We start from the raw sequence: 55,543 nt of genomic DNA, 5'->3' as shown, positions 1-55,543 counted from the left end.
AGCGTGCCGTTATTCGCACTGCGGACAATGTCGTCCGTCTCCGGCATGGATGCCGGAAGCACCACGGCGACGGAGCTCCATCATGGCCATTTCCGGCATCATCAATACCAACGTCAACGCGCTGAACACGCTCAACGCCCTGGGCGGCACGTCCAGCAGCCTGAGCACCTACATTCAGCAGCTGTCCACTGGCAAGCAGATCAACGGCCCTGCGGACAACCCGGCGGGCTACGCCATTTCGCAGCGCTTCCAGACCCAGATCAACGGCCTGAACCAGGCAGTTTCCAACGGCAACCAGGCCGTCTCCCTGGTGCAGACCGCCACCGGCGCACTGCAGAACGAAACCAACCTGCTGCAACAGATCCGCACCATCGCCGTGCAGTCGGCCAACGGCTCGAACACCGCGCAAGACCGGGCCTCGCTGCAGGGCGTGGTGTCGCAGTTGCTCGCCCAGGTGCAGACCATTGCCACGCAGACCCAGTTCAACGGCCAGAATCTGCTGGATGGCACCTTCAGCGGTCAGCAGTTCCAGGTCGGCGCCAATGCCAACCAGATCATCAACGTCTCGGTGGCCAACGCCAACTCCAACGCCATCGGGAACAATGTGATGGGCGCAGTGGCATTCGGCACCTACTCCATCGCCAATGGCACAGGCGGCGGTGCCACCAATAACGGCTACGACGCAGGCAACGCCTTCACCATCAGCAACGGATCGGGCAATTTCACCGCGGGATCAGTGTCGGTGTCCGGCTATGCCGGAGCGGCCGCGATCAACGTCACCACAGATGAGTCGGCCGCGAATGTGGCCGCGTCGATCAACGCCATCAGCCAGCAGACCGGCGTGACTGCCACGGCCAACACCAGCGTGGCCTTCACCGTGACCACCGGCAGCTTCAGCTTCAGCATCGGCAATGGCACAAGCGGCAGCCCGACCAATGCGGTCAACATCTCGGCCAATGTCACCAGCGTGGACCCCACCGGCTTGAGCGGACTGGTGTCGGCGATCAATGGCTCCACCGCACAGACCGGCATCGCCGCCAGCGTGAATTCCAGCAATCAACTCGTGCTCACCCAGAGTCAGGGGCAGAACATCCTGGTGTCCGGCTTTGCCGGTACGGGCACGCTGCGTGGTGGAACGACCTTCACCCTGGGCACTGCGAACACCACGGCACTGATCCAGGGTTTCACCCAACTGCAATCCACCCAGGGCTACTCGCTGGGCAACGCCGGCTACATCGGTCTCAACAGCATCAGCTCGCTGTCGGCCGTGTCCACGGTGGATGTGTCGTCGGTGCAGGGCGCCAATCAGGCGCTGTCGATCATCGACCAGGCGATCAACACCCTGAACCAGCAAGGCGGCGCTTTGGGTGCGATCCAGAACCGGATCCAGGCTTCGGTGCAGAACGTGCAGACCACCGCGACCAATCTGCAGGCCGCGCAGTCCGTGGTGCAGGATGCCAATATCGCGCAGGCGACCACGCAGCTGTCCAAGTACCAGATCCTGCAGCAGGCGGGCATCTCCACCCTGGCGCAGGCCAACGCGTTGCAACAGAGCTACCTCAAGCTGTTGCCGTAAGACGGTTTTTCTGTTGGCTGTGGCCCAGGTTCGCATCCGGCGACCTGGGCCGTTTCCTTCTTTATGCGCCGCGCCGACGCAGCAGAACAATTTTCGGCGGCCAGCCTCAAGTCCCTCGCAGGCGTGTCGTCAAGATGAATGCGGACAGGGTTGTCCGTATTCGGCACGGATGCCGGATTTCCCCATAGCAAAGGAGCTCCATCATGGCCATTTCCGGCATCATCAATACCAACGTCAACGCGCTGAACACGCTCAACGCCCTGGGCGGCACGTCCAGCAGCCTGAGCACCTACATTCAGCAGCTGTCCACTGGCAAGCAGATCAACGGCCCTGCGGACAACCCGGCGGGCTACGCCATTTCGCAGCGCTTCCAGACCCAGATCAACGGCCTGAACCAGGCAGTTTCCAACGGCAACCAGGCCGTCTCCCTGGTGCAGACCGCCACCGGCGCACTGCAGAACGAAACCAACCTGCTGCAACAGATCCGCACCATCGCCGTGCAGTCGGCCAACGGCTCGAACACCGCGCAAGACCGGGCCTCGCTGCAGGGCGTGGTGTCGCAGTTGCTCGCCCAGGTGCAGACCATTGCCACGCAGACCCAGTTCAACGGCCAGAATCTGCTGGATGGCACCTTCAGCGGTCAGCAGTTCCAGGTCGGCGCCAATGCCAACCAGATCATCAACGTCTCGGTGGCCAACGCCAACTCCAACGCCATCGGGAACAACGTCATGGCGGCCAGCGGCACCATTTACAGCACCACGGGCGCGGCCGGCAGCAATGGCTATGCCGCAGGCCAGGCTTTCACCATCACGGCTGGCGCTGGAGCCTTTACGGCCGGCAATGTCACGGTGTCCGGCTCTGCCGGGGCCAGCGGCGTGGCAGTGACGGCAACCGAATCGGCAGCCAGCATTGCTTCCTCGATCAACGCCATCAGCCAGAAGACCGGCGTGACCGCCACGGCCAACACCAGCGTGGCCTTCACCGTGACCACCGGCAGCTTCAGCTTCAGCATCGGCAATGGTGACACCACAACGGGTGGACAGACCAATGCCGTGAACATCTCGGCCAACGTCACCAGCGTGGACCCCACCGGCTTGAGCGGGCTGGTCTCGGCCATCAATGGTTCCACCGCACAGACCGGCATCGCCGCCAGTGTGAACTCCAGCAACCAGCTCGTTCTGACTCAGAGCCAGGGCGAGAACATTTCCATCACCGGGTTTACCGGCAACGGCACGCTGGCTGCTGGTGGTTCGACGGTTTCGAGCACTACCCAAACGGCGCTGGTGCAGGGCTTCACCCAGTTGCAATCGACCCAGGGCTATTCGCTGGGCAACGGTGTTGCCATCGGACTGAGCAACATCAGCTCGCTGTCGGCCGTGTCCACGGTGGATGTGTCGTCGGTGCAGGGCGCCAATCAGGCGCTGTCGATCATCGACCAGGCGATCAACACCCTGAACCAGCAAGGCGGCGCTTTGGGTGCGATCCAGAACCGGATTCAGGCTTCGGTGCAGAACGTGCAGACCACCGCGACCAATCTGCAGGCCGCGCAGTCTGTGGTGCAGGATGCCAATATCGCGCAGGCGACCACGCAGCTGTCCAAGTACCAGATCCTGCAGCAGGCGGGCATCTCCACCCTGGCGCAGGCCAACGCGTTGCAACAGAGCTACCTCAAGCTGTTGCCGTAATCCGGCTTGATCGTTTCTCCAGAGGGTTTCCCCGGGCCGCCGTCAGGTGTCCCGGGGGTTTTGCCATCGGCTGCATGCTTTTTGTATGGGGTTTCATCTGCCTGAATGGAGGCATCATGGACGTTCAAAATGCAGTGGGGCTGTCTGCGCTGGGCACGGTGCAGCCGCAGACGCCCAGGATGACTGGCTCCGCAGCGGCGCCCGGCTCAGGCGTGGCGCAGCCGCAACCCGGCGCGGCGGCCGCAGTTGCTGGCGCCGCATTGCCACCTCAGCCTGCGGTGCCCCCCGCCACGCTGGCGCAGGCAGCCGACACCCTGCAGAAGCAGGTCAGCCAGCAGGCGCCCTCGGTGGCGCTGACTGCCGCGCTGGATCCTGGCGGCTCGCACCCAGGGCAGTTGCTGGTGGAGCTGAAGGACAAGCTGACGCAGCAGGTGTTCGTGCGCTACTACGTCCCGGCGGAACAGGTGGTGAAGGCGGCCGCGCAGGGCGCCGATCAGCCGATGACCCCGGGCAGCCTGCTGCAGGAAAAGGCCTGACCCGCAACCACGCATCGACGCCTGTGTTTCGCCAGGCAGGCCCTACAGTTCGGGCTGGGGGTGTCGTTAAGGTCAACAAGCGGGAACGCGTTCGGAGCACAGCATGTCGTCGGTGTCCATTTCAGGGTTGGTGAGCGGGATCAATGTGCAGTCGCTGATCACGTCGCTGTCGGCGGCGTATCAGCAGCCCATCACCCTGCTGCAGAACCAGCAGAAGTCGTACCAGTCCACGCTGAGCGCCTGGGGTTCGGTGCAGAGCAGCCTGTCCAGCCTGCAATCCACGGTGGCCGGGCTGCAGAACGTCACCCAGCTCAACAACCGCACGGTCAATCTGAGCAATTCCAGCGCGGTGTCGGGCACGGCCAGCGCCAATGCGCCGCTGGGCACCTATTCGCTGAGCAATATCGTGCTGGCGCAGACGCAGAGCATCTACTCGCAGGACTTTGCCTCGGCCACCAACACCGCGGTGGGCACGGGCACGCTGCAGATTCAGGTGGGCAGCGGTTCGGTGACCAATATTGCCATCGACAGCAGCAACAACTCGCTCAACGGCATCGCCGCGGCGATCAACCAATCCAACAGTGGAGTGAATGCCGCGGTCATTTTTGATGGCACGGGCTATCGCCTCACCCTCACGGGCAACAACACGGGCGCGGCCAATGCGTTCACGGTGCGCACCAGCGGGGCGACCGGTTCGCTGGGTGCGCTGAGTTACAGCCCGGGCGTGTCGGGTGGAATGACCGAGAGCCAGACGGCGCAGAACGCCTCGGTGAGCATCAACGGCCTGGCCGTGACCAGTGCCACCAATACCGTGAGCGGTGCGATCCCCGGGGTGAGCCTGAACCTGCTGCAGGCCAGCGGTTCGACCACGCTGACCGTGGCCAACGACACCAGCGCCTTTGTCACCTCGGTGCAGAGCTTCGTCACCGCCTTCAACACCACCATGGGGACGTTGAACCAGCTCACCGCGTTCAACCCCGGCTCGAACGGCGCCTCCGGCCAGAGCGGGCCGCTGATCGGCAATGCCGGCATCCAGACCCTGCGTACCCAGTTGCTCAACCTCATCAGCGGACAGGGCATCGGCACCACGCCGGGCAGCGCCTATGCCTCGCTGGGCGCGGTGGGTGTGAGCCTGGCGCAGGACGGCACCCTGGTGCTCGACAGCGGCAAGCTCGGCTCCGCGCTGCAGAGCAATTACAACGCCGTGGCGGGCTTGTTCGGGCAGGTGGGGACAACCACCAATGCCAATGTGCAATATGTGGGCGCCGGCAACAGCACCCAGCCGGGCACTTATGCGGTGAACGTCACCTCTGGCGCCACGCAGGCCAGCGTCACGGCGTCCAATCCGGTTGCCAGCGGCGGCATCACCAGTGCCGAAACTCTGGTCATCGGCTCCGGCGCCACCAGCGTGTCGGTGCAGCTGGCCTCGGGTTCGACCATCGACGCCATCGTCGCCACGGTCAACGCCACGTTGAGCCAGCAGGGGCTGAGCAATATTTCGGCGGTCAACAACAACGGCAGCCTGCAATTCCAGTCGGCCGACTACGGCAGTGCGCAGAACTTCACCGTGGTGTCCACGCAGCCAGCGTCTGCCGGCAGCACCGGCATCGGCACCACCCTGCTCAGTGCCAAGGGCACGGATGTGGTGGGCGCCATCAATGGTCAGGTCGGCACGGGCGCAGGGCAGCAACTCACCGTCACCGGGCCGGGTCCGGCGCTGGGACTGCAGGTCAGCATCAGCGGACAGGCCACCGGCAGCCTGGGTTCCATCACGGTGAGCCAGGGTTTGTATCAGCAGATGAACGCCATCCTGACCCAGGCGCTCAACACCCAGAGCGGCTTTGTCTCCGCTGCCACCAGCGGGCTGAACAACACCATCAAGGGCATCAATCAGCAGATCACCCAGTTGCAGGCCAGCGCAGCGTCGCAGACCGCGCTGCTGCAACAACAGTTCAACGCCATGCAGACTCAGGTGGCGCAATTGCAGTCGGTGGGACAGTACCTCACCGCGTTCTTCAATCCGAGCAACAGCAGTTCCAGCTCCAATTCCAGTTCCAGTTCCAGTTCGACCGGCGGCTGATCGCCGCCACACCAGGAGAGTTCGATGAGTGCAGCAGCCTTTGCCATGCGTGCCTACCGCCAGGTGGAAAGCCAGGGCGTCCCCGCGGACAAGCTCTATGTCCTCGGGCTCGATGGCATTCTGGAATATCTGCGCCGTGCCGAAGCCGCCCTGCGCCAGCCGGACGGCAAGGATTGGCCGCTCAAGGGGCAGGCACTCGGCCGTGCCTACCAACTGGTCGAGCATCTGCTGGCCGTCCTGCCCGATGGTCCGCAGCTCGCCGAGCAGCCGGTGGGCGAGCGCCTGGAGCGGGTCTATACCTATCTGCTGGCGCGTCTGGCGCAGGCCAACATCTTCGACGACCTGCAGGCCATCGACGATTGCCGGACCGTGGTGACCGCGTTGCGCGATTCCTGGCTTCAGGGGCTGGAGCAGGCCGCCTGAGATGCGCCGTTCCGTGGCAACACGGATTGGCCCGCCTTTTGCTGCAATGGGACAATGCGCGACAGACTCGCAGGAGAACGCCATGTCCCAGTCCCATGCACCCGCTGATTTCCCCGATTCCCGTTTCTTCGCGAGCCACCCCGAGGCGCTGCATGGCGCGGTGGCGGCAGTGCAGCTCGACGGCGTGTTTCCGCTGGACTGGGTGGACGAGCTGAACCCGCCGCAGGGACGCACCGAGGTCATGTCCGACAACAACACCCTGCTGCGCGCCCTGCTGATGCTCGACGAGCCGCCGGTGTCGCACGAGGCCGAGCACGGCCGCAGCGACCCGATTCAGAACCTGGAGCGCCGGGTCGATCTGCTGCTGCTCATGGCCAGCGCAGCGCTGCGCGGGCTGGGCAACCTGCCGCCCGAGCGGCCGTGCGCGCTGTCGTCGCGCAAGCTGCGCTGGGCCAGCGAGCAGCCTCTGGAGGTGGGGCGTCGTCTGTGGGCGCGCATTTATCTGCGCCATCGCATCGCTCTTCCGCTGCTGCTGTCGGGGCGCATCACGGAGCTGCACCCGGATCGCGGCCAGTTCTGGCACACCCTGGAACTCGACCCGCTCGATCAACAGGTGCAGAACGATCTCGACCGGCTGATCTTCCGTCATCATCGCCGCCAGGTGGCGCGGCAGCGCAAGGGCTTATGACCGCTGTATGAGCGCTGCATCCTGAACGAGTGAAACCATGGGCCGCAAGAAAGCGCACGAAGAACACGAGAATCACGAACGCTGGCTGGTGTCGTATGCCGACTTCATCACCCTGCTGTTCGCCTTTTTCGTGGTGATGTATTCCATTTCCTCGCTGAATGAAGGCAAGTACAAGGTGCTGTCGCAGACCATGATTGCCGCGTTCACTGGGCAGCCGACCACGCCCAATCCCGTGCAGGTGGGGCAGCCGTTCAACAGCATGCCGTCCGCCATCGATCTGCCGCCCATCCCCAAGCAGCAAAAGCCCGAGATCATTCAACCTGGCCGGGGCGGGCCGGGTGCCAAGGAAGTGCAGAAAACCCTCGAGGGCGTGGCCAGGCAGATCCAGACGCTGCTGGCCAGCGCCATTCGCAAGGGTGACGTGCAGGTGCGCATGACGCCGCTGGGCGTGGTCATCGATATTCACGACACGGTGCTGTTCGCCTCGGGCCAGGCCGATCTCACGCCGCAGGCGCAGGAGCTGCTCAACCAGATCGCCGGGGTGCTGCAGGGCGTGGCCTATCCCATCCAGGTCAACGGCTTCACCGATGACCGGCCGATCAACACGGCGCAGTTTCGCTCCAACTGGGCGCTGTCGTCGGCGCGGGCGGTGTCTGTGGTGGAAATGTTCATTGCACAGGGCGTCAAGCCCGATCAGCTTGTCGCTGCCGGGTATGGTCAATATCATCCTGTCGCAAGCAATGGCACCGCCAAGGGCCGCGCGGCCAATCGCCGCGTCAGCGTGGTGATCGTGTCGCCCCTCGGCAATGCGAACGTGAACGACACGCCCATCGTGCCCGCCGAAGCGCCTCCCGCACAGCCCGATGCCGCTGCAGCCGCCACAACGTCCACCCCGCCGCCCAGCCACGGAACGCCCTCTTGAACGACGATCTGCAACCCCTGAAAAACCGCCTGCGCTGGCTCAACCGCAGCATTCTGGCGCTTGGCATCCTGATTCTTCTCGGACTCATCGCCTGGGCCGTGGTGGGGCTGCGCAAGCCCGCAGTGGGAACCACCAGCACAGTGATCCACCCGGCGTCCAGCGCATCGAATCTGCTCACGCGGGCCGCTTCCGCAGTGGTGGCGTCCAGGCCCCGGCCCGCCGTGAGCACGGCGCAGCAGGAAAAAGCTGCGGCAGCGGCGATGGATGCATTGTCCGCCGCCAGTGCGCCGCAGGCTGCAGGCGTTGCAGCGAAGGCTGTTGCCGCCTCGGCACCCTCCGCCCAGTCCAGGGCGCCCGAGGCATCCCAGCCCGCCCTTGCCCCAACTGCGGCCCTGCCGCCGGTGGCCCAGGCAGCGGTGGCCAATCCGCAACCAGAGCCCGCATCCAAGTCCGAGCCCAAACCCGAACCAAAGCCGCAGCAACACAAGGTGACCACGCAAGATCACAAGGCCACGGCACAGCCCAGGCCACGCACGGCAACGGCCAAGCTGCAGCGCGTGGGCGCGGTGCCGGTGTGCCACAGGGCAGGCTGGTATGTGCAGGTGGGGGCGTTTGGCAAGCAGCAAAGCATCGACCGTCTCGCGCAGCACCTGCACCGGGCGGGCTATACAGAGGTCTGTGTCGCGACAAATGAGGTGCGTGGTCTGCGGCTGTTCTATGTCGGTCCTTACCGCAATGCGGCCGCCGCGCGTGCTGCGCGAGCGCCGCTGCACAAGCTGACTGGGACAGAAGGCATCTTGCGCAAGCTGCCCTGATCGCCATCGCAAGCGCAGCTCGACTGGTCGGGCTGCGAGAATAACCCCATGCTCGATGACCGCCTTGCCCCGATGCTGAACACAGACGGCTCCGACCTGCTGCTGGGCGAGAGTGCGCCGATGCGTGCACTGCGCGAGCAGATCCGCCGTGTGGCACAGACCGACAGCACGGTGCTGATCCTGGGCGAATCCGGCACCGGCAAGGAACTGGTGGCCCGTGCGGTGCACGGCTGGTCGCCACGCGCGGCGCGGCCGTTCGTTGCGGTCAACTGTGGCGCGATTCCCGGTGAGCTGATGGAAAGCGAGCTGTTCGGCCATGAGCGCGGCGCGTTTACCGGCGCCATCACCGTGCGCAAGGGGCGGTTCGAGCTGGCCGGGCGCGGCACGCTGTTTCTCGATGAAATCGCGGAGATGAGCCCGCCGTTGCAGGTCAAGATTCTGCGTGTGCTGCAGGAAAAGAGCTTCGAGCGCGTGGGCAGCAGCGAGGTGCTGGCATCGCAGGCGCGCATCGTCGCGGCCACGCACCGTGATCTGGAGCAGCAGATCGGTCTGGGCCGTTTCCGCGAAGATCTGTTCTACCGCCTGCATGTGTTTCCGCTGCAGGTGCCGCCGCTGCGCGAACGTGGCGACGACATCCTGCAGCTCGCCGAGCACACCCTGCAGCGTCTGGAAGCGCAGGGGCTGGGCCGGGTGCGGCTGGGCGACGGCGTGCAGCAGGCCTTGCTGAGCTACCGCTGGCCCGGCAATGTGCGCGAGTTGCAGAACCTGATGGAGCGCCTGCTCATCCTGCACGCCGGCTCCATCGTGCGGCTGGCCGACCTGCCGCCCAAGATGCGCACGGGCGATGCGCTGGCCACCGACGTGCCGTCCCTGCCGCAAGCGCCGTCCCCCGCCTCGACGGGCGAAGACGACCAGGACGGTCTGCATGCCCTGATGGACGCAATGGCCGAACCGGCGCTGCAGCCGGTGCTGCCGCCCGAAGGTCTGGACTTGCGCGCCTATCTGGAGAGCATCGAACGCAGTCTGATCGAACAGGCACTGGAGCGCAGCCGCCATGTCATTGCCCATGCCGCGCAGCATCTGGGCCTGCGTCGCACCACCCTGGTGGAAAAAATCCGCAAATACGGACTCGGTACCGAATCACGCGAGCAATGAGGCCGCACGGCTGCCGAGGCGTCAGAAAATCGTCACCATGCAGGCCCTGGATTTGCTAACGTGTCGGTGTTGCCTTCTGCTGCGCTTTCCCGCCTGTTGCCGACTCCCATGACTTCGCCGCGCATTCTGCTGATCGACCATGACGCTGCGCGCGGGCAGCTGCTGCGTGATGCGCTGCAGGGCGCAGGGTGCGTTGCGCAATGGCATGACGCACAGGACGCAGCGCTGCAGGCGGTGGAGCAGGGCTGGTCGCCGGATCTGGTGTTTTGCGATGGCGATGCCCCCGGCGCTGACACCGCGCGCATGCTGTCCCGGTTGCACGCCCTGCGCGGCAGCTTGCCGGTGCTGATCGTCTCCCGCCACGGCACGGTACAGGCGGCCGTGCAGGCGCTGCAGAATGGCGCGGCAGACTACCTCAGCGCGCCGCTCGACGTGGCCGAGGCGCTCGCCAAGATTCGCCAGTTCGTCCCCGGCGCGGCTGCGCTGAGCGTGCCGAAGGACAAGCCTGCTGGGGCAGCGCCTGTCTCTCCACGCGCGGCGCAGGTTGCGCCCGCGCCAGGAGAGGCCGCCCGGCTGGTGGCCGAATCGGCAGCGATGCAGGGCATTCTGGACATCGCCCGCCGCGCGGCGCAAACCGATGTGACCGTGATGCTGCTGGGCGAGAGCGGCGTGGGCAAGGAGGTGATGGCGCGGTTCATCCATGCGCAGTCGCCGCGTGCGGCCGGGCCGTTCATCGCGATCAACTGCGCGGCCATTCCCGAAACCCTGCTCGAGGCGACGCTGTTTGGCTTCGAGAAGGGCGCGTTCACCGGGGCGGGACAATCCGCGCCGGGCAAGTTCGAGCAGGCGCAGGGCGGCACCCTGCTGCTCGACGAAGTGACCGAAATGGCCCCGGCGCTGCAGGCCAAGCTGCTGCGCGTGTTGCAGGAACGCGAAATCGAGCGCCTGGGCGGGCGCAAGCGCATCGTGCTCGACCTGCGGCTGATCGCCACCAGCAACCGCGATCTGCAGCAGGCGGTCAAGCAGGGCGTGCTGCGCGAGGACGTGTATTACCGCCTGAGCGTGTTTCCGCTGCAGATTCCGCCGCTGCGCCAGCGGCGCGACGACATCCTGCCGCTCGCGCAGGCCATGCTCGCGCGGTACGCCGCGCAGTTCGGCCTGCCGTCCGTGCCGCAACTCGACAGTGCGGCACGACAGGCCCTGCTGGCGCACGATTGGCCCGGCAATGTGCGCGAACTCGACAACGTGATGCAGCGCGCCGCCATCCTCTGCCAGAACGGCCGGATTGCAGCGGGCGATCTGCTGTTCCCGGCGTCCGTGACCGAGGGTGCTGTGCGTGCCTTCACGCCGCCCGCTCCAGCGACAGCGCTGTCTTCGGGCGATCTCGGCAGTGAACTGGCACTGAGCGAACGCCAGCTCATCGCCGACGCGCTGCAGCAAAGCCAGGGCTCCAAGTCGCTTGCCGCGCAGCGTCTGGGCATCAGTCCGCGCACTCTGCGGCACAAGCTGCAGAAGCTGCGCGAGGCCGGGATGGGCTTGCCCGATTCGTTCTGATCGGCAGGGTGGAATGGCTTTTGCTTGAAATGGACAACATGCCGGTTTTCAGCCGGATGACTCGACAATCCATCGCCGGAGGCCTTCATGCAAATCGACCCGATGCAAAGCGTTCTCGCCCAGATGCGCAGTCTGGCCGCGCAGGCTGCGGCGCGTCCTGATGCTGCAGGCGGCAATGCGGCGGCCGCGCTGGGCGCCACCGCGGCTGCGCAACAGACGGATTTCGCTGCCACCCTCAAGAGCGCACTCGACGGTGTGAATGGCGCGTTGCAGCAGGCCAACGCCCTGCAGCAGCAGTTCGTCTCGGGCACGGGTGACGTGAGCCTGAGCGATGTGATGCTGGCCTCGCAGAAGGCCAGCCTGTCATTTCAGGCGGCGCTGCAGGTGCGCAACAAGCTGGTGTCGGCGTATCAGGACATCATGAACATCCAGGCCTGACATCCAGCGACGACAAATTTTTGACACTCCGCCATGGCCACGACTGCCTCCGCCGCGCTGCAAGACCCCCTGGGCGCATTCCGTCAGATGAGCATGAACCAGCGGTTCACCTGGCTGGCGGGGCTGGCCGCGCTGATCGCGCTGATCGTGGTCACCCTGATGTGGACCAGCCGCCTCGACTACCAGGTGCTCTACACCAACCTGTCCGAGCGCGACGGCGGCGCAGTGATCGGCGAGCTGCAGAAACTGAACATCCCTTACCGCATCACCGGTGGCGGCGCGGTGATCGAGGTGCCTTCGCAGCAGGTGTACGCCACGCGCATGAAACTGGCAGCAGACGGTCTGCCCAAGGGGGCTGGCGTGGGGTTCGAGGTGCTCGACAACGAGCCGATGGGCACCAGCCAGTTTGTCGAGCGCATCAATTACCAGCGGGCGCTGGAAGGCTCGCTCGGCCGCACCATCGAGGCGTTGTCGGCGGTGGATGCCGCCACGGTGCATCTGGCCATTCCCAAGCCGTCGGTGTTCTTGAGCGAGGCGGAAAAGCCCTCTGCCTCGGTGTTGCTCAAGCTCTATCCGGGGCGGGTGCTCAGCGGGGCGCAGGTGGCGGGCATCGTGCATCTGGTGGCCTCGGCGGTGGCGGGGCTGAACGACCAGAATGTCAGCGTGGTCGATCAGGACGGCAATCTGCTGTCCGCCGGGCCCCGCGCGGATAGCGGCATTCAGCCTGAGCAACTGGCCTATCGCAATACGGTCGAGCAGCAGTACCGCAAGCAGATCGAGGCATTGCTGGCGCCGCTGGTGGGCAGCGACGGCGTGCGGGTGGCGGTGTCGGCCGACATCGACTTCGCCAAGACGGAATCCAGCTCGGTGTTCTATGGCCAGGGCCATGTGCTCAGCCAGCAGCAGCAAAGCACCAATTCATCGGGCAGCGGCACGCTGCCCGCTGGCGTGCCCGGGGCACTGTCCAACCAGCCGCCGGGCGGCGTGACCGCGCCGTTCACCGTGGGCTCGGCGTCCGCCCCGCTCACGCCGCAGCAACTCACCCAGATCACGCCCAGCCTCAAGACGCTGGCGCCCACGACAGCCAGCTCCTCGGCCACAACCAATTACGACCTCGACAAGACCGTCAGTCACACCCAGCAGCCTGTCGGCGTGGTCAAGCGCCTGTCGGTTTCGGTTCTGGTGAACGATCAGGCCAAGGGCGGCAAACCAGTGGCCATGAGTGCGGCGCAACTCGGGCAGATGAAGCAATTGGTGGAAAACGCCATCGGCTTCAGCAGCCAGCGCGGCGACACGGTGAGTGTGATCAACATGCCCTTCACCGCGGCGCAGAAAGAGGCCGAGAAATCGCTGCCGTGGTGGCGGCAGGCCTGGCTGTGGGATGGGGTGCGTCAGGCCGCGCCCTACCTCATTGCACTCATCCTCGGCCTGATGGCCTACCGCGCCATGCGCAAGGCCATGGGCGGGGGTGGCACGAAGAAGGGCCGCCGTGGCGAGCCGTCCGAGCCGGAAACACCGACAGCAGGCGACGCCGAGAGCCGTGCGCCGCAGGCGGTGGGCCCGGGCGGGCCGGAACTGGCGGCGGCCGGCATGCCCGCCGGGGCGCTCGCGCCCGATACTGTTCACCTGAGCAATACCCTGGAGACGGATGCCGCGATCTCGCGCGAACTGGTCAAGCAAGACCCGCGGCGGGCGGCGCAGGTGGTGAAGGAGTGGCTGTCCGATGGCCAGTGAACAAGCCGATTTCACCGGGCTGGATCGGGCCGCGGTGCTGTTGCTGAGTCTGGGCGAAGACCAGGCGGCCGAGATCATGCGCCACCTCGGTCCGCGCGAAGTGCAGCGCCTGGGTGTGGCCATGTCCAAGCTCAGCCGGGTGAGCACCGACCAGGCCCATGCGGTGATGCGCGAGTTTCGCGAAAAGCTCGAGCAGCAGACCGCGCTTGGGCTCGGGGCCAGCGAATTCCTGCGCGGCGCGCTGACCAAGGCGCTGGGCGGAGAGCGCGCCAACTCGCTGATCGAGCGCATTCTGCACGGCGGCGAATCGAGCGGGCTGGAAAACCTGAAGTGGCTGGAGCCGCGCGCCATTGCCGAACTGATCAAGCTCGAACATCCGCAGGTGGTGGCGCTGGTGCTGGCGTATATCGATCCCGAGCAGGCGGGCGAGGTGCTGCATTTCTTGCCCGAACGTCAGGCGGGAGAAGCCATGCTGCGGCTGGCCGCGCTCGACGGCCTGCAGCCCAGCGCGCTGCGCGAGCTCAACGAAGTGCTGGAAGAGCAGCTCTCGGGCGATTCGCAAAGCGTGCAGGTCAGCGCGGTGGGCGGGCCGAAAGTCACCGCGGAAATTCTCAACCGGGTGGAGACCGCGCTGTCGTCGAGCATCATGGAGCATCTGCGCGCGCAGGACGAAGACCTCGCGACCAAGGTGCAGGACCAGATGTTCGTGTTCGACGACCTGATCAACGTCGACGATCGCAGTCTGCAGACCATGCTGCGCGAGATTTCCTCCGAAACGCTGATCCTCGCGCTCAAGGGCGCCAACAATGCTCTCAAGGACAAATTTCTCGGCAATATGTCCAAGCGCGCCGCCGAAATGCTGCGCGATGACATGGAGGCCAAGGGCCCGGTCAAGCTCAGCGAGGTGGAGGGCGCGCAAAAGGAAATCCTGCAGATCGCCTCGCGTCTGGAGGCCGCCGGGCAGATTCAGCTCGGCAGCGGCGGCGGCGAGGCATTGGTCGGTTGAGGTCCATGCTCCAGCGCACTGACAACCATTTCGCGCCATGAGCCGCATCATTCCCAGGGAAGACGCCCAGACCGCACGGCGCTGGCAGCCGCAGGACATGGGCGACCAGACCGCGTCGGCAAGCGGTGCTGCGCGCCAGACCACCGGCGGGCCGCCCACCGCGCAGCAGTTCGAGGCGGTCTATGCCCAGGCCGAAGCGCAAGGACTGGAAGAGGGCAGGGCTGCTGGGCTGGAACAGGGCCACCGCGAGGGCTTTGCCGCCGGGCACGCCGAAGGGCTGGCGGCAGGCCGTGCGCAGGCGCAGCAGGAGCGCGAGGCCTTGCGCGGGCTCGTCGAGCGCCTGGCCCAGCCGGTTGCCGCACTGGATGCCGAGGCGGAAACTGCCCTGGTCGCCCTGGCGCTGGAACTGGCGCGGCAGGTCGTGCTGCATGAATTGCGCACCCAGCCCGAGGCCATATTGCCCATCGTGCGTCGGGCGCTGGCGGCGTTTCCGGCGCAGGCCGGCACGCCCGGGCTGCGGCTGCATCCCCTCGATGTGGACCTGCTGCACACTGCGGCCCCCGAGTTGGAAGCCAGCGGTGTGGTACTGCTGGCCGACGAACACCTGCAGCGCGGCGACGTCGTTGTCCAGTCTGCCGCCCCGGGGCAGACCGCCATGCCCGACCGCCGCTGGCGCGGCCGCAACCGCGACACCCTGAGCGAACTCGACCTGCGGGTGGAAGAACGCTGGCGGCAGATCATGGCCCGGCTGTTCGAGGAGGGCTTGCAATGAGCGAAGCGCAGCCGGTGGCCGCCCGTCTGCCGGGTGCCTCCAACCGCCTGCACACCCTGCGCCGACGGCTGCTGACCGGCGGCGCCCTGCCGCTGGCCTACAGTGGCAGTCTGGTGCGGGTCCGCGGGCTGATTCTGGAGGCGCAGGGGCTGGAGGTCAGCCTGGGAGAGCGCTGTCGCATCAGCACCGAGCAGAACCGCTTCATCGATGCCGAAGTGGTGGGCTTCAACGGCGACCATGTGCAGCTCATGGCACTGGGCGAAGTGCAGGGGCTCACACCGGGCGCGCGGGTGCATCCGGTGCCCGGCGACATCCGCATTCCGGTCGGGCCGGAACTGCTCGGGCGGGTGCTCGACGGCAATGGCCGGCCGCTGGACGGCGCCGGTTCGCTGCTGGCGTCGCACTACACCACCCTGTCGGCCAAGGCGATCAACCCGCTCGGCCGGGCTCTGGTGCGCCAGCCGCTCGACGTCGGCGTGCGCGCGATCAACGCGCTGTTCACCGTGGGGCGCGGTGCGCGCATGGGGCTGTTTGCGGGCAGCGGCGTGGGCAAGAGCGTGCTGCTGGGCATGATGGCGCGCAACACCAATGCCGACATCATCGTGGTCGGGCTGATCGGCGAGCGCGGCCGCGAGGTCAAGGAATTCATCGAGGACATTCTTGGTGCGGAGGGTCGCGTCCGTTCCGTGGTGATTGCTGCGCCTGCGGACGCCCCGGCGCTGACCCGCATCCGCGGCGCGCGCCTGGCCACCGCGATGGCCGAGTATTACCGCGACCAGGGACTGAACGTGCTGCTGCTGATGGACTCCATCACCCGCTACGCCCTGGCGCTGCGCGAAGTGGCGCTGGCCGCGGGCGAGCCGCCGGCAGCGCGCGGTTTTCCGCCCTCGGTGTTTGCCAAGCTGCCGGCCCTGGTGGAGCGGGCGGGAAACGGCCCGGAAGGCGGCGGCAGCATCACCGCGTTCTACACCGTGCTGATGGAAGGCGACGACCAGCAGGACCCGATTGCCGACAATGTGCGCGCGATTCTCGATGGCCACATCGTGCTCAGTCGCCGGCTGGCCGAGCAGGGGCATTTCCCTGCGATCGACCTGCAGTCGTCGATCAGCCGGGTGATGCCAAGCATTGCCAGCCCGGTTGAGCTGCGCCGCATGCAAAAGCTCAAGGAAATGCAGTCGCGCTACACCAGCCAGCAGGACCTCATCGCCGTGGGCGCCTACACACCCGGCGCCGATCTGCAGCTCGATCAGGCGGTGCAGGCGCACACCGCCATCCGCGATTTCCTGGTGCAGGACATGCATGCCGCCGTGAGCCTGCCGCAGAGCCGCCAGGCGCTGGCCGATCTGATGACGCCATATCTGCCCGACTTGTCGGGAATTTGACGCCGCGGAAGCAGAGATCGCACGGGGTTACATGGCCTGCAGCCATGCTGGGTTTACACTTTGTGTGAATCTGATTCGCCGTATCGCGCATGACCTACAACAACACGCTGAGCCCCCAACGCCTGGAGACACTGCAAACCCTGCACGCGCAGGCGGTGGAAGCCAGTCAGACCGCGGGCCAGTTGGTCGGGAAGCAGCAGGAGGTATTGCGGTCGGCGCAGGCCAAGCTCGAACAACTCCAGAGTTATGCCGCGCAATATCGGGAACAGATGCAGACGCTGGGCTCGGCCGGGTCGGCATGGAGCCAGGTGCGCGATCTGCGTGGATTTGTCGACCGCATCGAAGCCGCCATTTCCGCGCAACAGGCCGAACTGAACCGACAGCAGGACCGACTGACCGAGCTCTCCGCGCAATGGGGCGCCGCGCGTCAACGCGAAAAGGCGTTTGAGGTGTTGATCGACCAGCATCAGGCGCAAAACCGCCAGGGCCAGAAAGTCAGCGCCCTGAAAAATCTGCAGGAATGGGCCGTGCGCCGCGCCTCGCAGTTCTTGCCGAGTTCGCAACAGCGATCGGATTTTTAGACGCCCTCTCGGCAAGGCCGCAACGTCCCGTGTTCTTGGGTCGCTCGCGCGGGGGCTGTTCGGTGGGCACAGGTGCGCAATGTCGCTGGCGCAGGTTTTGCTTTGCATGGGCATGTCGTCGCCAGAACCGTCACCATGCCGCTGATCATTCCCGTTCCTCCAACGCCTGCTGCGCCGCCGCCCGAGGCGGCACAGGCCGCAGTTGCAAGCGCGCAGCAAGGACAGACTGCGCCACGGTTTTCCGACGCGCTGTCGCGTGCGGGGCAGGCGCAATCCGGGCCGGCCAGCGCGCCGAATCTCGCCAATGCACAGGCCCAATCCGGTGGAAAGGCGCCCGCTGCGGCAGACGCGCAAAAGCCCGCGTCTGCTGAAGCAGCGAACACAACAACGCAGGCCAAGACAAGCGACCAGCAACAACCGACTCCCGACACGGCCTCCGGCAACGCCGATGCGGCTGCGCTGGCGCTGCAGGTCGACGGCGCACTGCAGGCGGCAACCGTCCTCACTCAAAGCGGCAAGAACTTGCCGCACGGCAGCCGCAAATCCGATGCCGCCGAAGTGGCCTCTGCCGCGCCGGGACAGGCGTTGGGCATGCTGCTTCGCGTGCCGCAGGCCGGGCAGCCCGCAGCCACCACGCAACCAGGCGTCGCCGGCCCGGCCGTGGCAACGCAGGCCGTTGCGTCGGCACCGGACCGGCAGGATGCAGCACTGCAGGTTGCGCTGTCGACATCCGCGCCAGACAACGCCAGGCAGGATGTGCAGCCGAACGCCCGGCCCGGCGGCGCACAGGCCGTTACCGACCCGTTGCCCGCCTGGCTGCAAGGCGCGACAGCGAGCGGCGCAGGCGTTGAGCAGCCTGGTCGTCTTGCCGTCCAGCAAGCGCAGTCCACGGCGGTTGCAGAGTCTGCAACCCTGAATCCGACGCCAGGCAACCGCCCGGACCATGCCGCAGTGTCCACAGCGCCCGGCCCCTTGCCGCAATCCATCGCGCTGGCCTTGCCCCAGACGAGCCAGACCTCGCAACCGCTGGTGACTGCGGCGGTGCATCCCCCGGTTGGGTCGCCCGATTGGGGGCAGGCGATGAACCAGCAAGTCCTGTTTGCCGCACAAGGACAGCAGCAGTGCGCCACCCTCCACCTCAACCCACCGCAACTGGGGCCCCTGGAAGTGCATCTGCAACTGCACGACGGCCAGATCCAGGCGCAGTTCGTCTCCCCGCATGCCGTGGTCCGCCAGGCGGTGGAAGCTGCCCTGCCGCAGCTGCGCGATCTGTTCACCGGCGCCGGTCTGTCGCTGATGCAGACCTCGGTCAGCACCCAGGGCGGGCAGGGAGAACGCCAGCAGCAGACGCGGGCGCAGCGCAGCGCGCCCGGCCTGGCGGCGATCGGCGAAACAGGGACACAGCCCACGGGCGCGACTGCCATGTCGCCGCTACGCTGGCAGCAAGGCATGGTGAACACCTATGTCTGACGCGATCGCAGCGAGGACGGCGGAGGCGATGGGCCGGCACGCATCCCTTCAGATGTCGCGCTTCCGTGCCGTTAACCCGACAGGCGAAGAGGCATTGATTGCCCTTCAGGCGCAATCGGCGCGCACGGCGCGCGCCACCCTCAGCACATCGGGAGTCGGGTATGGCAGAACAAGAGTCCAAGGCCAAGGAAAAGGGCGGCGGCAAAACCAAGCTGATCATCATCATTCTGGTGGCGGTCATCGTGCTGATGGCCGGTGGTGGCGCGGCGGCATTTTTCCTGATGAAGCCCAAGGCGGCGCCCACCGCCGCCGAGCTGGCCGCGCAGGCTGCTGCCGAAAAGGCGAAAAACATGCGTTTCATCAGCATGGAACCCTTCGTCACCAATCTGCAGAGTACGGATGGCAACGTTCACTATCTGCAGGTCAAGATCGACTTGAAGACCTACGATCCGTCTGTTGAAGGCAAGGTCAAGCTCATGACGCCCGAACTCCGCAACAACATCCTGCGCATCCTTTCTGCCCAGTCGACCGACAAGATCGAAACGGTGGAGGGGCGCGATCGCCTGCGTCAGGACATCCTGGATTCCGTGAACAAGGTGCTCGAAGGCGCGCCCGCGGTGGCGGCGGCAGAGGGCGGGCATGGTGGCGGGGGCGAGGCGGCGCATGCGTCGTCGGGGCACGACGGCGCGCCGATCGAAGGCGTTTACTTCACCGCGTTCGTGGTGCAGTGACATGATTTCCATCGCAGCTGTGTGGAACTGACATGGTTCAGGACGTTCTCTCCCAAGACGAGGTTGATGCGCTGTTCGGCGGCATCGCAGGCGAAGAGCCTGCGGCCGAGCCGGAGGCCGAAGAGGAAGGGGGCGTGCGTGCCTACGACCTGGCCAGCCAGGACCGCATCGTGCGCGGGCGCATGCCGACGCTCGAAGTCATCAATGAACGCTTTGCCCGGCTGTGGCGGGTCAGCCTGTTCAATTTTTTGCGGCGCTCGGCGGAAATCTCGGTGTCGGCGGTGCGGCTGACCAAGTACAACGAGTTCATCCGCGGTCTGGTCGTGCCGAGCAACCTCAATCTGGTGCAGATGAAGCCGCTGCGCGGCACGGCGCTGTTCATCTTCGACCCCCGTCTGATTTTCAGCGTGGTCGACAATTTTTTTGGTGGCGATGGGCGCTTTCATGCCCGCATCGAAGGCCGCGACTTCACTCCGCTGGAACAGCGCATCATCAAGCGCATGCTCGACATGGTGTTCAAGGAGTACAAGACGGCCTGGGCACCCGTGTTGCCGCTGGAGCCGGAAGTGACCCGCTCCGAGGTCAATCCGCAGTTCGTCAACATCGCCACCCCGACCGAAGTGGTCATCGTCACGACCTTCGATGTGGAAATCGAAGGCGGAGGTGGCAGCCTGCATATCTGCATCCCCTACAGCATGGTCGAGCCCATCCGCGATCAGCTCATGACCGGCATGACCACCGACCGCAGCGAGGTCGACCATCGCTGGGTCAAGGCGCTGCAGACCGAAATGCGCGAAGCCGAAGTGGAAATGCGGGTGGAACTGCTGCAACGCCAGATCCTGGTGCGCGAACTGCTGAGTCTGCGTGTCGGCGATGTGCTGCCGGTCGAGATGCCGGAGACCGTGATTGCGCGGGTGGATGGCATTCCCGTTCTGCTCGGCGACTATGGCCGCCACGACGACAAGATGGCGCTCAAGATCCGCCAGCAACTCTTCCCCGAGGTGCCCGAGAAGGCGCAACTCCTGACCCAGGGCGCCCACTGATTCAGACCCCACAAACGCAGGACATCCCATGGCAGAACACACCCCCACCGATACTGCAGCCACCGACGATCTGGCGGACTGGGGCGAGGCCATGGCCGAGCAAGACGTCGCAACCGAAACTGCCGCAGCAAATGCGGCAGCCGCGGCCGCACAGCCCAAGGTTCAGCCCGCGCCCTTTGCAGAACTCCGCGCCGAGCAGGGCAGCACTGCGCCGAACAACCAGCTCGATCTGGTGATGGATATTCCGGTCACGCTCTCGGTCGAACTCGGACGCACCAAAATCCAGATTCGCGAACTGCTGCAACTCGCGCAGGGTTCCGTGGTCGATCTCGATCGCCTGGCCGGAGAGCCGATGGATGTGCTGGTCAACGGCTTTCTCATCGCGCGTGGCGAGGTGGTTCTGGTGAACGACAAATTCGGCATCCGCCTGACCGATATCGTCAGCCCCACAGAGCGCGCGCGTCGTCTGGCCTGACCCCGCGCGACATGCGGCAGCGCAGCCATCAAAAAACCGGAGCAAAACATCCAGGCCAGCAATTGACACGCATCGAGTGACATGCATCTCATGCGGCCACAAAAAAAGCCCACAGCTTCGAACTGTGGGCTTCTCTGTCTTCAACACCGCATCTTGCAGGTTCTTTTCTTGGTTCTTGGTCGGGGCGAGAGGATTCGAACCTCCGACCCCCTGCACCCCATGCAGGTGCGCTACCAGGCTGCGCTACGCCCCGACGACCAAAGCAGGTAATCTTACACCATTCCTTGCGGCCCGATCAAATCAGCGCGGATCTTCAGCAACTCGGCACGCAGTTCATGCAGGGACTGGATTGATGCGTGCGTTTGCAGCGCGTCGTCGCCAGACCGCGTTTCTGTGCCCTGGATTGTGTTGCCTGACTGGAATTCATCGCTTGCCGTATCGCCCAGCCGCGCCCGCGCGCCGCTGATGGTGAATCCCTGTTCATAGAGCAACTCGCGGATACGCCGGATCAGCAGAACCTCGTGGTGCTGGTAATAGCGTCGATTGCCGCGACGCTTCATGGGGCGCAACTGCGAGAACTCCTGCTCCCAGTACCGCAGCACATGCGATTTCACGCCGCACAATTCGCTGACTTCGCCGATGGTGAAATAGCGCTTGGCGGGGATGGGAGGCAACGCGGGAATGGCGTTCATGAGTGCGGCGGGATGGGCGGCAAGTTCACGGAAAGGCCGTGCAGACAGCCTGTCCGTATGGTGTTGTGAGACGGCAATTTTGCCGCATCTCTCTGGCGCAAAGGTAAAACATCAAGTCGCCCACGCCGAAAATTTGCAGAAGGCGGCATGCGTTTGTCCCGGACCGAGCACCCCGGAAACTACTGCGCGCTGCTGGCTTGCGGTTCTCCCACGAGAGACTCGTATGTGCCGTAGAACGACAGGATGTAAGCCAGGAAGATGGCGATGACCACGGGCATGCTGAGTGTGGCAGCCAGGGTTTCGCTGGCACCCATCAGGCTGGCGATGAGCACGATGAGCGTGGGCAGGCTGAGGAACAGCAACAGCCATTGCACCGCATAGACGGCAAATGCCTTGAGGTTGCGCAGGCTGAGAACAAAGCTGAAAAACAGCGCCTTGACTGGCGGCATGTCATGCCAGGTGATGAGCGGCGGAGCCAGCCAGAACGCGAGTGACACGGGGATGTAGGCCAGCGTGGCGGCGACGGCGCCGAGTCGCAGGCTGCCATCGGCAATCGCGCTGGCTGGGGGTTTGTCTCCCAGCAGCAGGAGGCGCAGCATGGCACCGCCGTCGAACAGCGCGCCCGCACCCAGCACCAGGAGCACCGCCAGGGTGTAGAGCACACCCAGGATCACCAGATTGCGCAAGACCACCGGCCCCGAGCGGAACCCGATCAGCAGCACGGTGGGCCAGACCGGCTGCTTCTGCGCGATTTGCCTGCTGGCCTGCATGAAACCGATGGTGCCGAACTGCACCACAAACAGCGGGAACACCAGCCCAACGAGCGGCAGCGCGGAAATGAATCCGGTGACCACGATGTATGCCAGGATCATGAGGAGAGCGGCCCAGGGCTGAAGCATCAGGCGGCGCAAGCCTGTTTGCACCCAGAGCAGGCCCTCGCGGGCAGGAACGGTACGCAGTTGCATGTGTGAAAGGGAAGCAGAGGGCGCTGCGAAGGGGGCAAGGGGGCACGGCGCGGAGTCGGCCGCCTGGGGGCAATGGTATCGGCTGCGCGCGGCCAGTGATGTGCGCCCGTGTTTCAGCCCGCTGCGATGCGCTGGCGCAGCACGCGCTCGAAATGGGCCGGATCGTGCGGAGTCAGCAGATGGGCGTCGCGAGGCAGGTGAAAGTCAGCCAGACGCGAGGTCCAGAACCGCAGCGCCGCGGCGCGCAGGGCATCGGGCAGCAGGGCGCGCTCGGACGGCTGCAGCGGGCGCTCTGCCGTGTAGGCCTGCAGCAGGGCATCGTGGCGGGCAGAGTCGAACGCGCCGGTATCCGGGAGGATGCACCAGTCATTCAGCGCGACGGCGAGGTCGAACACCCAGGTGTCCACGCCGGCGAAGTAAAAGTCGAAAATGCCCGACAGGGTGTCACCGTCGAACAGCACGTTGTCGCGGAACAGATCGGCATGCACTGCACTGCGCGGCAGATTGGCATGCGCGGGCGACGCGGCGATGCGGGCCTGGTGATCCAGTTCCGCGGTGAGAAGTGCGCGCTGCTCCGCCGTGACATAGGGCAGGATGGCCGGGATGGTGCGGGCTTGCCAGTCCAGCCCGCGCAGGTTGGGTTGCGTGCCGGCATAGTCTTGCGCTGCCCGGTGCATGCGCGCCAGCCACTGTCCGACCTGAGCGCAATGCGCGGGCAGGGGTTGCAGCTGACTCTTGCCTTTCAGCCGGGTGACGAGTGCGGCCGGTTTGCCCTTGAGGGTGTGCAGCGTCTGGCCATTGCGGTCGGGCATCGGGTCGGGCACGGGAATGCCGTGGGCGGCCAGATGATGCATCAGACCAAGGTAGAACGGAAGTTGCTCTGCCTGCAGGCGCTCGAACAGGGTCAGCACAAAGCGCCCCCGAGTCGTGCTCAGAAAGTAGTTGGTGTTCTCGATCCCGCTGGCAATGCCTTGGAGTTCGGTGCGTGTGCCCAGGTCGAAACGGGCAAGCCAGGTATCGACCTCGGCGGCGTCGAGCGGAGTAAAGACGGCCATGAAAAATGGTGGGGAATGAAGGGGCGGCCCACATGCGCGGGCCCGGGAGTCATTTGAACGTCAGCACTTTCCACTGTGCCTGACCTTCCATGCGGGCCGGATCGGTGCTGGAGGACACGCTGGGCGGCACGACGTTGTAGGCCGCACCGCCGTGCAGCGGCTGTACATGGATGGATGTGGTGGCGCCGCGCACCTGCTGCTCCTGGATGCGCACGGAACGGTCTTGCGTCACGTTGTCGCGCACCACGGGCTCGGGGTATTTGGGCTTGGGCTGAGCGTCTGGCATTGCCGGTGCAGCGGGGGCGCCCGCCTGGTTTTGTGCGTGAGCCGTCTGCGCCAGACCCATGCTGACCAGCAGCAAGGGCATGCAGCGAGCAGCTAGGAAGAGAGCGATGCGCGATGTGTTCATGCGCCGATTTTACGGCGGCATCGATAATGCGCAGATGAATTCCCCACTGCAATCCGACGCGCACTCCACCTTGTTGCTGGTGGACGGCTCCAGCTATCTCTACCGCGCGTTTCACGCCATGCCCGATCTGCGCGGCCCGGAGGGCCAGCCCACTGGTGCGCTCTACGGCATGGTCGCCATGTTGCGGCGCCTGCGCGAGCAGTATCCGGTGGCCAAGGGCTATCGCTACGCGGCTTGTGTGTTCGACGCCAAGGGCCCCACCTTCCGCAATGCCCTGTACGACCAATACAAGGCGCACCGCCCGCCCATGCCGCCCGAGCTGGCGGCACAGATCGAGCCGATTCACGAGGTGGTGCGGCTGATGGGCTGGCCGCTGCTCGAGGTGCCGGGGGTCGAGGCCGACGACGTGATCGGCACTCTGGCGGTGCGGGCGCACGCTGCCGGCATTCGCACTTTGGTGTCCACCGGCGACAAGGACATGGCACAACTCGTCAACGACCACATCACCCTGGTCAACACCATGAGCAACGAGGTGCTCGATGTTGCCGGCGTGCTGGACAAGTTCGGCGTGCCACCCGAGCGCATCGTCGACTACCTGACCCTGGTCGGGGACGCCGTGGACAACGTGCCCGGCGTGCCCAAGGTCGGTCCCAAGACCGCGGTGAAATGGCTCACGCAGTATGGCTCGCTCGACGCCCTGATCGCGCATGCCGCCGAAGTGGGCGGCGCCGTGGGGCAGAACCTGCGTAACTCCCTGGACTGGCTGCCCAGGGCGCGCGAACTGGTGACCATCGCCACCGATTGTGATCTCGATGGCTACGCACAGGATTTCGACGCGGACCTGCGTCCCGCGCCCGAGGACACGCAGGCGCTGCTGCCCTTTTTCACCCGCTACGGCATGCGGCGGTTTGCGCAGGAAATGAAGGCGCAGGGCGCAGGGCAAGGCTCTTTGCTGGACGATCCGGCCGACCCGCCAACTCCAGCCGCATCCACTGCGAGCGCGCACCAGCCTGCCATGGCGGGGCGCTACGAGACCGTACTCACCTGGCCGCAGTTCGAGACCTGGCTTGCGCGCATCGACGCCGCCGCGCTGACCGCGCTCGATACCGAGACCGACTCGCTCGACCCGATGCAGGCCCGTCTGGTCGGGCTGTCGCTGAGCATCACCCCGGGCGAGGCGGCGTACCTGCCGCTGACGCACCTCTATCCCGGCGCGCCCGAGCAACTGCCGATTGATGCGGTGCTTGCCCGCCTCAAGCCGTGGCTGGAAAGTGCGGACAAACCCAAGCTCGGGCAGAACGCCAAATACGACCGGCATGTGCTGCAGAACGTCGGCATCATGGTGCGCGGCTACGCGCACGACACCCTGCTGCAAAGCTATGTGCTCGAAGCGCACAAGCCGCACGGCCTGGACAGCCTGGCGTCGCGCCATCTCGGGCGAAACGACACCCTGAGCTATGAGCAGGTCTGTGGCAAGGGTGCGAAGGCGATCACCTTCGACCAGGTGGCGCTGGACGTGGCCACGCGCTACAGCGGCGAGGACGCCGATCTCACGCTGCAGGTTCATCAGGCGCTGTGGCCGCGCATCCAGGCAGACACGGGGCTGGCGCGCATCTACGCGCTGGAACTACAGGTCAGCGAGGTGCTGCAGCGCATCGAGCGCACTGGCGTGCTGGTCGACGGCGATCTGCTGCGGCTGCAGAGCAGCGAGCTTGGCGCCAAGATGCAAGCCCTCGAAGCCCAGGCGTATGCGCTCGCCGGCGGGCCATTCAACCTCGGCAGCCCCAAGCAGATCGGCGACATCCTGTTCGACCGGCTGCAGCTTCCCGTCCAGAAAAAGACGGCCTCGGGTGCGCCGTCCACCGACGAGGAGGTGCTGGAAAAGCTGGCCGAGGACTATCCGCTGCCGCGCATCATCCTCGATCACCGCAGCCTGTCCAAACTGCGCAGCACCTACACCGAAAAGCTGCCGCAAATGATCAACCCAGCCACCGGGCGGGTGCACACCAACTACGCGCAGGCAGTGGCGGTCACGGGACGGCTGGCGTCCAACGATCCCAATCTGCAGAACATTCCGGTGCGCACCGCCGAGGGCCGGCGCATCCGCGAAGCATTCATCGCGCCCAAGGGCTGGCTCATCGCCTCGGCCGACTATTCGCAGATCGAGTTGCGCATCATGGCGCATATCTCGCAGGACGCCGGGCTGCTGGCCGCATTCGCCGCGGGCGAGGATATTCACCGCGCCACTGCGGCGGAGATTTTCGGCGTCACCCCGCTGGAGGTCAGCAGTGACCAGCGGCGCATGGCCAAGGTCATCAACTTCGGCCTGATCTACGGCATGAGCGCATTCGGCCTGGCGCGCAATCTGGGTCTGGAGCGCAGCGCCGCGCAGCTCTACATCGATCGCTACTTCGCCCGCTATCCCGGCGTGGCGGCTTACATGGAGCGCACCCGCGCCCAGGCCAGGGAACTCGGTTACGTCGAGACCGTGTTCGGCCGGCGACTGTGGCTGCCCGAAATCCACGCCAGCGGCCCGCGCCGCGCTGCCGCCGAGCGTGCCGCGATCAACGCGCCCATGCAGGGCACTGCGGCCGATCTCATCAAGATGGCGATGATTGCAGTCGATCAGGCGCTCACGCGCGACGGCCTGCAAAGCCGCGTGGTGATGCAGGTGCATGACGAACTGGTGCTCGAAGTGCCCGAGAACGAAACGCGCTGGGTGCGCGAACACATCCCGCGTCTGATGGCCGGTGTGGCCCAGCTCGACGTGCCGCTGCTGGCCGAACTGGGCATGGGGGCGAACTGGGAGCTGGCGCACTGAGGCACGCCGCCGCCGATCAGACGATGCGCACCTGCAGCGGCGCGAGGCCGTCGATCTCGCCGCGCAGGGTCTGGCCGCGCGTGATGGCGCCGACACCGTCGGGTGTGCCAGTGAAAATCAGATCGCCGGGTCGCAGGGTGAACAGGGTGGAGAGACGCGCGATGGTCTCGTCCACCGACCAGATCATCTGCTCCAGCATGCCGTGCTGGCGGACCACGCCATCGACCTGCAGGCGGATGGCGCCCGCGGTCAGTGGTGCGCCAGGCTGCTGTGGCGTGATCGGGCCGATCGGCGCGGACTGATCGAAGGCCTTGCCGATTTCCCACGGACGCCCCTGCGCCTTCATCTGCCCCTGGAGATCGCGCCGGGTCAGATCCAGCCCGACTGCGTAGCCGAAGATGTGCTCAGTCGCGCGTTGCACGGTGATGTCGCGACCCGCCTTGCCGATGGCCACGACCAGTTCGATTTCATGCTGCAGGTCTTGCGTGGCCGGCGGATAGGCGATGTCGCCCGTCTGCCCGGCGGGCACGGCAATGACCGCATCGGCATCACCCGGCTTGCAGAAAAAGAACGGCGGCTCGCGGTTCGGGTCGGAGCCCATCTCGCGCGCATGGGCAGCGTAATTGCGGCCCACGCAATAGACCCGGCGCACCGGAAAGGTCTGGTCGCTGTCCACAAGGGGCAAAAAGGCCAGGGCGTGAGGCGGAAAGACGGTCGACATGGCGCAACGGTCGTTTGGACAGTGAGGGACGGCAGTTTCAGTGTAGAGCGTGAACGGGTTCCAGCGATCCCTGCGTTGTGACAGACCGCGACGGGCGCGTTGCGATCACTTGATCTTCATCAGTGCGTCTGGATATGATTGACGAACGATAAACGTTATCATTTGCACATCAATCTGAAACACGGCGCGGCGCACAGACGCCAGCCGCGTGTTCAGAAATGGAGCAGTCCTCGTCGCCGGGTTGCGGCGCATCAACAGACCAAGATCATGAACATCGGTTCCGAAGTGGTTTCCCTGGCGCAGATTCACCACGGCCAATGCGCCCAGGTGGTGGACTTTGACGGCGGGCGCTCCATGGCGCAGCGTATGGTGATGCTCGGGATCCGCCGCGGCGTTGCGCTGTGCGTGGTGCATGGCCCAGGGGCACGCGGCACCGTGGTGCAGGTGGGCGGCGCGCGCATTGCGCTCGGCCGCGGGGTGACCGACAAGATCCGCGTGATGCCAATGAATGCCAGGGCGCCACAAGGACTGGCTGCATGAGTGCCTGCCACGACCCGGATGGCGCGCTTGCGCCAGACGCTGCGAATGGCCTGCCGGTGATTGCCCTGGCGGGCAATCCCAATTGCGGCAAGACCACCATTTTCAACCTGCTGACCGGCGCGCATCAGCATGTGGGCAACTGGCCCGGCGTCACGGTGGAGCAGCGCCGCGGCACGGCCAGTGCGGCGGGACGCAAGCTCTCGATCGTCGATCTGCCCGGCGTGTACAGCCTGCTTGGCGGCGGCGGCGCTGACCAGGGCGTGGCGCGCAACTTCCTGCTCGACGAGCGGGTCGATCTCATCGTCAATATCGTTGACGCGTCCAATCTCGAACGGCATCTGGCACTGACCTTCGAACTGCTCGAGACCGGCAGGCCGCTGATCCTCGCCCTCAATATGGTGGACGAGGCGCAGGCGCTCGGCCTGGAGCCACAGGTGCAGGCGCTGTCCGAGCAACTCGGCGTGCCGGTGGTGCCGTTGGTGGCGCGCAAGGGCCGAGGTCGCACGGAACTGCTCGATACCGTGTTGCAGGCCTTGAGGCAGCCGCCTCGCGGCGCGATTCCCACCTATGCCGCCGCAGTCGAGCAGGCGATCGACCGGGTTGGCGCGTCCCTCGCGGCAACATCGTTGGCCAAGCGCCGTTTCGAGGCGCTGCGCCTGCTCGAGGGGCTGGTGGTGTCTCCCATGCCCGCAGTGCAGGATGGTGTGCTTGCCGCACAGGCACAGGTGCTCGCGCAGACGGGGGAGGAGGTCGCCGATCTCGTCGCTGCCGCGCGCTTTGCCTGGGCGCATCGGCTCGCGGCCGTCGCCATGCAGCGTGGGGGCAAGATGGGGATGCGCCACCGGGTCACCGATGTGCTCGACCGCGTGGTGCTCAGCGAGTGGCTGGGGGTGCCGGTGTTTTTGCTGGTGCTGTATCTGGTGTTCGTGGTGAGCTTCAGCGGCGGCAACATCTTTCTGGATTTCTTCGACAAGGTATCGTCTGCGCTGCTGATCAGCGGCGTGGGGCATGTGATGCTGCAGGCCGGTCTGCCCGACTGGATGGTGTCGATGGTCGCCGGAGGCGTGGGGGGCGGGCTCAATCTGGTAATCTCCTTCATCCCCCCGATCGGCCTGACCTTTTTGTTTCTCGCGTTTCTCGACGACTCGGGCTACATGGCGCGCGCCGCCTACGCGATGGACCGCTTCATGCGCCGCCTCGGGCTGCCGGGCAATGCGCTGGTGCCCATGGTCATCGGCTTTGGCTGCAACGTGCCGGCGATCATGGGGTCGCGCATCATCGAAGACCCACGCGGCCGGCTGCTCACCGTGCTGATGCAGCCGTTCATGTCGTGCTCGGCGCGGCTGACCATCTACATGGCGTTTGCCGTGGTGTTTTTCCGCGAAAGCGGCGGGCAGGTGGTGTTCCTGCTGTATGTGCTGGGCATCGTGGTTGCGCTGCTGACCGCTTGGATGCTGGGCAAGACCGCGATCCGCGGCGAACCGATGCCCTTCGTCATGGAGCTGCCGCCATACCGCCTGCCCAGTGTGCGCAGCGTCGGGCTGCAGGCCTGGCAGCGGCTCAAGGTGTTCCTGTTCCGCGTGGGCAAGGTGATCGTGGCGATCGGCCTGGTGCTGTTCGTGCTGCCCGGCATCGGCTGGACTGACAAGGGACTGCACGCGACCGACATCGACCACTCCCTGCTGGCGCAGGGCAGCCGGGCGATTGCGCCGGTGTTCGCGCCGATGGGCATCAGCCGCGAGAACTGGCCCGCGGTGTCGGGGCTGCTGGCGGGCGCGGCGGCCAAGGAAATCGTGATCGGCACGCTCAACGGCATCTATCAGCGCCAGCAGGCGGGCGACTTGATGGCGCGCTATCGCGACCCGGATGTGCGCGCGCAGCTGTGGGAAGCGGCCAAGACCATTCCGCACAACGCCGCAGCGTTTTTCGGCAACCTGTTCGATCCGCTGGGCCTGCATCAACTGCAGTCCGCGCAGGATGCCGCGCAGGCCTCGGGCGCGAGCAACGAGACCCTGGCCGGACTGGCCGCCGCGTTCACCCCGCTGTCGGCGTTTGCCTACCTGGTGTTCGTGCTGCTGTATGTGCCGTGCGCCAGCACCATGGGCGCGCTGCGGCGCGAAGTCGGCTGGGGTTGGATGGCGTTTTCGGTGTTCTACGGCATCGGCATCGCCTGGGCTGCGGCCACCATCATCTACCAGGCCGGAACCTTTGCCGCGCATCCGCAGGCCTCGCTGCTGTGGATTGCCGGCTGTCTGGCTGCGTTTGCGCTGCTGGTCGTCGGCTTGCGCGTGTACGGCAGCCGCGCCGAGCGTCGCGTGGCAGCAGGCGGGCTGGAGAGTCTGGCATGAGCGCGACTGTTGCTGCGGTGAACCCGCTGTTCGCGGTGCGCGACTGCCTGCGGCAGCGGCAGCTGGCCAGCGCTGCGGAAATTGCCGCCTGCGTGCAGGTCCCTGTTGCGGTGGCGCAGGACATGCTCGCGCACTGGGTGCAGCGCGGGCTGATCGCGCGGCTGGATGCGCAAGGCGCCACGTGCAGCTCGGGTGCCTGCGCCCAGTGCGGTGCCTGCGGCAGCGGCCGCACTGCCGCCGTGGTGTACCAGTGGCGCGGGCCGCAACCGGCGGCGCAGCCCACGGTCAAGCGTCCGGTTTTGATGCTGCGCTCTGCCTGAAAACGCGCCGTAACGCAGGCACAGGGTTTTGCCGCGCAGTCTTACAGTGTTGGTTTTCCGTTCACAAGGAGAACCGTATGCACAGTCCCATGCTTTACCGGCGCCTTGGGCGCAGCGGCTTGCAGGTCAGTCTGTTTTCGCTTGGCTCGTGGGTCACCTTCCACAACCAGGTCGATGCCTCCGGGGTGCGCGAAATGATGGCGGCCGCACGCGACGGCGGCATCAATTTTTTCGACAACGCCGAGATCTATGCCAACGGCGAGAGCGAGCGGCTGATGGGCGAGGCGCTGGCGCAGCTGAAGTGGAACCGGCTCGACTATGTGGTGTCGAGCAAGTTTTTCTGGGGGATCGACGCAGGCACGGCAGACAAGCCGCGGATCAACGGCCGCAACACCCTCAACCGCAAGTATCTGATGCAGGCGGTCGATGGCAGCCTGCGGCGGCTCAGGCTCGAGTTCATCGACCTGGTCTTCTGCCACCGGCCCGACCCCAACACCCCGATCGAAGAAACCGTCTGGGCGATGCACGACATCATCGCGCAGGGCAAGGCGCTCTACTGGGGCACGAGCGAATGGAGTGCGGAGCAAATCCGCGCCGCCTGGGACATTGCCGACCGCCACCATCTGCACAAGCCGGTGATGGAGCAGCCGCAATATCACCTGTTCCATCGCAGGCGGGTCGAGCAGGAATATGCCCGTCTATGTGAGGACATCGGCCTGGGCTTGACCACATGGAGCCCGCTGGCTTCCGGCCTGTTGACCGGCAAGTATCGTCAGGGAGTGCCTGCGGGCAGTCGCGGCGCGATGCCGAATGTCAGCTTTTTGCGCGATGGCCTGCTGGATGCGCGGAAGAATGCCGCAGTCGGCGAGTTTGAAGCGATTGCACGGCAACTGGGCTGCAGCCCAGCGCAGCTCGCGCTGGCCTGGGTGGCACACAACCCGCAGGTGAGCACGGTGATCCTGGGCGCTTCGCGGCTGACGCAGTTGCAGGAAAATCTCGGCGCGCTCGATGTGCTGCCCCGGCTCACGCCCGACGTGCTTGCGCAGATGGACGCGATTTCCGCACCGCTGGCGGAATGATCGCCACCGTATCAGGCCGTTGGCGCGGTCTGGTGCTCCATCCAGCCCAGCCAGTGCAGCGCGTGATCCCGGCTCTCCCCGCACATCTCGGTGCTGGGCTGCAGCCCGCTGCAGCAGGCCGGGCGCTGCGGGCTGCCGAAAATGGCGCAGAGCAGGTCGGGCGTGAGCTGCACGCAGCGCACGCCTGCGGGCTTGCCCTGCGGCATGCCGGGAATCGGGCTGCTGATCGACGGCGCGATGCAGCAGGCCGCGCAGCCTGGGCGGCAGGCGTGGCCTGCATGCACACCCGCAGACATCAACCGAACAGTTTCTTGGCGATTTCCGCGACATGCTTGCCCTGGAAGCGGGCAATGTCGAGTTCGTTGGCGCTGGGCTGGCGGCTGCCGTCGCCCTTGCTCAGCGTGGTGGCGCCATACGGCGTGCCGCCGGTGATTTCGTCCATATTGGTCAGCCCGGCGCAGGCATAGGGCACGCCGACGACCACCATGCCGTGGTGGAACAGGGTGGTGTGAAACGAGGTGATCGTGGTCTCCTGCCCGCCGTGTTGCGTTCCGGTGCTGGCAAAGACGCTGCCGACCTTGCCGACCAGTTTGCCCTGCTGCCACAGCGACCCGGTCTGATCGAGGAAGTTGCGCATCTGGCCGCACATATTGCCAAAGCGCGTGGGCGTGCCGAACAGGATGGCGTCGTATTGCGCCAGGTCGTTGGGCCTGGCGATCGGCGCGGCCTGGTCGGTCTTGGCGTGGATCGCGGCGACGGTCTCGGGCGGCATGGTCTCGGGCACGCGCTTGATGTCCACGCTGCAGCCCTGCACGCCCCGTGCGCCTTCGGCAATCGCATGGGCCATGGTTTCAACGTGTCCCCAGGTGCTGTAGTACAAAACAAGAATCTTGGCCATATCGGGTCTCCAATCGAGGAATGAGTGCAAATATGCATGAATGCGATGTCCGCGTCGCATCGTGGTGCATTGTGGCCTGACCGCAGAGTGTTCTGCATTCTGCACGGACATGATCCGACGCCGGACAACAGGTATTCCAAAGTAACCATTCAAGCACCCCCATGACCGATCGACTGCCGCAGCATGTGCTGAAGACCCTGGCCCCCGAACGGCAGAGCGCCGATTCGCTGCCCGATGGGGCAGGTTTTGCACGCAACCTGCAAGATCTCCCCGCACAGGACGCCACCTGCCCGATGGATGCGCTGCTGCAGCTGCTTTCCAGCCCCTGGACCACCGCGATCCTGTGGACGCTGCAACGTGATGGGGCCTTGCGCTTTGGCGTGCTGCGCAAGCGCATTCCGGGCGTGTCGTCGCGACTGCTTACGGCGAGGTTGCGGCGTCTGATGGACGCCGGCATGGTGCAGCACATCCGCTGCGACGCCGCCCGTGCCGAGCGACGCTATGCGCTGACCCAGCGAGGCCATGAACTCGGCGCGCTGTTTTCCAGCCTGCATGCCGTGGTGCAGCGCTGGGCCATGGAAGATCGCGACCCGTCCGCGGGTTGATGTCAGCCCGTGCAGCGGCTGAGTCATTCATCAATCTTTCACAACGCGGAGGTACAAAGGGTGTCTCATCCGCCAGGCCACCGAAGGCGTGCTGATCGCGGAGCAGGGCGTGTTTCGTGGTTTGCTGCTGGTTGGTGACCTGCTGCGACTGGTGAGTGAATTCCAGATGCAGGCTGCGCGCCATGCGAATCCGCTCACCCTGTTGCCGGGCAATGTGCCGATCAATGAGCAGATCGACCGGCTGCTTGGTGCGGACGTGCCTTTCACTGCGGCCTATTGTGATCTCGATCATTTCAAGCCCTTCAACGACGTGTACGGCTACAGCATGGGGGATGAGGTCATCCGGCTTGTCGCTGAAATTCTCCGGTCGTCCATCAACTGCGCGGAGGACTTTGTCGGTCATATCGGTGGTGACGATTTCATGGTCTTGACCACCTGTGCAGATGCCTCGCAGCGCTTGCAACAGGTGCTCGATCGATTCGAGGCCGAGGTCCGGCGGTTTTTCGATGCAACTGCGCTGCAGGCGGGTGGCTACATGGCGGAAAACCGTCGCGGGGAATCTCAGTTCTTCAGTCTGCCCAGCCTGTCCATCGGCGTCTTGCCCGCCATGCCGCATCGCTTCGATTCACACCGCGACGTGTCTGCCGTGCTGGTCGAACTCAAGAAGGCAGCCAAGCAATTGCCCGGCAATTGCATGTTCGTCGACCGGCGGCACTATGACGACTTGCCGTCGCAGCCGGCTGCGCGCGTGGCCGGATAAGGCAGGCGGCATGACATCCGATCGGCAACGCACAGCGATTCCGGTTGTGGTCAATGCGGGTCTTGCAACCCTGTTTCTGCTGCTCAACGCCTGGCTGTGGATCCTGCTGCCTCTCTTGCTGCCCCTGCTGCCCGCGCTGGGGTGGAGCCTGCTTCCGGTGGTGCTGCTCACCACGAGTTACTGGTCCGTGCTGCACGAGGGCATCCATGCCGTGCTGCACCCGAACCGGCGGGTGAATGACGCGCTGTCGCGCTGGCTGGCCATTGGCTTTCCTGCGCCGTTTGCGGTGCTGCGCTTTGGCCACCTCAAGCACCATCAGTTCAACCGCACCGCAATCGATCGCAGCGAGGTCTACGACGCGGCGCAGCGCAGCCGTTGGCGTGCGGCGCTGGGGTATTACCCGCAGTTGCTGATCGGGCTGTACGCCAGCGAGGTGGCTGCGCTGCTGCTGGTCTGGCTGCCGCCCGGGCTGTTGTTGCGCCTGGCGCGCCGCCTGCCTGCGGAGCACGGCCTGCCTCCCCTGGCGCACAGCATCGACAGGCAATTGCTGCGTGCGGATGCACTGCGCGCAATCCGTGTGGACAGCGCTGCCTCGCTGACATTGATCGCGCTCGGCGTCTGGCTGTACGGGCCGCATGGATGGATGTTGCTCCTGGCCTTGCTGGGCCGCGGGATGTTGATTTCGTTGACCGACAACGCCTACCACTACGGCACCCCGCTGCATGCGCCAGGGAGCAATGTGCAGTTTGCGCTGAACTTGCGGCTGCCGCGTCTGGCCTCGGCGCTGATCCTGCATTTCAACTATCACTCGGTGCACCACCGCCAACCGGCGCTGCCCTGGTGTGCCTTGCCCGGCGCGGCGCAGGCCGACGAACTTTGCAACGCCCCCGGCTATGCCGCTGCGCTGCTGGCCCAGTTGCGCGGACCCATCGCGTCGCGCGATCTGCCTCAGCGTTCCTGATCGCCGCCGAACGCTTCGGCCAGAAAGTCGATCAGCGCCCGCACCGCGGGCAGCAGGCCGCGCCGCGAGGCAAACACCGCGTGGATGACTTCGGACCGCGGCGCCCAGCCCGGCAGCACATGCGTGAGCTGGCCCGAGGCGATCTGGGAGCGCACCATCATCATCGGCAGTTGCACCATGCCCACTCCAGCGCGCGCCGCCTCGCGCAGCGCCGGCATGCTGGTGGAGACCAGCCGGGGCTGATGGCGCACCGCGGCGTGCGCGCCGTCCGGGCCGTACAGGTCCCACACCTGCGGGCCGCCCAACTGCGCGCCCAGCGCCAGGCTGGGCAGCCCGGCCAGATCCGCCGGGGCGTGCGGCAGGCCAGTGCGGGCGAGCAGGGCAGGGCTGGCGACGAGGCACTGCTGCCGGTTGGCCAGAACACGCAGCGCCAGATCGCTGTCGTCCAGCGGCGTGGGGCGCACGCGCAGCGCCACGTCGATGCCTTCGGCCACCACGTCCACACGGCGGTTGGTGGCTTCGAGCTGCAGTTGCACCTGCGGGAAACGCAACAGGAAGGCTGCGATCATCGGCGCCACCTGCAGGTCCAGCAGGGCAATGGGGCAGGTCATGCGCACCGTGCCGCAGGGCTCGGCATGGGTGCGGGCGATGGCGTCCTGCGCTGCGTCGGCCTCCACCAGCATGGCCTTGCAGTGCGTGTAATACGTCTGGCCGATGTCGGTGACGACGAAGCTGCGGGTGGTGCGCTGGATGAGCCGCGCGCCGAGCTGTGCCTCGAGCAGCGCAATGCGGCGGCTGAGCCGCGACTTGGGCATGCCCAGCGCCCGGCCCGCCGGTGCAAAGCCGCCGTGATCGACCACCTGGACAAAGTAATACAGATCATTCAGATCGCGCATGGGCCGATTGTTCCATTGATGGAACGATGCAGGCAAGGATCGAGACTACCGAATGTGTCGTGCCAACCCTATTCTCGGGTCATCGAAGGGATCGCTTCGTGCAACAGGAGAGTGTCATGAAATCAATTCGCGGTGTGTACAGTGCGCCCCAGCAGCATTGGGTGGGCGACGGCTTCCCGGTGCGTTCACTGTTCAGCTACAACAGCCACGGTGCGCATCTCAGCCCGTTCTTGCTGCTCGACTATGCCGGCCCGGCGCAGTTCGCACCGTCTCACACCCCGCGCGGTGTGGGCGAGCACCCGCACCGCGGATTCGAGACCGTGACCATCGTCTATCAGGGCGAGGTGGAGCACCGCGACTCCACCGGCGCAGGCGGCAAGATCGGCCCGGGCGATGTGCAGTGGATGACGGCGGCGGGCGGCATCCTGCACGACGAATTCCACTCGCAGGCCTTCACCGAGCGCGGCGGCACGCTGGAGATGGTGCAACTCTGGGTCAACCTGCCCGCCAAGGACAAGATGTCGGCACCCGGTTACCAGACCCTGCTGAAGGCGGACATTCCGGATGTGGCCTTGCCGGAAGCGGCCGGGCGGGTGCGGGTGATTGCCGGTGCGTACGACGGGCACCGTGGCCCGGCACGCACCTTCACGCCCATGGACGTCTGGGACGTGCGGCTCAAGCAGGGCGCGCAGACCCGTTTCGACATCGCCGCCGGGCGCACGCTGGCGCTGGTGGTGCTGCATGGGGCGATTGTGGTGAATGGCGATGCCGCGGTGCGGCCGGGCCAGTTCGCCCAGCTCAGCCGCGAGGGGGTGGGGGTGCAGGTCGAGGCGCAGGAAGATGCCACCGTGCTGCTGCTGAGCGGCGAGCCGATCGACGAGCCCATCGTCGGTTATGGCCCGTTCGTGATGAACACGCGGGAGGAGATCGCGCAGGCGATGGCCGACTTCAACAGCGGCCGCTTCGGTCGGATTGCCGCGTGAACGCCTGACGCTACCGGGCGCTGCGGCGGCGTGTTGCGGTCGCAGGCGCTGCCCCTATACTGCGCAGCAAGCTTGTCGGAGCGCCGGGTGCAAGTCCCGGCTGAGACTGCGCAACGCAGAATCCGCTGAACCTGATCGGGCGAAGGTCTTGCACCTTGCTACCCGCGGAGGGAACCAGGCGCCGGTGCAACGGCAGGCATTCATCCATCTTCTGGAGGTTCCATGTCTGCACTGCCCGAATCCCGCTACAAGGTCGACGCCCCCGAGCTGACCGAGCGCATCACCCGCACCCCTTTCGCTGCGTCCAGCAAGATTTACGTGCAGGGCAGCCGTCCGGACATCCGCGTGCCCATGCGCGAGATCAAGCTGGCCGACACGCCGGCCGTGTTCGGCGTGGAAAAGAACGCACCGTTTGCGGTGTACGACACCTCCGGCCCCTACACCGATCCGCAAGTGCGCATCGACCTCGCACGCGGCCTGCCCGCGCTGCGCGCAGGGTGGATTGCCGAGCGCGGCGATACCGAGCGTCTGGCTGCGTTCAGCTCCGACACCACGCGCCGCCACAATGCCGATGCCGGACTGGCCGCCGTGCGCTTTCCCCATCTGCCGCTGCCGCGTCGCGCCAGGTCGGGCGCCAATGTCAGCCAGATGCACTATGCACGCAAGGGGATCATCACTCCCGAGATGGAGTTCATCGCCATCCGCGAAAACCAGCGGCTCGAACTGCTCACTGACGCAGGGCTGCTCAAGCAGCACCCCGGCCAGCACTTCGGCGCCAACATCCAGTCGCGCATCACTCCGGAGTTCGTGCGCGATGAAGTGGCACGCGGCCGCGCCATCATCCCCAACAACATCAACCACCCGGAAAGCGAGCCGATGATCATCGGCCGCAACTTCCTGGTCAAGATCAACGCCAACATCGGCAACTCCGCCACCACCTCCAGCATTGCCGAGGAGGTGGAGAAAATGGTCTGGTCCATCCGCTGGGGCGCGGACACGGTGATGGATCTGTCCACCGGCAAACACATTCACGAAACCCGCGAGTGGATTCTGCGCAACTCGCCCGTGCCCATCGGTACCGTGCCGATCTACCAGGCGCTGGAAAAGGTGGGCGGCGTGGCCGAAGACCTCACCTGGGAGCTGTTCCGCGACACCCTGATCGAGCAGGCCGAGCAGGGCGTGGACTACTTCACCATCCACGCCGGTGTGCGTCTGCCGTTCATCCCGATGAGCGCCAGGCGCGTGACCGGCATCGTCTCGCGCGGCGGCTCGATCATGGCCAAGTGGTGTCTGGCGCACCACAAGGAGAGCTTCCTGTACGAACACTTCGAGGACATCTGCGACATCATGAAGGCCTATGACGTGGCCTTCTCGCTGGGCGACGGCCTGCGCCCAGGCAGCATTGCCGATGCCAACGACGAAGCGCAGTTCGCCGAACTCGACACTCTGGGCGAACTCACGCAGATCGCCTGGAAGCACGACGTGCAGGTGATGATCGAAGGCCCCGGCCATGTGCCCATGCAGCTCATCAAGGAGAACATGGACCGCCAGCTGGAGAAGTGCGGCGAGGCGCCGTTCTACACCCTCGGCCCCCTGACCACCGACATCGCCCCTGGCTACGACCACATCACCAGCGCCATCGGCGCGGCGATGATCGGCTGGTACGGCACCGCGATGCTCTGCTATGTCACGCCCAAGGAGCACCTCGGCCTGCCGGACAAGCAGGATGTGCGCGACGGCATCGTCACCTACAAGATCGCCGCGCACGCCGCCGACCTGGCCAAGGGCCACCCGGGTGCGCAGGCGCGCGACAACGCACTGAGCAAGGCGCGCTTCGAGTTTCGCTGGGACGATCAGTTCAACCTCGGCCTCGACCCGGAAAAGGCCAAGGAATTCCACGACGAAACCCTGCCGAAGGACGCCTTCAAGACCGCGCACTTCTGCTCCATGTGCGGGCCCAAGTTCTGCTCGATGAAAATCACCCAGGAAGTGCGCGACTATGCTGCGCGGCAGGGGGTGGACGCAGAGCAGGCTGCAGCTGTGGGCATGGCGGAAATGTCCGCCGAGTTCCGCGCAGGCGGTGGCGAGGTGTATGTGCACGCCCCGCTGCCGGGCCGCACCCGGGCGGGCTTTTCCCCCTCCCAACCTCCCGCACCAAGTGGGGGAGGGGTCAACACACGAGGAGAGGTCACTCCTTCCCCACTCGTTGGGAGGGCTGGAGAGGGGACGGCCCCTGCAGCGGTCAACGACAAGGCCTGAGCCATGGCGAACCCCGCTGTCGGTTCTGTGGCGATTGCCGGTGCCGGGCTCGCCGGGCGCCTGCTGGCGTGGCGGCTGCTGCGTGCCGGCGTGCCGGTGACGCTGATCGATGCCCGCGCCCGCAGCGATCGCGATCATGCCGCCGGCGTGGCCGCCGCGATGCTGGCGCCCTACGCCGAACTGGTGGTCAGCGACGCCCATCTGTTCGGACTGGGTGAAGAGTCGCTGGCGCTGTGGCCGCGCTGGCTGGCCCAGATCAGGGAGCAGACTGGCGAGGCGGTGTATTTCCGCCACGAGGGCTCACTGGTGGTGGCGCATGCGCCGGACTATCCCGGCCTGGCGCACTATGCCGATCTGATCCGCTTTCGTCTGCCTGCAAGCAAGCGCGACGCGGTGCAGAACCTGGACGGCGAGGGCATCGCCGCGCTGGAGCCGGAATTTGCCGGGCGCTTCGCGCGCGGCCTGTGGCTGCCGCAGGAGGGCCAGCTCGACAACGATCAACTGCTCGGCGCCTTGCAGGACGCCATCCTGCAGGCCATGGCGCGGGTGGGCGGGCAGTGGCTGGAGCGCACGACGGTGCACAGCCTGAACACCCATGCCGTGCGCACCGCGGACGGCGTGGAACTGCGCGCCGATGCGGTGGTGGACTGCCGCGGCGTGGCTGCCGAGTGGCCCGGCATGCGCGGGGTGCGCGGCGAGGTGCTCACCGTGTCATGCCCGGCCGTGAGCCTGCGGCGCCCGGTGCGACTGATCCATCCGCGCTACATGCTCTACATCGTGCCGCGCAGCGGCGGGCGCTTCATCATCGGCGCGACCGAACTGGAGTCGAAGGACGCCGGGCCGATCACTGTGCGTTCCATGCTGGAACTCGCCAGCGCGCTCTACAGCGTGCATCCGGCATTCGGGGAGGGGCGCATCACCCGCGTGGCCACCAGCCTGCGTCCCGCGACCGACGATCATCAGCCGGTCTGGGCGCAGCGCGACGGCGTGTGGCATCTCAACGGCCTGTATCGGCATGGATTTCTCGTCGCGCCGGCCCTGGTGCAGCGCGCAGAGCGCGATCTTCTCGCGCTGCTGGCGCCAACGCGGGCCAGCGCTCAGGAGACGGTGCAATGACGGCTCGACACACCGACGCGGCGCCCATCGCGCTGCATCTCAATGGCGAGGCGCTGCAGACCGCAGGCACAACGCTGGCCGAACTGCTCGCCGAGCGCGGCTACGACACCACACGCGCCATGGCCTGCGCGGTGAATCAGCACTTCGTGCCCCGCGCGAACTGGGCAGATCACAGGCTGCAGCCGGGCGATGCCATCGAGGTGGTCAGCCCGGTGGTGGGAGGATGACATGCAATTGACCGACTCAACCAGGCAAGCGCCAGCGCCGGGACAAGCCGATGCGGTGTCCTCTGCCGGCTCCGCGCTGCTTGCCCAGCCCGACCTGCTGCAGGTTGGCGGCGCGAGTCTGAGCAGCCGCCTGTTTCTTGGCACGGCGCGCTATCCGGCGCCCAGTGTGCTGGCCGATGCGGTGCAGGCGGCGCAGGTGGAGGTGCTGACCGTGTCGCTGCGCCGTCTGGCGCCGGAAACCCAGTCCGGCCAGGCCTGGTGGCAGCGCATCCGCGCGCTGGGCCGCCATCTGCTGCCCAACACCGCAGGCTGTCATTCCGCCGCCGAAGCCATCACCCTTGCGCACATGGCGCGCGAGATTTTCGGCACCCACTGGATCAAGCTCGAAGTCATTGGCGACGACTACACCCTGCAGCCCGATCCCTGGGACACCGTGGCCGCCGCGCAAACCCTGGTGCGCGAGGGATTTGCCGTGTTCGCCTACACCACCGACGATCTGGTGACTGCGCTCAGGCTGCGCGATGCCGGCGTGGCCGCCATCATGCCCTGGGCCGCGCCGATCGGCACCGGCGCGGGCCCGCGCAACCTGCCGGCGCTGCGCACCTTGCGCGAGCGACTGCCGGGCAGTGTGCTGGTGGTCGATGCCGGCATCGGCGCGCCGCATCATGCTGCGCAGGTCATGGAACTCGGGTATGACGCTGTGCTGGTGAACACCGCAGTGGCCGAGGCGGGCGACCCGGTGGCGATGGCGCGGGCCTTCGCCCTTGGCGTCGAGGCCGGTCGCCTGGCCCATCGCGCCCTGCCGATGCGCACGCGCGACGTGGCGCAGGCGTCCACCCCGATGGTGGGCGTGCCTTTCTGGCATCAGACGGGAGCCTGAGCATGGAAAAAGGGCGTGTCGAGGCGTTCAGCGATGGCGTCTTTGCCATCATCATCACCATCATGTGTCTGACTTTGTGCCGAGGCTGTAGAACACCACGCTGTCCTTGAACGGCTGGCTGCGCAAGCCCTGGGCGAGACCGCTGTCCAGCCAGCCCTGCAGCCGCTGGCGCGACACCCAAACGGCAAAGGGTCTGCCCTCGGCGCGGATCTGCCGCACGGCGTTCTGGTCGACGCAGGTGGTCTGGCGCGGATCGTTGCTGCAGCCGAACCACAGGTCTTTGCTGGTGCTGTCGATGACAAACAAGTGCCGCGTGCCATAGAGCAGCAGCGAGGCGTCGTGGTCCTCGAAGGTCTGCCAGGAAAACCACACGGTCTGTACCGGAAGGATCTGCCGCATGACCGCGGCGACGTGTTTTTGCGAGATATCGGGTGTTTTGGCCACGGCGAGCTGCGCAGCGAAATCCACCATGATCACCGCGCTGAGGCTGAATACCGCAAGCCCCAATGCCAGTTTGCGCAGCAGCAGCAAGGTGCCACCGAGAAAGGCCACCAGAGCAACCCCGATGACCAGAGTCGGCAACCAGCTGAATTGCGCCCGCGGCAGGCCCGAGCGCAGCAATTCGGCATGCAGCGGCGGTGTCAAGGTCAACGCCCAAAGACCAAGCGCTGCCAGGCCGAACAGCAGGGCCCCCACTCCCAGGCGGCGTCGCAGTGCGGCATCGCCTTCATCTGGCCGAAGGGCGGCCTGCAGCCGCACACCCAGCCACCAGGCCACCAGCGGCACGACGGGCAGGAGGTAATACGCCCCCTTGTCGCCCGCAGAGGAGAAGAACACGGTCAGCGTGATGGCCGCATTGCGCGCCCAGCGTGCGGACACCGAGGCGGCATCGTTGCCGCTCAGCCGGGGCGCGAACCAGGCCAGCACGGCGAGCAGCGGCACCCATTGAAAAAAGCCGATCAGCAGATTGGGCGCGTAGTACCACCAGGGGCCATGATGAAAGTCATCCGGAATGCGGGTGCCCAGAAACCGGCCGATGGTTTCGTTGACAAAAAAGAACCAGCCGAATCCGGGCAGGATGTCGAGCGCGGCCAGATGCCAGGGCGCGGCGATCAGCAAAAAGAGTGCGATCGCCCAGGGGTCGAGGTAGAACCTCAGCAGTTCATGTCGCGTCCCTGTTCCAGGGGCAACCACGAGTTGCACCACGGCCACCAGACCGAGCAGCAACAGCGCTTCCGGGCCTTTGGTCAGGGTGGAAAGCGCCACTGCAACTGCGGCGGCGCGCAGCCAGGCACGCTGGCGCCGCTCCACCGCGAGCACCAGCAGGGCCAGCGCGGACAGCCAGAAAAACACCATCAGCGGATCGAACAGGATGTTGCGCGCGATCAGCACATAGCCCAGCGCGGTGCCGGTGACCAGCGCGGCAAAGCGCCCGGCTAGCGGCGCGGCCACAGCCCGGCCAAAGGCGATGCAGCCGAGCACCGTCAGCCACGCGGCCAGGGTGTCAGGCAGCCGCGCCTGCCAGGCGCCCACGTCGAAGAGCTTGAAACTCAGCGCCATCAGCCAGTACAGCAGCGGCGGCTTTTCAATGTAGGGCACTCCGTTCAGATGGGGAATGATCCATGAGCCGCCATGCGCCATGGCCAGGGCAATGTCGGCGTAGAGCGCTTCATTGGTATCGCGGATGGGCGCGGCGCCGAGGTTCCAGAACAGGCTGATCGCGGCAATCACCAGCACGACGCCATCGAGCGCAAGCGCCGCATGCCACTTTGTCTGTGCATCCGGCGCGGCTTGCCTCGGCCCGAGTGCAGGCGCGGCCGACGGTAACGCAGCGGACTGCAGGCAGGAGGAAACCGGGGGTGTGCTGACGGACATGTGCGGCGTGAGGCGGGCTGTGAGCGGCTGACAGGAGGGTGGCACCCATGTGCCACGGCTCTATTTTCGCTGAAGCACGCGCACGCAGAAATGAAGGGGACATGTCGATTTCGTCATGTCCGGGGCGGAATGAAAGAGAGCGCTGCGCGGTGCAGCATCGTTTCAATCGCCGCCGCGATCGTCCTCCTCATGATGCCGATCCCAGTGACCGCGATGGCGCCGCTCATCGCGGTATTGCGGCACGGGGGCGTAATAGGGCGGCGCAACGTCATAGCCTGGCGCCGGGACGTATTGCACCGGGGGCGCCACATAAACCGGCTGCGGCGCCACGGGATAGGCGTTGCCGACATTGGCGATCAGTCCGGGCACGCCGATTGCCAGAGACCACAGCGGGGAGTTGTCCGCATGGGCGGCAGGAAGGGCTGCGGCGCTGGAGAGGGCAAGGGCCGTGAGGGTTTTTGCAAGGAATTGGCGCATGGGCATTGGGTTGGGAAAGGTCGACATGATCGAGATGTGTGCGAAGTGGTCACGGAGTCGTGTGATGGGCAGTTGGCTGGCCCCAGAAAAAACCTTGTCCCCAATGCACGCCGATGTCGCGCAGCCACTGGAGTGCCGTGTGGCTTTCCACGCCCTCGGCAATGGTGATGAGGTCCAGCTCGTTGGCCAGGCGCAGCAGGTGGCGCAGCACCAGCGCGCCCTTGGCTGAGGACAGGCCCGACTGCACCAGAGTTCGGTCCAGCTTGAGGTATCGAATGGGCAGGGCCAGCAGGTAGGGGAAGGCGCTGTGATTGCTGCCGAAATCATCCAGTGCCAGCTCGAAGCCAAGATCCAGCAAGGGCTGCAGGTTCTCGCGCAGCCGAGCCGGATCGGCGTCGAGATTACGCTCGGTGATTTCCAGCACCCAGGGTGTCTGGGTGGCCTCGGTGCCGCCCCAGGCCTGCAACCAGTGCAGGTGCTGCTGCGCGAGCTTGTCCATGCAGGCCGGCTGCGCCAGAAACGCGCTGGAGCAGTTCAGAAACAACTTTCCCGGCATGGCGGCCAGCGGCCCGGGCTTCGACGCTGCCGCCATGGCTTGCGCCGTGATGACCGCGTCGATGCGCGGCTCGATGCCCAGACTGGCGGCCGTGCCGATGAAGGCCTCTGCCGCCACCACCCGGCCCTGCGGGGTCAGCAGGCGCGCCAGGGCCTCCTGGCCCATGGCCTGCAGATCGTCCAGACGCAGGATGGGCTGATAGGCCGCGCACAACCGCTGCTCCTGCAGGGCCTGCCGCAGTTGGGCGCGTGGAAAGGCGTCGCTGCTGCGGTCGCACAGGCGCTCTCGCGCCCAGAGGGGCTGGACGCGTGCGTCCGCGGCAGGCACGACCGCAGGCAGGGCGAACTCGGGCGCGCCCATCTCAATGGTCCTGATGGGTGCGGTTCTCCTGCAGGGTATCCAGCGGGTTTTCGTTCATCACGAACAGGGCGTTGGAGCCGCTGGAGCCGTTGGAGCCAGGTGCGGTGCTGAAGATCATGTCCTTGGCGCCCATGACATAGAGCATCTGGCCGGTGAGCGTGCTGGTCTGCCCGGAGGGGTTGGACTGGGTGATGGTGATGCTCGTCGGCGCATTCAGGATGTAGGGCGAGCCGTTGGTGCTGTTGAGCGAGAAACCGGTGAAACTCACACTGACGCCGGGCTTGAAATCGTCATCGCCGTATTCATGACCATTGCCGCCGGGTAGCGCGGGGCTGAGGTTCAGTCCTGCGGTCTGCGGCATCACGCAGGCGCCCAGCACCAGGCCGCCCACGCTGGCGCCGGTGCCCATCAGCCGCACGCCGAACATGCCGCTGGTGCTCCCGCAAGAGATGCCGTCATCGTGTGATGTTCCAGACTGTCCGATCTGCATCCAGCCCGGCTGGCTGTTCTGCGGCACCAGCACGGCGTCGAATCGGGTGAGCACACCGCCGGATTGGGTGCGCCCGCCCATGCGCAGGCCATAGCCGATTGCAGCCCCAGTGGACGATGAGGAGGACGAGGCTCCGCTTGCAGGCGCGCTGGGGGCGGAGGTTGATGCCGTGCTGCCGACCACGAACCCGCTGGGCAGCAGCCCGGCCTTGCCCGCCAGCACATAGGTGTTGCCCTGGCCATCGTTGACCGTCAGGGTCATCAGGTTGCCGACGATCACCCCGGTCACGCGGCCGTCCGCCGAACTGATGTTCCCGCTGGCATCCACCGTGACCACCGTGTTCAGAATCCCCGGGGGCAGCGTGCTGGCAGGCGTTGGAACGGAGGCGGCAGACGCGGTCGAGGCCGGTGGGGTGGGCAGCATGGGCAGCGCGCTCATGCCCGATTGCGCCAGCACACCCTGCAGGCTGTAGGTGCCGGGGGCCACGGCGGGTGCGCCTTGTTCCAGGACGTCGCCGAGGTCGAGTTCGGGCGCCCAGCGCGCATCCGACGCGATGTATTGCATCAGCGCCTTGAGGTTGCCGTCGCAACTCGAACCCAGTGTGGAAGCCGCCGAATTCAGCGCGCTGGACGTTGAAGTCGCCATGCCATTGCGCGCAATGCCGCGCGCCATGTCGTCGGTGTCCGCATAGCCTGCGGGACGGGCGCAGTAGCCATCGGCCACGGCCTTGATGGCAGCGGACAGCGCGAGGATGTCGTCATGGTGCTGCGACAGCAGGGCGGCGTAGAGGGTTGGCGTGAGGTTGGCATAGCTGCCGCCTGCGGCGATGTAGACCGCCAGCGCCGCAGTGGTCACCTGGCTGATGACCAGGTTCGGCAGATTGGCCGAGGTGAGCGACCCGGCTGCGAGGACTGCGCTGCTCGTGCCCAGATAGGCGGTGAGCACGACCTTTCCGTCCGGCGACGTGGCGTTGGCGAACAGCGGAACAGACGTGTTGGGCAGGCTTGCCTGCACGGTGTAGTTGCCGCTGGCGTCTGCCGTGGCGGTGCCGACCACCACCGAGCCGGACTGACCCATCGGCGCACCCGTGGTGAAGGTCACTGTGGCATTGGCGATGGGGGCGTCGATCACCGCGCCCTTGAGTGTGGTGTTGGCCGCAGTGGGGTTGACTGCGGCGGTGCCGCCACCGCCACCTCCGCAGGCGCCGAGGCTCAGCGCCAGAGCGGCTGCGATGGGAAGGAGCTTGCGGGTGCTGTAGGAACGGGGTTGCGCGGGCTGCATGAGAGTCTCCAGTCGTCAAGGGGTGTGCCGCATGGTGATGCGTGCCGGAATAATAGATGGGAAAAAATAACATGCAATAAAAATCTTGCATTACACTGCGATCAACACCACAGCACGTGCCTTCCAGCCACTATGGGACGCCCTCCGCGCCGTCTGCCCAGCACCGCACCGCCAGAGCATCCATTGCCTGCGGCGGAGGATGTGTTGCGGGCGCTGGCACAGGTCATGGCGCCTCTGGCGCGCCTGCTGCTGGCCAGCGGTCTGGACTACACCCGTCTTGCGGCGGAACTCAAGCCTCTGTTCATCGAACAGGCCCGGCTGGAACTGCTGCGCAACGGGCAGAAAGACACGGATTCGGCCATCAGCCTGCTCAGCGGCGTGCACCGCAAGGATGTGCGCGAATGGCGCGCCAATGGCTTGCGTGGCCGCATCGCGCAGGAAATGTCGATCAGCTCGCAGGTATTCGCCCGCTGGGTGCAGGATCCGCTTTATCGTGACCGGCGCAAACGTCCAAAGGCCTTGCCGCGTCTGGGGCCCGCGCCGTCGTTCGACACCCTGGCGCGCAGCGTGACGCAGGACATCCACCCCTTCACCGCACTGACCGACCTGCTGCGCCTGGGGCTGGTGACAGTGAAGACGGTGAAGGGGCAGGAATGGATCGTGCCGCATCAGGACGGCTTTGTGCCGCCGCCCGGCTCACGCGATCTGCTCGACCTGTTCGGCGCGAATCTGTCGGATCACGCGGCTGCGGCCGTCGGCAATCTGCTGGGGCAGTCCCCGCGGCTTGAGCAGAGCGTGTTCGCGGAAGGCGTGACACCCGAATCGGCCAGGGAACTGGGCGAGCTGGCGCGCAGGCTGTGGGCGCAGGCGCGGGCCGACATGATTGCCGAGGCCACGCGGCGTTACGAGGCCGACCAGGGCCGCGCCGATGCCACCTGCCGCCTGCGTTTTGGCGCTTACTACTGGGCGGAGGACGTCGTGCAACAGACGCCCCCGCCCGACCAAACGGCAACGGGAGACGACCGTGACAATGCATAAAAAACCCATGCGCAGCCTCGGTGCCGCGGCGCTGGCTCTGTTGGTCGCCTTGCTGGCGTCCTGTGGCGGCGGGAGCACGGTCGCAACGACCGGCGGCGTCGGCACCGGAGGCACTGGTATCTCCACGGGCACCGTCACCGGTTTCGGCAGTGTGGTGCTGGACGGCACGGCCTACAACAGCGCCAGCCCGGTGTACTACGCGGGCACCGATCAAGACGTGGAGGCGCAGACCGCCTCCACCGCGGTGAATCTGGGCGACCAACTGGAGATTCGCCTCGACGCCCAAGGCCAGCCGAGCAAGGTCGTGATCGACCCCGATCTGATCGGGGCCGTGACCAGCCTCGGTGTCGGCAGTTTCACCGTCAATGGGGTGCTGGTGACGGTCAACAGCAATGCGGCTGCCGGACCGGTGACCTACTACAGCGGGCTGAACGATTTTTCCAGTCTGCAACTTGGCATGCAGGTGGAGGTGCATGGCGCTTACGGCCAGACCACCAGCGGGCAGGGCTATCTCCAGGCCACGCGCATCGCGCAGTTGCCGGGCAGCAACCTGGTCACGCGATTGACTGGCGTGGTCAGTCACCTCGATGCGGCAGGCGGCAGTTTCCAGATCGGCACGACCCTGGTGCAGACCAGTGCATCAACCGTGGTCACGCCCTCCGGCGTGCAACTCGCGAACGGGCAATTGGTCAATGTCTGGAGCAACACGCCGCCGGCGGCCAATGGCGTCATCGCCGCGGGCGCGGTGAGCGTGCGCACCCTGCGTGGGGTGTCTGGGCCGGCGCAGGTCGGCGGGCTGGTGGCGCAGTTGTCCGGCAGCCGTTTCCAGGTTGGCGGCATTCCGGTGGATGCCAGTGCGGCAAGTCTTGCCAGCACGGTGCAAGGGCTGACGAATGGCGCCTATGTGGTCGTGCAGGGGCAGTCCGATGCGAGCACAGGGATACTCACTGCCACGACCGTGCGGTCGTATGCAGATCGGCCTGCCCAGGTGGAATTGCGCGGCACCATCACCGGCTATGTGAGCGCCAGCAACTTTCTGGTGCGTGGCGTGCCGGTGGATGCCTCTGCGGCGAATGTGGCGTTCTCCGGCGGCACGGCCGCCTCGCTGCGCAACGGTGTCTATGTGGACGTGGTCGGTCAGGTGGCAAACGGAAATGGCAATCTGGTGACCGCCAGCAGCGTGAACCTCCTCAGCCGCGCGCCCGATGGTGGCACGGTGGACTATCAAGGCACGGTCGGTGCGGTGAATCTGGCTGGCGGCACCTTCACCCTCACTGCACAGGATGACGGCGCGACCCAGACCCTCCAGGTCACATTGGCCCCGAATGCCGTGTTCAGCAACGGTACGGCGGCGCAACTGATCAGCGGCGCCAGTGTGGAGATCGAGGCGACCCAGACCGCGAACGGCCTGCTGGCCTACAGCGTGTCCTTCCAGGGCGTGACTGGCGCGTCAAGCTCCAGTGAAGGGTCTGCCGCGTCCGTGCTGGAGACCAAGGGCACGCTCTACAACCTCACGAACACCAGCTTCGAGGTCAACGCCCTGACCATCCAGATCAATGGCGTGACGCCCAAGGGTGGAACGCTGGTCAACGGAGCAAAGGTGGAGGTGAGCTTCATCCAGTCCGGCGGGCAGAATCTGGCGCAGCAGATCAGCCTCGATCATTGACTTCAGGGTAAAAAAAGCCCGGCAGAGCCGGGCGAACGGGGGCCTGTCAAGGGGCCTGTTGACGCGATGTGTGTGGTGTCCTCAGTCCGCGTTCGGACCTTCGACACTGTTTTCCAGCACGGCGCCAGTCTGGGCATCCACACCGACTTCGTGCTCGGTGTTGCCCACCTTCAGGTCGAAGGAATAGCGCAGGCCGCTGCCGCCCTTTTCCTTCTCCAGTTCCTGGTCGGTGATGGTTGCACCGGGGATGGTCTTCAGCGCGATAGCGCGGGCTTCGTCCAGCGTCACCTTGGCCTCCTTGGAATACTGTGAACCGTCCATGGCATAGGCGGAGCCGGCGGCACCGGCCAGACCGAGAGCCAGCGCGCTGGCGAACAGAAATGCGGCTTTGTTGCGTTGTTGCATGATCAAACTCCTTGTGTACTCTTGCGAGCGAAACGCCGCCTGGTGCGGCGATCGCAAACCATTTGCGATAGAGGAAGTGTCGTCCTCGAAACTGAGCACTGCCTGAGCAACTCGTCACGTTTGGGTGACATCTGCATACAACGCCATCCCACCACTCTGCATACAGTGTTCGGTCTGTGAATCGACCCACCGAGGACACGATGAAAACGCCTGACACCCTTCAGCCCGCCTCCACAGCGGATGCCCCGCGCGACGCGTCCCGACGCAAGGCGCTGATGGCTTTCGGGGCACTGGGCCTGGCAGTGACCGCACAGGCGCGCGGCGCGGGCATGGGTGGCATGAGCATGGGCGGCATGGGTGGCATGTCCGGCATGGACATGGGACAGTCGCGGCCGGTGGCTGCAGCGCCGCGCGCCGGGGTGTTCAAGCGCGCCTTGCTGGTTCCGCCGGAACTTCACGGCACCGAACAGGACGGTGTGCTGCAGTACGCCCTGCGCATGGCGGCTGGTCGCAGCATGCTGGTTGACGGTCTGCACACGGCGACCTGGGGCTACAACGGCGCGGTGCTCGGCCCCACGTTGCGGGTGCCGCGTGGCAAGGCCGTGCGCATCGATCTGCACAACGCGCTCGATCAGTCCACCACCACGCACTGGCACGGCGCCCATGTGCCGGGCGAGATGGACGGCGGGCCGCAAAGCCTCATCCCGCCCGGCGGGCAGGCCCGTGTGTACTTCACCCTGCAACAACCTGCGGGCTCGCTCTGGTATCACCCTCACCCCGATACGCGGACCGGGCCGCATGTTTATGCCGGACTGGGCGGCATGCTGCTGGTGGACGACCCGGCCGACCAGCATCTTGGGCTGCCACAGCACTATGGCGTGGACGATCTGCCCCTCATCCTGCAAGACCGCCGTATCGCCGCAGATGGCCACCTGCTCTACATGACCAGCATGATGGATCGCATGGGCATGAAGGGCGACCGTTTCCTGGTCAATGGCCGCGAGCAACCTTACTGGAGTGCCCCGGCGCAATGGGTGCGTCTGCGGGTGCTCAATGCCGCCAATGCGCGGATGTTCAACCTGGCGTTTGCCGATGGACGGGCGTTTCACGTCATCGCCACCGACGCCGGTCTGTTGCCGCGCCCGGTGGCGGTGCACAGCCTGTTGCTGGCGCCGAGCGAGCGTGCCGAAATTCTGGTCGATCTACGCCGCGAGCAGGGCAGGCGACTGGTGCTGCGCAGCGATTCCGGTGCGGTCGTGCCCGGGCTGAGTTCCATGCCGATGGACGCCGACCGCGACGACCACGCAGGCTTTGACCTGCTGGAACTGCGCGTCGGCCCGCCGTCGGGCACACGCGGCCACTTGCCAGCGCGCATGGTGGATCTTCCCGTGCTGAAGGCCGACGCCCCGGTGCGGCGCTTCACGCTGCAGGGCATGTCGGGCAGCATGATGGGTGGCATGGGTGGCATGGGTGGCATGGGTGGCATGGGCGGCATGCGCTCTGCCGAGACATCTGGCCCCGGCGGCATGCGTCTCGGAACGGGTGGGGCCAAGCTGTTTTCGATCAACCACCACCACATGGACATGGAGCGCATCGATCAGCGCCTGCGACTTGGCTCCACCGAAATCTGGGAGGTGATCAACCAGGGGCATATGGCCCATCCCTTCCACTATCACAGCACCTCGTTCCAGATTCTCAGCCGTCATGGCGACACACCACCGGCGCACGAGGCCGGGTGGAAAGACACAGTGCTGGTGCGCCACGGAGAAACCGTGCGGCTGATCGCGCATTTCAACCAGCCCGCGAGTGACGCGCACCCCTTCATGTTTCACTGCCACATCCTGGAGCATGAGGACAACGGCATGATGGGGCAGTTCACCGTGGCCTGAACGCAGCCGCCGGATTCAGCCACCGAAATAGCCCGGCAGGATTTTCTGGTGCGTTGTCGCCGGGTTGTCGGCCAGCAGCTTTTTGTCGGTGGTGACGATGATCAGCCCCGCCATCGGGTCGCCGAAGCCGTGCACGGTCGGACGCTTTTTCGCCACGGTGCGCCCGCCCGGCTCCTTCACCAGTTCGGCATGCACCGAGCAGTAATAGAACTGCAGCCCGGTGTGCTTGAACGCAATCGCGTAGGTGCTCACCGGATGTCCTGGGCCGGGCGTCCCCTGCACCGCGCCATCGAAGCGGGTGCTGGTTTTGCCTGTGGCCGGGTCGTAGCCGATGATGGTGTGCGCACCGGTGTCCTGGTCGACGAACACCACGTCCTGCCCGGGGCGCACGACCACCACATTCTCCAGAAACATGTTCGCGCCGTTCATGTGCACATAGACCGGCGGCGCAGCAGCCGCGTTGCTGGCCGGCGCCAGCAGCAGGCCAACGGCCAGGGTTGCGGCGGAGTTGCGCAGCAGGTGAGGGATGCGGCGCGAGGGAGGCGATGTGTGCATGGCGATCTCCTGAACGATGGGTTGGATGCCACCGGCGCGTCCATCGCCGCACCCGGTGGGGAAAGAAACGGTCTGTCATTCAGCCCGTTGCGCCACACCGAAGCGCAACGCCAGCGGGGGCAGCACGAACAGGTTGTAGAGCAGGCTGGTGAGCAGGCCGCCGAGCAGGGCGACGGCCATCGGCCCTTCGATTTCGCGCCCTGGCGCGTGCTGGCCCAGAGCCAGCGGCAGCACGCCCAGGGCAGTGACCAGGCTGGTCATGACGATGGCCGCCAGCCGCTCGGCCACGGCGCGCTGCAGGGTGTCGGCGTTCCACTGCAGACCGCGTTCGCGCTGCAGTTGCGCAGCGTGGGCGAAGATGAGAATGGCATTGCGCAGGCTGATGCCCATCAGCGCCAGCAGGGCAATCACCGCGCCGAGCGACAGCACCCCACCCGACAGCCAGGCGGCGAACACGCCCCCGGCCCACGCGGTAGGCACCGAGAGCAGCACCAGCATCACCTGCCGCGTGGCGGTGGAGGTGGCTGCGCGCGGCGGCACATGAGAAGCCGAGGTCTGGCGCAGTGCCACGCTCAGCAGCAAGACCAGACCGGCGATCACGCCGAACACGTCCACCAGGAGGCGCTGCAGCGTGGCACTGCGCTGCGCCGCCTCGCCCGCGAACTGCAGGGTGACACCGGGAGGCATGGGCACCTGTCGGTCGATGGCCTGTGTCGCGCGCGCCACGAAGCCGGTGAGATTGCCGGATGTGGTGCTTGCCAGCACGGTCTGCACCCGCTGCCCGCCCAGATGCCGGATGTCCGACGGCCCGCTGGCCGAAGCGATGTGCGCCAGTTGTGCCAGCGGCACGAAGCCCAGCGAGGGAGTGTGGATCAGCAGATCGCCCAGCGCCTGCGGGTTGTCGCGGGCGCTGCGGTCCAGCACCACGCGCACCGGCACCGGTACCGCGCCGTGGAACACCGTGCCGGTGATGCTGCCCGCGAATGCGGTGTGGATGGCCTGCAGCACCGGCAGCGGCTGCAAGCCCCACCGACGCAGCGCGTCGGCATGCAGCGCGATGTCGAGCTGCGGCACGCCGGGTGGCGCCTGCACCTGCACCCCGGTGGCGGTGGGCAGGCGGTTCAGCACTGCGGCCACCTGGGCCGCGACGGCGTCGATGGTGTGCAAATGGTTGCCCAGCACGTTCACCACCAGCGGCGCTGCGGCGCCGCCCTCCACGGTGTTGTCCATGCGCTCGGTGAGAAAGCTGTTGACGCGAAAGCTCGCCCCGGCAAATCCGGCTAGAACGCGATCGATGGCAGCCAGCGCCTGCGCCGAATCCGCTCCCGGCTTGAGGTTCACGTCCAGCGAACTGCTCTGCGTGCCCGAGGCATCTGGCGAGAGCGTGGCGCGTCCCGTGTGCTGTGCCACCAGCCGCACTTGCGGCAGGGCTTCGAGCGCCTTCACCACCCGTGCGCCTTCGTCCAACGAGGCCGTGATCGACGCCCCCAGCGCCAGCCGCATGTGCACGACGAATTGCCCCTCCTGCAGCGGCGGCAGAAAGCTGCCACCCATGCCGCTCGCCAGCCACCCTGCGGCAGCCACGAGCAATACGGCGAGCAGCGCGGCGGGCAGCCAGTGCGGCAGCAGGCGCCGCAGCAGGCCGGTGTAGCCGCGCTGGGCGATGCGAACCGGCGCCGGGGTGTGCAGGCGTTGACCGCGCCGGGTGAGCAGCAGCGCAGCCAGCGCGGGGGTGACGGTCAGCGCCACGCCGAGCGAGGCCAGCACCGCCAGGGCATAGGCTTGTGCCAGCGGCGAAAACAGCCGCCCCGACAGCCCCGGCAACAACAGCACCGGCACGATCACCAGCAGCACTGCTGCCGTGGCATAGACCACCGCGCCGCGCACTTCCAGACAGGCCGTGAGGATGACGCGCAGCGGCGGCTGCGGCTGCGCGGCCGCAGCGTTGTCGCGCAGCCGTCGCAGGATGTTCTCGACGTCGATCACCGCGTCATCCACCACCACGCCGATGGCGATTGCCAGTCCGCCCAGGGTCATCACATTGAGCGTGACGCCCATCCACATCAGTACCGTCACGGCGCCCAGAAGCGACAGCGGTATGGCCAGCGAGGAAATCAGCGCGGCACGCCAGTCCAGCAGGGTCAGCGCAATGACCAACACCACCAGAGCAGCGCCCAGCAGCAGCGCATCGCGCACATTGCGCATGGCCAGGGTGATGAAGTCGGCCGGGCGGAACAGATTGGCATGCAGCACGATGCCCTGCGCTGCAAGACTCTCGCGGTGGCGCTGCAGCACCGCCTGCACGCCGCGCGTGACCGCAAGGGTGTTGGCCCCGAAGGACTCCTGAATCTTGAGAATGACTGCAGGCTGCCCGCCGATGCTGGCGCCGCCGATCGCCGGCAGAGGCGCATAACCGACATGCGCCACATCGCCCAACGTCACCGTGCCGTCCGGCGTGGCGCGCAGCACGGTGGCAGCGAGGGTTTGCGGCGTGGTCGCTCCTGCCTGCGCCACCAGCAGCACGCGCTGCTGCGGCGTGGGCATGAAGCCGCCGCCGAGCAGGCCGGTGGCGTTGCGCGTGGCGGCGCGGACCTGCTGCAGGTCCAGATCAAAGCGCTGCAGCGCGCCGGGGTCGACACGCACTTGCAATGCGCGCACCTGCTGGCTGAACACCAGCACATTGGCCACGCCGGGCACGGCCATGAGCTGCGGGCGGATGTCCCACTGGGCGATGGCCTGCAGGTCCATCAGCGTCTTGCGGTGCGAGGTCAGCCCCGCCATCAGCACGGTGCCGGTGCTAGACGTCAGTGGAATCAGCCGCGGTGGCCCCACGCCTGTCGGCAAATGCACGCTGGCGAGGTGTTGCGCCACGCGCCATCGGTCGTTCTGCAGTGACGTGTCGGCTTCGAAATACAGTTTCAGAATGGAAATGCCCGGCAGGCTTTTCGACGCCACCTGCTTCACCCCCAGCAGACCGCTGGCCGCGGCCTCCAGCGGGTCGGTGACCAGCAGTTCCACCTGTTCGGGCGACAGGCCGGGCGCCTCGGTCTGCACCTTCACCATCTTCGCGGCGAATTCCGGGAAGACATCGGTGCGCGCATCGCGCACGCTCCAGGCGGCAAGCGCTGCCAGCAGCACGGCCAGCGCGAGCACCACGCCACGGTGGCGGATGGATCGCGCGATCAGCGCGGCCTGCAAACCGGTGGAAAAAACACCCGAACGCCCGAAGTTGTCTTCACCCTCATGGGCAGCGGGTCGGGCGGAGTCCGGCTCTGGAGGCGTTGGATGTTGCGTCATCAGTCGTCATCTCCGCCGCTGGTCGGCAAGGCGTGTGGCTTGGGCGGTGGTGT

General features: G+C 66.1%; 52 protein-coding genes, 1 tRNA gene, 1 pseudogene and 1 riboswitch (1 of these 55 cut by a window edge). Of the genes and pseudogenes, 37 read left to right on the top strand and 17 right to left on the bottom strand.

The features are described 5' to 3' along the window. The first annotated feature begins 82 nt into the window (after positions 1-82). The 20 genes from AC1ZQA_RS09405 (at position 83) to fliN (ending at position 21,066) form a co-directional block, all read left to right on the top strand. Entirely contained in the window at positions 83-1,576 is a 1,494-nt protein-coding gene (locus AC1ZQA_RS09405; RefSeq protein ID WP_482676712.1) for a flagellin N-terminal helical domain-containing protein, read from the top strand. A 203-nt stretch (positions 1,577-1,779) separates the two neighbouring features. After that, positions 1,780-3,261, top strand: coding sequence for a flagellin N-terminal helical domain-containing protein (locus AC1ZQA_RS09400; protein WP_482676711.1), 1,482 nt, complete (start codon positions 1,780-1,782; stop codon positions 3,259-3,261). 116 nt (positions 3,262-3,377) lie between these two features. Further along, a complete protein-coding gene (locus AC1ZQA_RS09395) occupies positions 3,378-3,797 on the top strand; it encodes a hypothetical protein (protein ID WP_482676710.1) in 420 nt (139 codons plus the stop codon). A 103-nt stretch (positions 3,798-3,900) separates the two neighbouring features. Further along, positions 3,901-5,877 (top strand): flagellar filament capping protein FliD, encoded by a 1,977-nt coding sequence (gene fliD / locus AC1ZQA_RS09390; RefSeq protein WP_482676709.1) that lies wholly within the window; start codon positions 3,901-3,903, stop codon positions 5,875-5,877. A 24-nt stretch (positions 5,878-5,901) separates the two neighbouring features. Continuing rightward, a complete protein-coding gene (locus tag AC1ZQA_RS09385; protein WP_482676708.1) occupies positions 5,902-6,300 on the top strand; it encodes a flagellar export chaperone FliS in 399 nt (132 codons plus the stop codon). A gap of 82 nt (positions 6,301-6,382) precedes the next feature. Continuing rightward, positions 6,383-6,988: a PilZ domain-containing protein gene (locus tag AC1ZQA_RS09380; protein ID WP_482676707.1), complete on the top strand. Its 606-nt coding sequence runs from the start codon at positions 6,383-6,385 to the stop codon at positions 6,986-6,988. Between the two features lie 37 nt (positions 6,989-7,025). Beyond that, positions 7,026-7,910 carry a flagellar motor protein MotD gene (gene motD, locus AC1ZQA_RS09375; protein ID WP_482676706.1) on the top strand — a complete coding sequence of 295 codons (885 nt, stop codon included), beginning with the start codon at positions 7,026-7,028 and terminating at the stop codon, positions 7,908-7,910. Then, positions 7,907-8,725, top strand: a complete 819-nt coding sequence (locus AC1ZQA_RS09370) for an SPOR domain-containing protein (RefSeq protein ID WP_482676705.1) — start codon at positions 7,907-7,909, stop codon at positions 8,723-8,725. Before motD ends, AC1ZQA_RS09370 begins: the two co-directional genes overlap by 4 nt. A gap of 48 nt (positions 8,726-8,773) precedes the next feature. Further along, a complete protein-coding gene (locus tag AC1ZQA_RS09365; RefSeq protein WP_482676704.1) occupies positions 8,774-9,880 on the top strand; it encodes a sigma-54 interaction domain-containing protein in 1,107 nt (368 codons plus the stop codon). Between the two features lie 108 nt (positions 9,881-9,988). Then, positions 9,989-11,434, top strand: coding sequence for a sigma-54-dependent transcriptional regulator (locus tag AC1ZQA_RS09360; RefSeq protein WP_482676703.1), 1,446 nt, complete (start codon positions 9,989-9,991; stop codon positions 11,432-11,434). 87 nt (positions 11,435-11,521) lie between these two features. Beyond that, positions 11,522-11,872 (top strand): flagellar hook-basal body complex protein FliE, encoded by a 351-nt coding sequence (fliE, locus tag AC1ZQA_RS09355; RefSeq protein WP_482676702.1) that lies wholly within the window; start codon positions 11,522-11,524, stop codon positions 11,870-11,872. 33 nt (positions 11,873-11,905) lie between these two features. After that, on the top strand, positions 11,906-13,606 hold the full coding sequence (gene fliF / locus AC1ZQA_RS09350; protein WP_482676701.1) for a flagellar basal-body MS-ring/collar protein FliF: 1,701 nt from the start codon (positions 11,906-11,908) through the stop codon (positions 13,604-13,606). Beyond that, the gene (gene fliG / locus AC1ZQA_RS09345) at positions 13,596-14,612 is read left to right on the top strand and encodes a flagellar motor switch protein FliG (protein ID WP_482676700.1); all 1,017 of its coding nucleotides are present in this window, start codon (positions 13,596-13,598) and stop codon (positions 14,610-14,612) included. Before fliF ends, fliG begins: the two co-directional genes overlap by 11 nt. 37 nt (positions 14,613-14,649) lie before the next feature. Then, the gene (locus AC1ZQA_RS09340) at positions 14,650-15,384 is read left to right on the top strand and encodes a FliH/SctL family protein (protein ID WP_482676699.1); all 735 of its coding nucleotides are present in this window, start codon (positions 14,650-14,652) and stop codon (positions 15,382-15,384) included. Beyond that, positions 15,381-16,766: a FliI/YscN family ATPase gene (locus tag AC1ZQA_RS09335; RefSeq protein ID WP_482676698.1), complete on the top strand. Its 1,386-nt coding sequence runs from the start codon at positions 15,381-15,383 to the stop codon at positions 16,764-16,766. The genes AC1ZQA_RS09340 and AC1ZQA_RS09335 overlap by 4 nt, the downstream gene beginning before the upstream one ends. Positions 16,767-16,855: 89 nt before the next feature. After that, positions 16,856-17,347, top strand: a complete 492-nt coding sequence (gene fliJ, locus AC1ZQA_RS09330; protein ID WP_482676697.1) for a flagellar export protein FliJ — start codon at positions 16,856-16,858, stop codon at positions 17,345-17,347. 135 nt (positions 17,348-17,482) lie between these two features. After that, positions 17,483-18,817: a flagellar hook-length control protein FliK gene (locus AC1ZQA_RS09325; protein WP_482676696.1), complete on the top strand. Its 1,335-nt coding sequence runs from the start codon at positions 17,483-17,485 to the stop codon at positions 18,815-18,817. Positions 18,818-18,978: 161 nt separating this feature from the next. Beyond that, the gene (locus AC1ZQA_RS09320) at positions 18,979-19,548 is read left to right on the top strand and encodes a flagellar basal body-associated FliL family protein (protein WP_482676695.1); all 570 of its coding nucleotides are present in this window, start codon (positions 18,979-18,981) and stop codon (positions 19,546-19,548) included. A 32-nt stretch (positions 19,549-19,580) separates the two neighbouring features. Next, the gene (gene fliM, locus AC1ZQA_RS09315; protein WP_482676694.1) at positions 19,581-20,591 is read left to right on the top strand and encodes a flagellar motor switch protein FliM; all 1,011 of its coding nucleotides are present in this window, start codon (positions 19,581-19,583) and stop codon (positions 20,589-20,591) included. 28 nt (positions 20,592-20,619) lie between these two features. Beyond that, positions 20,620-21,066 carry a flagellar motor switch protein FliN gene (gene fliN, locus AC1ZQA_RS09310; RefSeq protein WP_482676693.1) on the top strand — a complete coding sequence of 149 codons (447 nt, stop codon included), beginning with the start codon at positions 20,620-20,622 and terminating at the stop codon, positions 21,064-21,066. Positions 21,067-21,242: 176 nt separating this feature from the next. Here the strand turns inward: fliN and AC1ZQA_RS09305 are convergent. The 5 genes from AC1ZQA_RS09305 to AC1ZQA_RS09285 form a co-directional block, all read right to left on the bottom strand. Further along, positions 21,243-21,319, bottom strand: a tRNA-Pro gene (locus AC1ZQA_RS09305). A gap of 19 nt (positions 21,320-21,338) precedes the next feature. Continuing rightward, entirely contained in the window at positions 21,339-21,758 is a 420-nt protein-coding gene (locus AC1ZQA_RS09300; RefSeq protein WP_482676692.1) for a MerR family transcriptional regulator, read from the bottom strand. Between the two features lie 179 nt (positions 21,759-21,937). Continuing rightward, on the bottom strand, positions 21,938-22,723 hold the full coding sequence (locus AC1ZQA_RS09295) for a BPSS1780 family membrane protein (protein WP_482676691.1): 786 nt from the start codon (positions 22,721-22,723) through the stop codon (positions 21,938-21,940). 113 nt (positions 22,724-22,836) lie between these two features. Continuing rightward, positions 22,837-23,778 (bottom strand): homoserine kinase, encoded by a 942-nt coding sequence (locus AC1ZQA_RS09290; protein ID WP_482676690.1) that lies wholly within the window; start codon positions 23,776-23,778, stop codon positions 22,837-22,839. A 49-nt stretch (positions 23,779-23,827) separates the two neighbouring features. Next, a complete protein-coding gene (locus tag AC1ZQA_RS09285) occupies positions 23,828-24,145 on the bottom strand; it encodes a hypothetical protein (protein ID WP_482676689.1) in 318 nt (105 codons plus the stop codon). A gap of 76 nt (positions 24,146-24,221) precedes the next feature. On the opposite strand from AC1ZQA_RS09285, the gene polA reads away from it, so the two are divergent. Next, positions 24,222-27,008 carry a DNA polymerase I gene (gene polA, locus AC1ZQA_RS09280; protein WP_482676688.1) on the top strand — a complete coding sequence of 929 codons (2,787 nt, stop codon included), beginning with the start codon at positions 24,222-24,224 and terminating at the stop codon, positions 27,006-27,008. Positions 27,009-27,024: 16 nt separating this feature from the next. Here the strand turns inward: polA and AC1ZQA_RS09275 are convergent, their stop codons facing one another. Next, positions 27,025-27,729 (bottom strand): fumarylacetoacetate hydrolase family protein, encoded by a 705-nt coding sequence (locus AC1ZQA_RS09275; RefSeq protein WP_482676687.1) that lies wholly within the window; start codon positions 27,727-27,729, stop codon positions 27,025-27,027. A 267-nt stretch (positions 27,730-27,996) separates the two neighbouring features. Between AC1ZQA_RS09275 and AC1ZQA_RS09270 the strand changes: the two genes are divergently transcribed. From AC1ZQA_RS09270 to AC1ZQA_RS09255, 4 genes are all read left to right on the top strand, one after another. Continuing rightward, positions 27,997-28,269 carry a FeoA family protein gene (locus tag AC1ZQA_RS09270; RefSeq protein ID WP_482676686.1) on the top strand — a complete coding sequence of 91 codons (273 nt, stop codon included), beginning with the start codon at positions 27,997-27,999 and terminating at the stop codon, positions 28,267-28,269. Beyond that, complete coding sequence (gene feoB, locus AC1ZQA_RS09265; protein ID WP_482676685.1) at positions 28,266-30,617, top strand: Fe(2+) transporter permease subunit FeoB; 2,352 nt, start codon at positions 28,266-28,268, stop codon at positions 30,615-30,617. Before AC1ZQA_RS09270 ends, feoB begins: the two co-directional genes overlap by 4 nt. Further along, positions 30,614-30,937 carry a FeoC-like transcriptional regulator gene (locus AC1ZQA_RS09260; protein ID WP_482676684.1) on the top strand — a complete coding sequence of 108 codons (324 nt, stop codon included), beginning with the start codon at positions 30,614-30,616 and terminating at the stop codon, positions 30,935-30,937. The genes feoB and AC1ZQA_RS09260 overlap by 4 nt, the downstream gene beginning before the upstream one ends. Positions 30,938-31,026: 89 nt before the next feature. Then, positions 31,027-32,016: a potassium channel beta subunit family protein gene (locus AC1ZQA_RS09255; protein ID WP_482679308.1), complete on the top strand. Its 990-nt coding sequence runs from the start codon at positions 31,027-31,029 to the stop codon at positions 32,014-32,016. An 11-nt stretch (positions 32,017-32,027) separates the two neighbouring features. On the opposite strand, the gene AC1ZQA_RS09250 is transcribed toward AC1ZQA_RS09255, so the two are convergent. Further along, positions 32,028-32,312, bottom strand: a complete 285-nt coding sequence (locus AC1ZQA_RS09250) for a YkgJ family cysteine cluster protein (protein WP_482676683.1) — start codon at positions 32,310-32,312, stop codon at positions 32,028-32,030. Further along, positions 32,312-32,914, bottom strand: coding sequence for an NAD(P)H:quinone oxidoreductase (gene wrbA / locus AC1ZQA_RS09245; RefSeq protein WP_482676682.1), 603 nt, complete (start codon positions 32,912-32,914; stop codon positions 32,312-32,314). The genes AC1ZQA_RS09250 and wrbA overlap by 1 nt, the downstream gene beginning before the upstream one ends. 161 nt (positions 32,915-33,075) lie before the next feature. Between wrbA and AC1ZQA_RS09240 the strand changes: the two genes are divergently transcribed. From AC1ZQA_RS09240 to AC1ZQA_RS09230, 3 genes are all read left to right on the top strand, one after another. After that, positions 33,076-33,519 carry a winged helix-turn-helix transcriptional regulator gene (locus AC1ZQA_RS09240; RefSeq protein ID WP_482676681.1) on the top strand — a complete coding sequence of 148 codons (444 nt, stop codon included), beginning with the start codon at positions 33,076-33,078 and terminating at the stop codon, positions 33,517-33,519. Positions 33,520-33,607: 88 nt separating this feature from the next. Continuing rightward, positions 33,608-34,279 carry a GGDEF domain-containing protein gene (locus tag AC1ZQA_RS09235; RefSeq protein WP_482676680.1) on the top strand — a complete coding sequence of 224 codons (672 nt, stop codon included), beginning with the start codon at positions 33,608-33,610 and terminating at the stop codon, positions 34,277-34,279. A 10-nt stretch (positions 34,280-34,289) separates the two neighbouring features. Continuing rightward, positions 34,290-35,240: a fatty acid desaturase family protein gene (locus AC1ZQA_RS09230; RefSeq protein ID WP_482676679.1), complete on the top strand. Its 951-nt coding sequence runs from the start codon at positions 34,290-34,292 to the stop codon at positions 35,238-35,240. On the opposite strand, the gene AC1ZQA_RS09225 is transcribed toward AC1ZQA_RS09230, so the two are convergent. Continuing rightward, on the bottom strand, positions 35,228-36,136 hold the full coding sequence (locus AC1ZQA_RS09225) for a LysR family transcriptional regulator (RefSeq protein ID WP_482676678.1): 909 nt from the start codon (positions 36,134-36,136) through the stop codon (positions 35,228-35,230). The genes AC1ZQA_RS09230 and AC1ZQA_RS09225 overlap by 13 nt on opposite strands. A 116-nt stretch (positions 36,137-36,252) precedes the next feature. Here AC1ZQA_RS09225 and AC1ZQA_RS09220 point away from each other — a divergent pair, with 116 nt between their 5' ends. The 6 genes and pseudogenes from AC1ZQA_RS09220 to AC1ZQA_RS09195 all read left to right on the top strand — a co-directional run. Continuing rightward, positions 36,253-37,119, top strand: a complete 867-nt coding sequence (locus tag AC1ZQA_RS09220; protein WP_482676677.1) for a pirin family protein — start codon at positions 36,253-36,255, stop codon at positions 37,117-37,119. Between the two features lie 66 nt (positions 37,120-37,185). Continuing rightward, positions 37,186-37,309, top strand: a riboswitch (TPP riboswitch). A gap of 32 nt (positions 37,310-37,341) precedes the next feature. Continuing rightward, on the top strand, positions 37,342-39,378 hold the full coding sequence (gene thiC, locus AC1ZQA_RS09215; RefSeq protein WP_482676676.1) for a phosphomethylpyrimidine synthase ThiC: 2,037 nt from the start codon (positions 37,342-37,344) through the stop codon (positions 39,376-39,378). 3 nt (positions 39,379-39,381) lie between these two features. After that, positions 39,382-40,494: a glycine oxidase ThiO gene (thiO, locus tag AC1ZQA_RS09210; protein WP_482676675.1), complete on the top strand. Its 1,113-nt coding sequence runs from the start codon at positions 39,382-39,384 to the stop codon at positions 40,492-40,494. Next, positions 40,491-40,721 (top strand): sulfur carrier protein ThiS, encoded by a 231-nt coding sequence (thiS, locus tag AC1ZQA_RS09205; RefSeq protein ID WP_482676674.1) that lies wholly within the window; start codon positions 40,491-40,493, stop codon positions 40,719-40,721. Before thiO ends, thiS begins: the two co-directional genes overlap by 4 nt. A 1-nt stretch (position 40,722) precedes the next feature. Then, entirely contained in the window at positions 40,723-41,601 is an 879-nt protein-coding gene (locus AC1ZQA_RS09200; protein WP_482676673.1) for a thiazole synthase, read from the top strand. A 2-nt stretch (positions 41,602-41,603) separates the two neighbouring features. After that, positions 41,604-41,678: pseudogene (locus AC1ZQA_RS09195) on the top strand (TMEM175 family protein); the annotation flags it as partial. Here the strand turns inward: AC1ZQA_RS09195 and AC1ZQA_RS09190 are convergent. The 4 genes from AC1ZQA_RS09190 to AC1ZQA_RS09175 form a co-directional block, all read right to left on the bottom strand. Then, positions 41,662-43,476, bottom strand: a complete 1,815-nt coding sequence (locus tag AC1ZQA_RS09190) for an ArnT family glycosyltransferase (RefSeq protein WP_482676672.1) — start codon at positions 43,474-43,476, stop codon at positions 41,662-41,664. The pseudogene AC1ZQA_RS09195 and the gene AC1ZQA_RS09190 overlap by 17 nt on opposite strands. Before the next feature lie 162 nt (positions 43,477-43,638). Then, positions 43,639-43,953 (bottom strand): hypothetical protein, encoded by a 315-nt coding sequence (locus AC1ZQA_RS09185; protein WP_482676671.1) that lies wholly within the window; start codon positions 43,951-43,953, stop codon positions 43,639-43,641. A gap of 49 nt (positions 43,954-44,002) precedes the next feature. After that, positions 44,003-44,869 carry an EAL domain-containing protein gene (locus AC1ZQA_RS09180; protein WP_482676670.1) on the bottom strand — a complete coding sequence of 289 codons (867 nt, stop codon included), beginning with the start codon at positions 44,867-44,869 and terminating at the stop codon, positions 44,003-44,005. 1 nt (position 44,870) lies between these two features. Then, a complete protein-coding gene (locus AC1ZQA_RS09175) occupies positions 44,871-46,640 on the bottom strand; it encodes a hypothetical protein (RefSeq protein WP_482676669.1) in 1,770 nt (589 codons plus the stop codon). Positions 46,641-46,772: 132 nt separating this feature from the next. Here AC1ZQA_RS09175 and AC1ZQA_RS09170 point away from each other — a divergent pair, with 132 nt between their 5' ends. Together AC1ZQA_RS09170 and AC1ZQA_RS09165 are read left to right on the top strand one after the other, a co-directional pair. Beyond that, complete coding sequence (locus tag AC1ZQA_RS09170) at positions 46,773-47,678, top strand: DUF6502 family protein (RefSeq protein ID WP_482676668.1); 906 nt, start codon at positions 46,773-46,775, stop codon at positions 47,676-47,678. After that, the gene (locus AC1ZQA_RS09165; protein ID WP_482679307.1) at positions 47,671-49,344 is read left to right on the top strand and encodes a DUF5666 domain-containing protein; all 1,674 of its coding nucleotides are present in this window, start codon (positions 47,671-47,673) and stop codon (positions 49,342-49,344) included. The genes AC1ZQA_RS09170 and AC1ZQA_RS09165 overlap by 8 nt, the downstream gene beginning before the upstream one ends. Positions 49,345-49,425: 81 nt before the next feature. Here the strand turns inward: AC1ZQA_RS09165 and AC1ZQA_RS09160 are convergent, their stop codons facing one another. Further along, positions 49,426-49,749: a PepSY domain-containing protein gene (locus AC1ZQA_RS09160; RefSeq protein ID WP_427944409.1), complete on the bottom strand. Its 324-nt coding sequence runs from the start codon at positions 49,747-49,749 to the stop codon at positions 49,426-49,428. A gap of 200 nt (positions 49,750-49,949) precedes the next feature. On the opposite strand from AC1ZQA_RS09160, the gene AC1ZQA_RS09155 reads away from it, so the two are divergent. Further along, a complete protein-coding gene (locus AC1ZQA_RS09155; protein WP_482676667.1) occupies positions 49,950-51,638 on the top strand; it encodes a multicopper oxidase family protein in 1,689 nt (562 codons plus the stop codon). Positions 51,639-51,653: 15 nt separating this feature from the next. Here AC1ZQA_RS09155 and AC1ZQA_RS09150 read toward each other — a convergent pair whose 3' ends face one another. The 3 genes from AC1ZQA_RS09150 to AC1ZQA_RS09140 form a co-directional block, all read right to left on the bottom strand. After that, a complete protein-coding gene (locus AC1ZQA_RS09150; RefSeq protein WP_482676666.1) occupies positions 51,654-52,193 on the bottom strand; it encodes a cupredoxin domain-containing protein in 540 nt (179 codons plus the stop codon). A gap of 75 nt (positions 52,194-52,268) precedes the next feature. Then, positions 52,269-55,490, bottom strand: coding sequence for an efflux RND transporter permease subunit (locus tag AC1ZQA_RS09145; RefSeq protein WP_482676665.1), 3,222 nt, complete (start codon positions 55,488-55,490; stop codon positions 52,269-52,271). Continuing rightward, positions 55,490-55,543, bottom strand: partial view of an efflux RND transporter periplasmic adaptor subunit gene (locus AC1ZQA_RS09140; protein ID WP_482676664.1) — the 3' end only. The gene runs 954 nt beyond the window's last position; the window shows 54 of its 1,008 coding nt (coding positions 955-1,008); the start codon falls outside the window, past its right edge; it ends in the stop codon at positions 55,490-55,492. The genes AC1ZQA_RS09145 and AC1ZQA_RS09140 overlap by 1 nt, the downstream gene beginning before the upstream one ends.

Source organism: Thiomonas sp. DCM-2, from assembly GCF_056820905.1.
Note: the sequence above shows the minus strand (reverse complement) of the source record. Positions and strands in the feature narration are given on the sequence as shown.

Bases quoted from the DNA above. Each gene is read 5' to 3' on its own strand.
- AC1ZQA_RS09360 (WP_482676703.1), top strand. From the start codon at position 9,989: ATGACTTCGCCGCGCATTCTGCTGATCGACCATGACGCTGCGCGCGGG.
- AC1ZQA_RS09240 (WP_482676681.1), top strand. From the start codon at position 33,076: ATGACCGATCGACTGCCGCAGCATGTGCTGAAGACCCTGGCCCCCGAA.
- motD (WP_482676706.1), top strand. From the start codon at position 7,026: ATGGGCCGCAAGAAAGCGCACGAAGAACACGAGAATCACGAACGCTGG.
- fliD (WP_482676709.1), top strand. From the start codon at position 3,901: ATGTCGTCGGTGTCCATTTCAGGGTTGGTGAGCGGGATCAATGTGCAG.
- AC1ZQA_RS09300 (WP_482676692.1), bottom strand. From the start codon at position 21,758: ATGAACGCCATTCCCGCGTTGCCTCCCATCCCCGCCAAGCGCTATTTC.
- AC1ZQA_RS09380 (WP_482676707.1), top strand. From the start codon at position 6,383: ATGTCCCAGTCCCATGCACCCGCTGATTTCCCCGATTCCCGTTTCTTC.
- AC1ZQA_RS09340 (WP_482676699.1), top strand. From the start codon at position 14,650: ATGAGCCGCATCATTCCCAGGGAAGACGCCCAGACCGCACGGCGCTGG.
- wrbA (WP_482676682.1), bottom strand. From the start codon at position 32,914: ATGGCCAAGATTCTTGTTTTGTACTACAGCACCTGGGGACACGTTGAA.
- AC1ZQA_RS09285 (WP_482676689.1), bottom strand. From the start codon at position 24,145: ATGCCCTTGCTGCTGGTCAGCATGGGTCTGGCGCAGACGGCTCACGCA.
- AC1ZQA_RS09295 (WP_482676691.1), bottom strand. From the start codon at position 22,723: ATGCAACTGCGTACCGTTCCTGCCCGCGAGGGCCTGCTCTGGGTGCAA.
- AC1ZQA_RS09275 (WP_482676687.1), bottom strand. From the start codon at position 27,729: ATGTCGACCGTCTTTCCGCCTCACGCCCTGGCCTTTTTGCCCCTTGTG.
- fliM (WP_482676694.1), top strand. From the start codon at position 19,581: ATGGTTCAGGACGTTCTCTCCCAAGACGAGGTTGATGCGCTGTTCGGC.
- polA (WP_482676688.1), top strand. From the start codon at position 24,222: ATGAATTCCCCACTGCAATCCGACGCGCACTCCACCTTGTTGCTGGTG.
- fliG (WP_482676700.1), top strand. From the start codon at position 13,596: ATGGCCAGTGAACAAGCCGATTTCACCGGGCTGGATCGGGCCGCGGTG.
- AC1ZQA_RS09145 (WP_482676665.1), bottom strand. From the start codon at position 55,490: ATGACGCAACATCCAACGCCTCCAGAGCCGGACTCCGCCCGACCCGCT.
- thiO (WP_482676675.1), top strand. From the start codon at position 39,382: ATGGCGAACCCCGCTGTCGGTTCTGTGGCGATTGCCGGTGCCGGGCTC.
- AC1ZQA_RS09150 (WP_482676666.1), bottom strand. From the start codon at position 52,193: ATGCACACATCGCCTCCCTCGCGCCGCATCCCTCACCTGCTGCGCAAC.
- AC1ZQA_RS09225 (WP_482676678.1), bottom strand. From the start codon at position 36,136: ATGCGCGATCTGAATGATCTGTATTACTTTGTCCAGGTGGTCGATCAC.
- fliJ (WP_482676697.1), top strand. From the start codon at position 16,856: ATGACCTACAACAACACGCTGAGCCCCCAACGCCTGGAGACACTGCAA.
- AC1ZQA_RS09230 (WP_482676679.1), top strand. From the start codon at position 34,290: ATGACATCCGATCGGCAACGCACAGCGATTCCGGTTGTGGTCAATGCG.
- AC1ZQA_RS09290 (WP_482676690.1), bottom strand. From the start codon at position 23,778: ATGGCCGTCTTTACTCCGCTCGACGCCGCCGAGGTCGATACCTGGCTT.
- AC1ZQA_RS09190 (WP_482676672.1), bottom strand. From the start codon at position 43,476: ATGTCCGTCAGCACACCCCCGGTTTCCTCCTGCCTGCAGTCCGCTGCG.
- AC1ZQA_RS09170 (WP_482676668.1), top strand. From the start codon at position 46,773: ATGGGACGCCCTCCGCGCCGTCTGCCCAGCACCGCACCGCCAGAGCAT.
- AC1ZQA_RS09365 (WP_482676704.1), top strand. From the start codon at position 8,774: ATGCTCGATGACCGCCTTGCCCCGATGCTGAACACAGACGGCTCCGAC.
- AC1ZQA_RS09180 (WP_482676670.1), bottom strand. From the start codon at position 44,869: ATGGGCGCGCCCGAGTTCGCCCTGCCTGCGGTCGTGCCTGCCGCGGAC.
- AC1ZQA_RS09165 (WP_482679307.1), top strand. From the start codon at position 47,671: ATGCATAAAAAACCCATGCGCAGCCTCGGTGCCGCGGCGCTGGCTCTG.
- AC1ZQA_RS09250 (WP_482676683.1), bottom strand. From the start codon at position 32,312: ATGTCTGCGGGTGTGCATGCAGGCCACGCCTGCCGCCCAGGCTGCGCG.
- AC1ZQA_RS09335 (WP_482676698.1), top strand. From the start codon at position 15,381: ATGAGCGAAGCGCAGCCGGTGGCCGCCCGTCTGCCGGGTGCCTCCAAC.
- AC1ZQA_RS09270 (WP_482676686.1), top strand. From the start codon at position 27,997: ATGAACATCGGTTCCGAAGTGGTTTCCCTGGCGCAGATTCACCACGGC.
- AC1ZQA_RS09400 (WP_482676711.1), top strand. From the start codon at position 1,780: ATGGCCATTTCCGGCATCATCAATACCAACGTCAACGCGCTGAACACG.
- AC1ZQA_RS09320 (WP_482676695.1), top strand. From the start codon at position 18,979: ATGGCAGAACAAGAGTCCAAGGCCAAGGAAAAGGGCGGCGGCAAAACC.
- thiC (WP_482676676.1), top strand. From the start codon at position 37,342: ATGTCTGCACTGCCCGAATCCCGCTACAAGGTCGACGCCCCCGAGCTG.
- AC1ZQA_RS09175 (WP_482676669.1), bottom strand. From the start codon at position 46,640: ATGCAGCCCGCGCAACCCCGTTCCTACAGCACCCGCAAGCTCCTTCCC.
- AC1ZQA_RS09325 (WP_482676696.1), top strand. From the start codon at position 17,483: ATGCCGCTGATCATTCCCGTTCCTCCAACGCCTGCTGCGCCGCCGCCC.
- fliN (WP_482676693.1), top strand. From the start codon at position 20,620: ATGGCAGAACACACCCCCACCGATACTGCAGCCACCGACGATCTGGCG.
- feoB (WP_482676685.1), top strand. From the start codon at position 28,266: ATGAGTGCCTGCCACGACCCGGATGGCGCGCTTGCGCCAGACGCTGCG.
- AC1ZQA_RS09260 (WP_482676684.1), top strand. From the start codon at position 30,614: ATGAGCGCGACTGTTGCTGCGGTGAACCCGCTGTTCGCGGTGCGCGAC.
- AC1ZQA_RS09255 (WP_482679308.1), top strand. From the start codon at position 31,027: ATGCTTTACCGGCGCCTTGGGCGCAGCGGCTTGCAGGTCAGTCTGTTT.
- fliF (WP_482676701.1), top strand. From the start codon at position 11,906: ATGGCCACGACTGCCTCCGCCGCGCTGCAAGACCCCCTGGGCGCATTC.
- thiS (WP_482676674.1), top strand. From the start codon at position 40,491: ATGACGGCTCGACACACCGACGCGGCGCCCATCGCGCTGCATCTCAAT.
- AC1ZQA_RS09155 (WP_482676667.1), top strand. From the start codon at position 49,950: ATGAAAACGCCTGACACCCTTCAGCCCGCCTCCACAGCGGATGCCCCG.
- AC1ZQA_RS09405 (WP_482676712.1), top strand. From the start codon at position 83: ATGGCCATTTCCGGCATCATCAATACCAACGTCAACGCGCTGAACACG.
- AC1ZQA_RS09185 (WP_482676671.1), bottom strand. From the start codon at position 43,953: ATGCGCCAATTCCTTGCAAAAACCCTCACGGCCCTTGCCCTCTCCAGC.
- AC1ZQA_RS09395 (WP_482676710.1), top strand. From the start codon at position 3,378: ATGGACGTTCAAAATGCAGTGGGGCTGTCTGCGCTGGGCACGGTGCAG.
- AC1ZQA_RS09220 (WP_482676677.1), top strand. From the start codon at position 36,253: ATGAAATCAATTCGCGGTGTGTACAGTGCGCCCCAGCAGCATTGGGTG.
- AC1ZQA_RS09385 (WP_482676708.1), top strand. From the start codon at position 5,902: ATGAGTGCAGCAGCCTTTGCCATGCGTGCCTACCGCCAGGTGGAAAGC.
- AC1ZQA_RS09200 (WP_482676673.1), top strand. From the start codon at position 40,723: ATGCAATTGACCGACTCAACCAGGCAAGCGCCAGCGCCGGGACAAGCC.
- fliE (WP_482676702.1), top strand. From the start codon at position 11,522: ATGCAAATCGACCCGATGCAAAGCGTTCTCGCCCAGATGCGCAGTCTG.
- AC1ZQA_RS09160 (WP_427944409.1), bottom strand. From the start codon at position 49,749: ATGCAACAACGCAACAAAGCCGCATTTCTGTTCGCCAGCGCGCTGGCT.